We start from the raw sequence: 57671 nt of genomic DNA, 5'->3' as shown, positions 1-57671 counted from the left end.
GACCGCTGTATACCAGCGTTAAACAAGTGTCGGACACGTTGCTCTCCAGCAGCGGCAACGCGTTTCGCAAGGCACTGCTGATCCGCTACCCGCACTCGGGGTCCTACACCATCGGTTTCCTGACGGGCATTCCCGGAGGCGACGTAGTCAATCACCTGACTGAAGAACATGTGAGCGTCTACGTGCCGACCACGCCGAATCCCACCTCGGGTTTCTTCCTGATGGTGCCGAAAAGCGAAGTCATCGAGCTCGACATGTCCGTCGATGCTGCGTTGAAGTACATCGTATCTATGGGAGTAGTCGCGCCGTCCATGCCGCAAGCGCAGGCCGCGCCGCGTCGCCCCGTCGATCCGCCGCTGTAATGCCGGCGCGCTGCGAACAACGCTTTGGGCTTGTGCGCGCGCACCGTTGATCAATGAATAACGAAAGACACAACATCATGTCGATGAGATCTGAATACTGCGGTCTGGTGACCGAAGCTCTGCTGGGCCAAAACGTTTCGCTGTGCGGCTGGGTACATCGCCGGCGCGACCATGGCGGCGTTATTTTTATCGATTTGCGCGACCGCGAGGGCCTCGTGCAGGTCGTATGCGATCCGGATCGCGCTGAAATGTTCAAGATCGCCGAAGGCGTGCGCGGCGAGTTTTGCGTGCAGGTGAAGGGCCTGGTGCGCGGTCGCCCGGAAGGCACGGCAAACGCGGGGCTGACGAGCGGCAAGATTGAAGTGCTGTGCCATGAGCTGAATGTGCTGAACCCGTCGGTGACGCCGCCGTTCCAGCTCGACGACGACAACCTCTCCGAAACCACGCGCCTGACGCATCGTGTGCTCGACCTGCGTCGCCCGCAGATGCAGCAGAACCTGCGTTTGCGTTACCGCGTGGCTATTGAAGTGCGCAAGTACCTCGACGCGCAGGGTTTTATCGATATTGAAACGCCGATGCTCACCAAGAGCACGCCGGAAGGTGCGCGCGATTACCTGGTGCCGTCGCGGACGAACCCGGGTCAGTTCTTCGCGCTGCCGCAGTCGCCGCAATTGTTCAAGCAATTGCTGATGGTGGCGAACTTTGACCGCTACTACCAGATCGTGAAATGTTTCCGCGACGAAGACCTGCGCGCGGATCGTCAGCCGGAATTCACGCAGATCGATTGTGAAACGTCGTTTTTGACGGAACAGGAAATTCGTGACTTGTTCGAAGCGATGATTCGTCACGTCTTCAAGGAGACGATCAACGTCTCGCTGGACGAGAAATTCCCGGTCATGCTGTATTCGGAAGCCATGCGCCGTTTCGGCTCGGACAAGCCGGACCTGCGAGTGAAGCTGGAATTCACGGATCTGACGGACGCGGTTCGTGACGTCGATTTCAAGGTCTTCAGCACACCGGCCAATTCGAAGGACGGCCGCGTGGCGGCGATCCGCGTGCCGCGCGGCGGCGAGATGTCGCGTAGCGAGATCGACAGCTATACGGAATTCGTGCGCATCTACGGCGCGAAGGGCCTGGCCTGGATCAAGGTGAATGACATCGCGAAGGGCCGGGATGGCTTGCAAAGCCCGATCGTGAAGAACCTGCACGACGCATCGATCACCGCGATCATCGAGCGGACCGGCGCGCAGAACGGCGACATCATTTTCTTCGCGGCGGATCGTTCGAAAGTGGTGAACGACAGCCTGGGCGCGTTGCGTCTGAAGATCGGTCATTCGGAATTCGGCCGTGCGAACGGCTTGTTCGAAAAGGGCTGGAAGCCGCTGTGGGTAACGGACTTCCCCATGTTCGAATTCGATGAGGAAGACAACCGTTACGTGGCCGCGCATCACCCGTTCACGAGCCCGAAGGACGAGCATCTGGAATATCTGGAAACGGACCCGGGCCGTTGCCTTGCAAAGGCATACGACATGGTGCTGAATGGCTGGGAAATTGGCGGCGGATCGGTGCGGATTTATCAGGAAGAAGTGCAGAGCAAGGTGTTCCGCGCGCTCAAGATCAGCGCTGAAGAAGCGCGTATCAAGTTTGGCTTCCTGCTCGACGCGTTGCAGTACGGCGCGCCGCCGCATGGTGGTATTGCGTTTGGGCTGGACCGGATCGTCACGATGATGGCGGGCGCCGATTCCATCCGCGACGTAATCGCGTTCCCGAAGACGCAGCGCGCAACGGATTTGCTGACGCAAGCGCCGAGCGAAGTGGACGAAAAGCAGTTGAAGGAACTGCATATTCGTTTGCGTGCGCCGGAGCCGAAGCCGCAGTAAACGTGACTAGTAGCAACGTTTGAAACGAAAAAGGCGCCGCAGGCGCCTTTTTCGGTTTATGGGGTTTCTGAGACAGAGGCTTCGGTATGAGCGTTGATCTCCTTGGCCGAAATATCAGTTAACAACAGAACTTCCGTCTCGACTTCGCGCACCGGTACCTGAGCCTTGTGCTGATCTGCTAACTTGGCGACTCCTTCCATCAATTCCGCGAATAGATTGCGTTTGATTTCTCGTTCCTCAGTTCGGCTGGGAGCACCGAATAAAGCTCAAAACGGTAACGTCGCAGCCTGGAAAAAGCGCTCTTCGCGACAATTTTTGACGGAAGCAGCAATTTATCTAAAACGGTACGAACTGATGGGCCGGTAGCGTCCTGATCAAGGCCGCGCCCTCCGACCCGTCACCCATTTGCAACATCCGAAACGAAACCGCCGCTGAGTGCGCCTTTTCCCGTTTTTAGGTTACATTCTTCGGCCAGCCTCTTAGAAAGGCCGCAACGTTTCCACCATGTCCAAACCGCCGAAAATTCCCGAGTCTGTCCTGGTTGTCATCCATACGCCCGAAATGGAGGTGCTTGTCATCGAGCGCTTCGACCGGCCGGGTTTCTGGCAGTCCGTGACGGGCTCGAAAGATCACATCGACGAACCGCTGGTCCTGACGGCAGCGCGCGAAGTCGCGGAGGAAACGGGGATCGTTGTCGGCAGCGTAGGTGTCCCAGAGCGCTCGCTGCTCGACTGGCATCACTGGATTGAATACGACATCTATCCCGAATGGCGGCATCGCTATGCAGAAGGCGTCGTGCGTAACGTGGAGCACCAGTTCAGCCTGCTTGTCCCGCATTGTGTGGAAGTGAAGCTCGCGCCGCGCGAGCACACCGCGTTTCTCTGGCTGCCGCTCCGTGAGGCGGCGGCAAAGTGTTTTTCATCGTCGAATCGTGAGGCGATCCTGCAATTGCCCGAGCGTCTCGCGGAGCACAACCGGTGATCGGTTTCGGCACGCCCAAACGGCGGTTCGCCCGACTCAAGCTAGCCCTGTTTGCCGGACGTCGCCCGGTACGGCTGTGCTTCACCATCAACAACACGGTGCGGCTGTTCAAATCCGGCGTGGAATATTTCCCGGCGCTGATTGAACGCATCGACGCGGCGAAGCACGACGTCGCGCTCGAGACCTACATCTTCTGCGACGACGCCGCCGGCCGCGCCCTTTCCACCGCGTTGATGAACGCAGCCCGTCGCGGCGTGCACGTGCGCGTGATCACGGACGGTATAGGCACCGCGAAGCTTACGCTCTTCGATGAATGGGCTCAGGCGAACGTCGAGCATCGCGTGTACAACCCGCATCTGTTCGGACAGCTTGGATTTTCGCGGACGCATCGTAAGCTGGTGGTTATCGATCATCACATTGCGTTCTGCGGGGGCATCAATATTGTCGATGACTTCGAGCAGAACGGCGTTCATCTCGATCACCCGCGCTGGGATTTTGCGCTGGAAGCGCAAGGCCCGGTGGTCAAAGACGTGCGCGAAGCCTTCGATCTCCAATGGCAACGAATTCGCCTCGGCGTGAAGCCGCTGCCGCCGCGGCCACAGGATCAGCAACCTGCGCCGGGTGCATCGGTGAGAACGAATCGGCGGGCATTGCGGGCACGCCTGCGAGCCCGGCGGGGCCTGATCCACGCAGTCGATCAACCGTGCGTGGCGTTTGTCGCCCGTGACAACCTGCTCAACCGGCGGGCAATCGAAAAAGCGTATCTCGCCGCGATTTCGCACGCGGAAAAAGAGGTGATGCTCGCGAATCCGTATTTCATGCCGGGGCGCAAGCTGCGCCGCGCGCTGGCGCGCGCAGCGCAGCGTGGCGTGCGCGTCACACTGGTGATCGGGCGAAAGGAGTTTGTCGCGCTGGATTACGCCACGCCGTTCCTGTATCACAATCTTCTGAAGTACGGCGTGCGGATTGCGGAATACGAGAAAACCATCCTGCACGGCAAGGTGGCCGTGGTGGACGAGAATTGGGCTACGGTTGGGTCCTCGAATCTGGACGCATTGAGCCTCGTGCTGAACAATGAGGCGAACATGGTGCTGGTGAATCACGAGAACGAGATCGTGAAGCTGCGCGACGCAATCCTGGCCGCCTTCCACGACGGCCGCCCGATTACCATCGAGCAATACGCGGCGCGCCCCATTGGTGAGCGTCTGCTTAACTGGCTCGCGTACAACGCGTATCGCATGATGATGAAAATGCTCACCATCGGCCGCTACGATTGAGGTGGTGAAAACGCCGCGCGGTCAAACCCGGGCAGGCCCGACTGGCTGTCCGCCCACAAACCGGGACAAACTAGGACTCGTCCGATGGATGTGGCCAGAAGTTAGACCCGGTTTTCTAAAAAAAAGCTTGTTTCATGAACGGCTAGCTATAACAATAGTACGGCCGTTCGATTTTATTTCGATTCAATGAAAACGGTAAAGATCATGCGAAAAGGCGAACAGACACGAGTCGCGATCCTCGATGCGGCGCTGGACCTGGCAAGCCGCGACGGACTTGAGGGTTTGACGATCGGCTTGCTGGCCGAACGGATGCAAATGAGCAAGAGCGGTGTGTTTGCGCATTTCGGCTCGCGCGAGGATCTGCAAGTGGAGGTGGTGAAGGAATACCACCGTCGCTTTGAAGACGAAGTGTTCTATCCGAGCTTGCGCGAAGCACGCGGGTTGCCGCGCTTGCGTTCAATGCTGGCGCGCTGGATGGAAAAGCGCATCGAGGAAGTGACAACGGGTTGTATCTACATCAGCGGCGCGGTGGAGTACGACGATCGCGCTGACAGTGCGGTCCGCGAGCAACTCGTGCACAGCGTGACCACCTGGCGAGCGGCGCTCACGCGTGCGATCAAACAGGCGCAAGACGAAGGGCATCTGCGGGCGGACACGGATCCGGCGTTGATGCTGTTCGAACTCTATAGCTTCACGCTCGGCCTGCATCACGATGCGCGTTTCCTCCACTTGCCGGAGGCGGTGCAACTGACGCGGGACGCGCTGGAAAAAACGATTGTTTCGTATCAAAGCAACGGCCACTAGGCGTCGCGCGGATCAGCAGAAGGCTGCAGTACGGCAGATTCGGCGGCGACCAAAGCCCAAGCTTCCTGGACACTTGGAGAAGAAAAAATGGGACAGTACACAGCGCCGCTGCGTGACATGCAATTCGTCTTGCATGAATTGCTCAATGTGGAAGCCGAGGTCAAGAACATGCCGAAGCATGCCGACCTCGACGCGGATACCATCAATCAGGTTCTTGAAGAGGCCGGCAAGTTTTGCGCCGAGGTGCTTTTTCCGCTGAACCAGATTGGCGACAGCGAAGGTTGCACGTATGAAGGCGATGGCGTCGTGCGTACGCCGACGGGGTTCAAGGAAGCCTACAAGCAATACGTGGAAGCGGGCTGGCCGGCATTGGGTTGCGATCCGGAATACGGCGGCCAGGGCTTGCCCGCGTTCGTGAACAACGCGCTGTTCGAAATGCTGAATTCGGCGAACCAGGCCTGGACGATGTACCCCGGCTTGTCGCATGGCGCGTATGAATGCGTTCACGCGCATGGCGCGCCGGAGTTGCAGAAAACGTACTTGCCGAGACTCGTCGACGGCACCTGGACCGGAACCATGTGTTTGACCGAGCCGCATTGCGGCACGGACTTGGGGCTGCTGCGCACGAAGGCCGAGCCGAATAGCGATGGTTCGTACGCCATCAGCGGCACCAAGATCTTCATCTCCAGCGGCGAGCATGATATGGCCGCGAACATCGTCCATCTCGTGTTGGCTCGTTTGCCGGGTGCACCGATCGGCACGAAGGGCATCTCGCTTTTCATCGTGCCGAAGTTCATTCCGACTGACGCAGGCGCTCCCGGCGAACGCAATGGCGTGAAGTGCGGTTCCATCGAACACAAGATGGGCATTCACGGTAACTCCACGTGCGTGATCAATCTGGACTCGGCAAAGGGCTGGCTTGTCGGTGAACCGAACAAGGGCTTGAACGCCATGTTCGTCATGATGAACGCGGCGCGTCTGGGCGTTGGCATGCAAGGGCTGGGGCTAACGGAAATCGCGTATCAGAACTCGCTCGTGTACGCGAAGGAACGCCTGCAAATGCGTTCGCTGACCGGGCCGAAAGCGCCAGAGAAAGCGGCTGATCCGATCATCGTGCATCCGGATGTTCGCCGCATGTTGCTCACGCAAAAGGCCTACGCCGAAGCGGGCCGCGCGTTCACCTACTGGGCTGCGCTGAACATCGATAAAGAACTGTCCCACGCCGATGAAGCCACGCGCAAAGACGCCGCCGATCTCGTCGCCTTGCTCACGCCGGTGATCAAGGCGTTCCTGACGGACAACGCGTTCGAAGGCACCAACATGGGCATGCAGATCTATGGCGGCCACGGCTTCATCTCCGAATGGGGCATGGAGCAATACGTTCGCGATGCCCGCATCAACATGATCTATGAAGGCACGAATTCGATTCAGGCTTTGGATCTGCTCGGCCGCAAGATTCTCGGCGACATGGGCGCAAAGCTGAAGAAGTTCGGCAAGCTCGTGACCGACTTCGTGGAAGAAGAAGGCGTGAAGCCGGAGATGCAGGAGTTCATCAACCCGCTCGCCGACATTGGCGACAAGGTGCAGAAGCTGACCATGGAAATCGGCATGAAGGCGATGCAGAATCCGGACGAAGTCGGCGCCGCTGCCGTGCCCTATATGCGTACGGTCGGGCATCTGGTGTTCTCGTATTTCTGGGCGCGCATGGCTCGCATCGCGCTGGACAAGGAAGCCGCAGGCGATCCGTTCTACAAAGCGAAGCTCGCCACCGCGCGGTTCTATTTCGCCAAGCTGCTGCCTGAAACGGCATCGACTATCCGCGCTGCGCGCGCCGGATCGAAGACGCTGATGGACTACGACGAAGCCTTGTTCTAGGCCTCTTTTGCACTGCGCTACGTCTTGAATGACGTAGCGCATCGTCTTTTCGAACACCTCTCCCGGAGACACAACGTGAGCAATCTGAACATACGCAAGGTGGCCGTACTCGGCGCCGGGGTGATGGGCGCGCAGATCGCTGCGCACCTGATCAACGCCCAGGTGCCGGTCCTGCTGTTCGACCTACCGGCAAAAGAAGGTCCGAAGAACGGCATCGCGTTGAAAGCGATCGAGAATCTGAAGAAGCTGTCGCCCGCGCCGTTCGGCGTGAAGGACGACGCGCAATACATCCAGCCCGCGAATTACGACGATGACATCGAGAAGCTGAAGGAATGCGATCTCGTGATCGAAGCGATTGCCGAGCGCATGGACTGGAAGCACGATTTGTACAAGAAGGTGTCGCCGTATATCGGTGAGAAGGCGATTTTCGCGACCAACACGTCGGGGCTTTCGATAACGGAGTTGTCGAAGGGTTTTTCGGACGAACTCAAAGCGCGTTTCTGCGGCGTGCACTTTTTCAATCCGCCGCGCTACATGCATCTGGTCGAACTCATTCCGACCGATACCACGCAACCTCAAATCCTCGACCAGCTTGAAACATTCCTGACGAGCGTGGTCGGCAAGGGCGTCGTGCGGGCGAAGGACACGCCGAATTTCATCGCGAATCGCGTGGGCGTGTTTTCGATTCTCGCGGTGATTGCCGAGGCGGAGAAGTTCGGACTGCGTTTCGATGAAGTCGATGACCTCACCGGTGCACGCCTGGGCCGCGCGAAGTCGGCGACGTTTCGCACGGCCGATGTGGTCGGTCTCGACACCATGGCGCACGTCATCAAGACGATGCAGGACAACCTGCCTGATGACCCTTTCTTTGCTATGTACGAGACACCAGCTGTGCTCGCTGGTTTGGTGAAGAATGGCGCTTTGGGACAAAAGTCGGGCGCCGGCTTCTACAAGAAAGAAGGTAAAGCGATCAAGGTGCTGGACCCGAAGACGGGAACGTACGTCGATGGCGGCGGCAAGGCGGACGAACTCGTCGGCCGCATCTTGAAGCGTCCGCCAGCGGAACGCCTGAAGCTGCTGCGCGAATCGCAGCATCCGCAAGCCCAATTCCTGTGGTCCATTTTCCGCGATGTGTTCCATTACATCGGCGTGCATCTTGAGTCGGTCGCAGACAATGCCCGTGATATCGATCTCGCTATCCGCTGGGGTTTCGGCTGGAACGAAGGCCCGTTCGAAGGCTGGCAAGCGGCTGGCTGGACGCAAGTGGCGCAGTGGGTGAAGGAAGATATCGATGCAGGCAAGGCGTTGTCGAATGCGCCGTTGCCTTCGTGGGTATTCGAGGGTCCCGTGGCCGAGAAAGGCGGCGTGCATACGGCCGAAGGATCGTGGTCGCCTGCTGCGGCCAGGTTCATTCCGCGTTCATCGCTCGATGTTTATAAGAAACAGGTATTCCGCGCACCGCTGATCGGCGAAGCGGGTGTCGATCCGAAAACCTACGGCAAGACGCTGTTTGAAACCGATGCCGTGCGCGCCTGGGTTGATGACCGCGCAGGCGAAGACGATGTCGTGATCGTGTCGTTCAAGAGCAAGATGAACACGATTGGACCGTCGGTGATCGAAGGCCTGACGAAGGCGATCGAACTCGCCGAAGCCGATTACAAGGGCGTCGTGATCTGGCAAACGTCCGCGTTGAAGCTCGGCAATCCGGGCGGCGCGTTCTCGGCCGGTGCGAACCTGGAAGAAGCGATGCCGGCGTTCATGATGGGCGGCGCGAAGGGTATCGAGCCGTTCGTGAAGGGCTTTCAGCAGGGCATGTTGCGCGTGAAGTATGCGAGCGTGCCGGTCGTTGCTGCGGTGTCCGGCATCGCGCTCGGCGGTGGTTGCGAACTCGCGCTGCATTCGGCCAAGCGCGTTGCGCACATTGAAAGCTATATGGGGCTGGTGGAAGTGGGCGTAGGTCTTGTGCCCGCGGGCGGCGGTCTTAAGGAAGCGGCGTTGCGCGCAGCGACCGCGGCCAGCGCCGTGAACGCAACCAGCGATCTTTTGAAATTCGTGCAGAAATCGTTTGAAAACGCCGCGATGGCGAAGGTTTCGGCTTCGGCTTTGGAAGCACGTTCGATGGGGTATCTCAAACCGTCCGACACGATCGTTTTCAACGTGCATGAATTGCTCGATATCGCGAAGAAGGAAGCGCGGGCTCTTTCGGCGGCGGGTTATCGCGCACCGTTGCGTGCCACGCAAATCCCCGTCGCGGGACGCTCGGCGATCTCGACGATCAAGGCGTCGCTCGTGAATATGCGCGATGGCCGTTTCATCAGCGACCACGATTTCCTGATCGCTAGCCGTATCGCGGAAGCGGTGTGCGGCGGCGATGTGGAAGCAGGCAGTCTCGTCGATGAAGAATGGCTGCTGGCGCTGGAGCGGCGTGCGTTTGTCGACTTGCTCGGTACTGCCAAGACGCAGGAACGGATCATGGGCATGTTGCAGACCGGCAAGCCGGTTCGTAACTAAGGCGCGTACTTTCACATGTGCGTTGACCGGAGTAAGGCATGGGGCTGGAGTAAGCGCTGAAGCGCCAACTCCAGCCGACACGCCAACTCCAGTCGACGCAAATGCATGGGACCAGAGTAAGCGCTAAAGCGCCAACTCTGGTCGACACAGGAGCTGCAAAATGAGCAAACAAGTGCAGGACGCATATATTGTCGCCGCGAGCCGGACGCCTATCGGCAAGGCGCCGCGCGGCATCTTCAAGAACACGCGCCCGGACGAACTGCTGGTCCACGCAATTCGTTCAGCGGTCGCGCAGGTGCCGGGGCTGGATACAAAGCTGATCGAAGACGCGATCATCGGTTGCGCGATCCCCGAAGGCGAGCAAGGCCTGAACGTGGCGCGTATCGGCGCGTTGCTGGCTGGCCTGCCGAACTCGGTCGGCGGCGTGACAGTGAACAGGTTTTGCGCCTCGGGCGTGACCGCGTTGGCGATGGCTGCGGACCGGATTCGCGTCGGTGAATCGGACGTGATGATTGCAGGCGGATGCGAATCGATGAGCATGGTGCCCATGATGGGCAACAAGCCGTCGCTGTCGCCGCATATCTTCGATCGTGACGAGAACATCGGCATTGCTTACGGCATGGGCTTGACGGCCGAACGCGTGGCCGAGCGCTGGAAGATCAGCCGCGAAGCGCAGGATGCGTTCTCTGTGGAGTCGCATCGACGCGCGTTGGAAGCGCAGCGCACCGGCGAGTTCAACGATGAAATCGCCGCGTTCACGCTGAATGAACGTTTCCCGGATCTGGCGACGGGCGAGATCCGCGTCAACGCACGCGAGATCAGGAACGACGAGGGCCCGCGCGAGGGCACGACGATGGAAGGGCTCGCCAAACTGCGTCCCGTCTTCGCTGCCAAAGGTTCGGTCACGGCGGGCAACAGCTCGCAGACATCGGACGGCGCGGGCGCGTTGATCGTGGTCAGCGAGAAGATCCTCAAGCAATTCAACCTGACGCCGCTCGCGCGTTTCGTGAGCTTCGCAGTGCGCGGCGTGCCGCCGGAAATCATGGGCATCGGGCCGAAGGAAGCCATTCCCGCAGCGTTGAAAGCGGCGGGTTTGACGCAGGACGATATCGACTGGATCGAACTGAACGAAGCATTCGCGGCGCAATCGCTGGCCGTGATCCAGGACCTGGGACTCGATCCGTCGAAGATCAATCCGCTTGGCGGCGCGATTGCTTTGGGTCATCCGCTTGGCGCAACCGGCGCCATTCGTGCCGCGACGGTCGTGCACGGCTTGCGCCGCCGCAACCTGAAGTACGGCATGGTGACCATGTGCGTGGGAACGGGCATGGGCGCGGCGGGCATTATCGAACGGATGTGAACGGGTTTCGATAAAACGTAAAACGACGGTTCGCGCACCATCCGGTCCGCGAACCGTTTCTTCATTCAGGAGACGAGAATGGACATCATCACCGAACACGTCGACGGCGTGCTTTGCATCACCATCAATCGTCCGGCTCGCAAGAACGCGTTGACGGCCGCGATGTACCAGGACATGGCCGACGCGTTCTTCGACGCCGAAAACGATCCGGCCGTGCGTGTGGTGCTGATTCGCGCGGTGGGCGATACGTTCAGCGCGGGCAATGATCTCGAGGACTTCATGAAGGCGCCGCCCGCTAACCAGGACGCGCCGGTGTTCCAGTTCTTGCGCCGCATTAGTACCGCGCAGAAACCGGTGGTGGCGGCAGTGACGGGTGGGGCTGTCGGGATCGGCACGACAATGCTGTTGCATTGCGATCTCGTCTACGCAGCGTCTACTGCGAAGTTCTCGCTGCCATTCGTGCAGCTCGGGCTGTGTCCGGAGGCGGCGTCGAGCTTGCTGTTACCGCGCATTGCGGGTTATCAGCGGGCGGCGGAGAAACTGCTGCTGGGCGAACCGTTCGATGCAAACGAAGCCGCGAATATGGGTATCGTGAACCGGGTTTTATCGGCGGAAGAAGTGGGCGATTTCGCGCTGAAACAGGCGAAGAAACTGGCGGCGTTGCCACCGGCATCGCTGAAGGCGACCAAGGGGTTGATGAAGGGCGCTCAGGCGACAGAGGTTAGCGCGCAGATGGCGGCGGAGGCGGAACACTTCGCCCACATGCTGACCGCGCCCGAAGCGAAGGAAGCGTTCACGGCGTTCTTCGAGAAGCGCAAGCCGGACTTCAGCCGGTTTAATTGAGGATCGGCTTGGAGCTCTGGGCAAACCCGGGGCTCAAGTTCTGGTCCCGTGGGCGGTGAGGCGCTCTAAGCGTTTCAAGGCTTCGCTCAACGCGCTGCGCCGTCCACCCGCCCATACTCCACAAACCCATTCTCCCGCGCGAAACTCACCAGCCTCAGCCCGGCCTTTTCCGCGATGGAAATTGCCAGCGACGTAGGCGCGGAAATGGTGACGAGCATCGGCACGCCGACCCGCGCCGACTTGCGCACGAGTTCATAGCTTGCCCGGCTTGAAAGGAATACGAAACCTTGCGTGGTATCCACGCGTTGCAGCACCAGATGTCCGATCAGTTTATCGAGCGCGTTGTGGCGTCCCACGTCTTCGAACGCGTATTTGACCGCGCCGATTTCGTCGCACCACGCGGCTGCGTGCAATCCGCCGGTCAGCTTCGATAACTGCTGATGTGCGGGCAACTCATGCGCGGCATGAGCAATGGCGTCATCCGCAAGCCGGCCCAGGAAGCCCGTATCGGGCACCCGTTCAGGTTGCAGATCCAGCAAGTCGATACTCTCAATCCCGCACACCCCGCAGCCCGTGCGCCCGGCCAGCGCCCGGCGCTTCTGCTTAAGTGCCACGAACGCCTGCTGCACCACCTGCAGATGTATCTCCGCGTGCGGCAAGGTATCGCCGGCGGGAGTGTCGTGGAAAAATACCTCGATGTCGTGAATGTCGCTGCCGCGCTCCACAATGCCTTCCGTCAGCGAAAAGCCCACCGCGAACGCTTCCAGGTCGCGCGGCGTGCACATCATGACCGCGTGCGAAATGCCGTTGTACACGAGCGCGACCGGCCATTCCTGGCCGACGTCATCGGCCGCGTCGCGGATTTCACCTAGCCGATGCCGCCGCACGGGGCGCTGTACGTAGCCGGGTTGATCATCGATGTCTGTGTCATTCATTGCATGGCTCACTTGCTGATTGCTTTCGATGTCGCGTTTTTGCCGCTGTCCAATAGCATTGACGAGACAAATTCGGGCATAACGCTTGCTGCTTTATGGGGCAGCAGACACACTAGAAGTCGTTCAAGGCCCTACGATAACCTACTGCGGCATCACTCGCTTTCCTTGTCCATCACGCCTACGAGGCACCTGCCATGGCACTTTACGACGCTCCGCGCCTGTTCGGATTTGAACTGGAATCGACGGAGAATCTGAGCTTCATTCCGCTCGTCGTGCGCTTTAACCTGGACCGCTTCGGCCAGATCATTTCGCTCGATCAGTGGAGAAGACTGCCGCACAGCGACCGCGAACTGCTTGCGCGCTTTCCTGTTGAAAACGACGCCGCGATCGAACCTAATTTCGACCGGGCGCTCGCCGAGATGCTTCGGACCCACGCCGACGCGGCGCCGGAGACATTCGTACCCGATAGCGACCCGATCTGGGTGCACACGGACGCCGTGCCCGACACCGTGATTCGCCAGAGCAGTTTGTGCGGAATCGGCTCCCCCAGTTTGGATCGATGGTCGGAGCTTTCACCATTCCAGCGTTATGCCCTGGCGAAGTTGTCGCGCAAGGCCGATGTCAACCACGACTTCGTTCCGGCGATGCGGGAGTTCGGCCTAGCCGATCAAGTTTGACTTGCGCCCTCGGACCGGGCGGCTGGCGGGCACGGACGCAGGCAAGGGCAAGCGTCTGCGTGTACAACCCGGGCGGGAGCGAACCCGCGCCGGGTGTAAACCGCCGGGTGTAAACCGTTAAGCGAGATCAAATTCGCCGCCGGGAAACCCCAGCGCGCCAGTCGCACCCACCCGGATGCTGCGCTGGCAGCAGACTGCTGCATGCCCCGCTTGCCCACGCACGCGCCCCCCTCAAAAGGCGTCTTTTAAGCGCCTACCCTAAATTCCCCCGATCGCCTGCCGATAATTAGCTATCGATACACGGAAATCGATGCGAAGACGCTCGCCCAGTCTTCCCAGCCCCCGTCCCGGACGGCGATCGAACCCATGAACTCATTTTTTTCCCGCCGCCTGCTGGTGAACCTGGCTGTCGTATTGATCGCCATGGGGGCGAACGCGTTCGTCGCGTACCAGCAAATCGACCGACAAAGCGATGCCGACGCGCGCACGCGGCGCTCGCTCAGCCTGATGCGCGACCTCGACGCATATCGCAGCGCGCTCGGCGAAACCCTCCCGGAAATCAGCTGGTACGAGGCAAGCGGCGTGCTGACGCCGCCCGACGTTCGCGAGGCGCGTGCAGCGCATATCAACGCGCTGGAAAGCGGCCTGAGGGCTCAGTTCGATTACGAACCCGACATGAAAGGCGCGTTCTACCTGCTCGGCGAAAGCGCACGCATTGCGAAGCGCGACGCTCAATCGGCGTTCGAGCGGGCCGACGCAGACGCACCGGGCGCGTCCCGTGACTGGACCCAGCAAGCAGTCCGTCGCCTCGCGGAGGACCAGCAATCGCTCGATGTTGAACTGGCCGTGCTGCGCGCGAGGGAAGCCGATTCGCTCGCGGCTGCGCTCAATGAGTCCGCGCTGGCGTCCAGCCGCGCCGTCATCCTGCTGATCCTCACGATGCTCGCCGGCGGCGGCGCGCTGATCTACACCTTCGCGCGCCATGAGAAGTCGGCGCGCGACAAGCTGCGCATTGCGCGGGCAATGCAGCGCAGCAACGAGCGTTTCCGCGATCTGTTCGATGCGCATCCGGTACCTATGTGGATTGTCGATGCCAGAACTTATCGCTTCGTTGCGGTGAATCCGGCGGCGCTTACGCATTACGGCTACAACGAACTCGAATTCCTGTCGATGAGCGTGCGCGACCTGCACGCCGACAACGACTTCGACCGGTTCGCCACCCTTCTCGCGCGCCACACGGGCAGTCACACGGGCAAGCAGCCGCGCCAGCCGGGCACGCAACAGGCGGCAGGCGTCTGGCGCCACAAGCGCAGCGACGGCGCGCAGGTGAGCGCTGACATCTCATCGCACGCGCTGACCTACTCGGGGCATCCAGGCATTTTCATGCTCGCCAACGATGTCACCGACCGCATCAATGCCGAGACCGAGGCGCGGCGTTCGAAGCAGATGCTGGAATCGCTGATCGACAATATTCCGCAGCGGATCTTCTGGAAGGACCGCGACTCGCGTTATCTGGGCTGCAATTCCGCCTTTGCCCGCGATGCCGGTCTTGCCAGTACAGAACAGGTGGTCGGCATGACCGACGCCGAGCTGCCTTGGTGGCGTACAGCCGTGCAACTCCGTGAGGACGACTGCCGGGTCATGGCGACCGGCGAGCCGCTGATGAACCTGGAATGCGACGTTGAGCGCGATGATGGAGTGCGCGCGTCGATCACCAGCAAGATGCCGTTGCTTGACGGGGCGGGGCGCATTATCGGCGTGCTGGGTTCGTACGACGACACGACCGAGCGCAAGCGCGCCGAACTGGCGCTGCGCCTGCAAAGCCGTGCGCTCGATGCGTGCGTGAACGCCGTGCTGATTACCGCCACGAGCGCCACCGGTAACGTGATCGAATACGCGAATCCGGCATTCAAACGCATTACGGGTTACGACCCGGCCGATATCGTGGGCCGCGATTGCCGTTTCCTTCAGCGCGACGATCTCGACCAGGAAGGGCTGCAGACAATCCGTACGGGTCTCGCCGCGAACCGCGAAGCCAGCGCGGTTTTGCGAAATTATCGTAAGGATGGCGTGCTGTTCTGGAATCAGCTGTTCATCGCGCCCGTGCCGGATGCGCAGGGCCGCACGACGCATCATGTCGGCGTGATCAACGACGTCACCGAAGTCGTCCGCTACCAGGAGCAGCTCGAATACCAGGCGAACTACGACACGCTTACGCGGCTCCCCAACCGCAACCTGCTGCGCAACCGGCTGCAACACGCGATCGATCGGGCACGCGAGGAGGACACTACGCTGGCCGTGGTTTTCGTCGATCTCGACGGCTTCAAGAACGTCAACGACAGCCTGGGCCATAGCGTAGGCGACCGGTTGCTCGCGGTGGTCGCCGAGCGGCTGGCGCGTTGCGGCCGCAGCGGCGATACGGTCGCGCGCCACGGCGGCGACGAGTTCGTGATCGTGCTCCCGGACCTGGCCGGAGAAAGCGCGCTGATTGCCTGGATGGAGCGCGTGCGGACCGCCATTTCGGATCCGGTGTGGCTCGATGGCACGGAAATGTTCGTGGGATGCAGCATGGGCGCGAGCCTGTTCCCGCAAGACGGCGACGACGCCGAAACGGTGCTCAAGAAAGCCGATATCGCGATGTATCGAGCGAAGGACATGGGACGCAACACGTACCAGTTCTATCAGCCGGAAATGAATGCGAGCGTGGGGGCGCGGATGGACGTCGAGCGGCGTTTGCGGCGGGCGTTACGCGACAGAGAATTCCTGCTGCACTACCAACCGCAAGTGGATCTGACGACGGGCGAAATTGTCGGCATGGAAGCGCTCGTGCGCTGGATGGACCCGGAGTTCGGGCTGGTCTCGCCGGGCGCATTTATTCCGGTCGCCGAAGAATGCGGGTTGATCGGGCCGTTGTCCGAATGGGTGCTGCGCGAGGCATGCCGGCAAAACAAAGCGTGGCAGGACGAGGGATTGCCGCCGGCGCGGATGTCGGTGAATCTGTCGGCGCGGCAATTCCAGCAGCGCGATATCCGGGTCCTGGTGACGTCCGTGCTGGCCGAAACGGGGCTTGCGCCGCATCACCTGGAAATCGAGCTCACCGAGAGCGCGATCATGCGCAACGGGGAAGACACCGTCACCACGTTGACGGAGCTGGCGGCGCTCGGCATCAGCATTGCCATCGACGACTTCGGGACCGGGTATTCGAGCCTGAGTTATCTCAAGCGCTTTCCGGTGGATCGGTTGAAGATCGACCGCTCGTTCGTGGCGGATATCGGCACATCGGGAGGCAATGAAACGATTACTTCAGCGATCATCGCGCTCGCTCACTCGCTCGAGTTGCAGGTTATCGCCGAGGGTGTTGAGACGGCAGCGCAACTCGACTTCCTCGTGGCCCGCAATTGCGACGAGATGCAGGGCTTTTTATTCTCGCCGCCGGTGCCGGCCGGCGAGATTCCCGCGCTGTTGCTGAATAGCCGGACCAGCCGGCGGCTCGGTGTGCAGCAGAGTCCGTCCGATCAGTCCAGCGCGGGCAATGCGCGCGGACGGCGGTCGCTGTCGGTGGCAACGTAGGTCAGCGTCGCATCCGTCACCTTCACCACGTCTTGCGCCAGGCTCATGCGCTGTGCATAGACCTCGACCGATACCGTCACCGACGTATTCCCCGTCTTCACGATATCCGTATAAAAACTCAGCAAATCGCCGACAAACACCGGCTGCTTGAACACGAACGAATTCACGGAGATGGTCGCCACGCGCCCATTGGCGCGCCGGCTGGCCGGGATCGATCCGGCGATGTCCACCTGCGCCATGATCCAGCCGCCGAAGACATCGCCGTGGACGTTGGCATCGGACGGTTGGGGCATCACGCGCAGCGCGACCGGCTTGTTCGGGAGTTGCAAAGAATCGGTCACGAGCGGATTTCCATGAAAGAGTGACGGGTTGCCGGCGGGTCAGCGCACCGTGGCGCCTTCTGCGACAATGCATGATTAAACGATGTTGCTTTGCGCTCGAACGAGTCTGGTCTATCCAAACCCGTTTCAGCGTGGTTTTACGGCGTTTGACGCAGGTTTGGCTGATTATTGCCCACGCTTGGCCCACGCCGGGAAACATCGAATTGTACGGGAAAGCCCGCATTTTGAGATGGGCGCCCGTCCCGCGATACCTCGCTTGTCCGACGCCGTTTGTTCCTGCGGCGCAGACTTCTGCAGACCTCGAATCCATGCGCCGCAATTCTCCTTCCGAACCGGTTCCCGTCGCGAAAGGCCCGCGCAACGACTGGCAGACCATTCTCTCGCTGCTGCCGTACCTGGCCACGTACAAATGGCGAGTCGCGTTTGCGCTGACCTGCCTGATCGGCGCGAAAGTCGCGAATCTGGGGGTGCCGATCGTGATGAAAAAGGTCATCGACAGCCTCAGTTCCATCCAGCATCTGACCGCGCTCGGACGCGCGCAGGATTCCGCGGCGATCATCCTGGTGAGCGGCGTGGGCCTGCTGGTCGTGGCGTACGCGGTCGTGCGCCTGTCCACTTCGTTATTCACCGAATTGCGCGAAATGCTGTTCGCGAAAGTCACGGAAAGCGCCGTGCGGCAACTCGCGCTGAAAGTGTTCCGGCATTTGCATTCGCTGTCGCTGCGGTTTCATCTCGACCGGCAGACTGGTGGAATGTCGCGGGACATTGAACGCGGTACGCGCGGCATTCAGCAACTCGTTTCGTATTCGCTCTACAGCATCCTGCCGACGCTCGTGGAAGTCGGCCTCGTGCTCGGATTTTTTGTCGCGAAATACGAAGCGTATTACGCGATCGTCACGTTGATTGCGCTGGTGACGTACATCGTGTTCACGATCAAGCTCACCGAATGGCGTACGCACTTCCGGCGCACGATGAACGAACTCGATTCGAAGGCGAATTCGCGTGCCATCGATTCGTTGCTGAACTACGAAACGGTGAAGTATTTCGGCAACGAAGAGTGGGAAGCGCAGCGTTACGATGAAAACCTGAGGCGTTATCGCACGGCGGCCATTCGTTCGCAGCGTTCGCTCTCGGTGCTTAATTTCGGGCAGCAATTCATCATTGGCACTGGGCTCGTGTTCATTCTCTGGCGCGCGACGCAGGGCGTTATCGCGGGGCATCTGACGCTCGGCGATCTCGTGCTGATCAACACGTTCATGCTGCAGTTGTATATCCCGTTGAATTTCCTGGGCGTGGTGTATCGCGAACTTAAGCAAAGCCTCACCGATATGGACCGCATGTTCACCCTGCTCGGTGCCGGGCGTGAAGTGCCGGATGTGCCGAACGCGCCGCCGCTCGCCGTGAAGGGTGCGGAGGTCCGCTTCGAGAACGTGAGTTTCTCGTACGAGCGCGCGCGGCCGATCCTGCATGGCGTTGACTTCACGATTCCGGCGGGGACCACGACGGCGGTGGTCGGTCATAGTGGTTCGGGCAAATCGACGCTCGGCCGTTTGCTGTTCCGTTTCTATGATCTCGATCGTGAGCAAGGCGGCCAGATTCTGCTGGACGGCCAGGATATCCGTGATGTCGCGCAGGATTCGTTGCGCGCGGCCATCGGTATCGTGCCGCAGGATACGGTGCTCTTCAACGATTCGATCTACTACAACATTGCGTACGGCCGGCCATCGGCTTCACGCGATGAAGTGCTCGCGGCGGCGCGGGCAGCGCATATTCATGAGTTCATCGAAAGTTTGCCTGCGGGGTATGAGACACCGGTGGGTGAGCGCGGGTTGAAGTTGTCGGGCGGCGAGAAACAGCGCGTGGCGATTGCGCGGACGTTGCTGAAGAACCCGCCGCTCCTCATCTTCGATGAAGCCACGTCCGCGCTCGATTCGAAATCGGAACGCGCTATCCAGCACGAGCTTGACCTGATCGCGCAGGAACGGACGACGCTGATCATTGCGCATCGGTTATCGACGGTGGTTCACGCGCAGCAGATTATTGTGATGGATCACGGGCGGATTGTGGAGCGCGGGACTCATGCGGAATTGGTGCGCGCCGGTGGATTGTTCGCGCAGATGTGGGCGCTGCAACAGCAGAAGGCAGCGGAGCCGGAAGAGGGTGGAGGTGATGCAGTGGAAGTGGGGGAGTCGGCGCGGGCATAACAACGCTCGCTCACCCCGGTTGAAGATCCAGGTCGTTCTGCTTGGGTTTGAGCGGAATATCGCCGGTCCGGCAGACGGGTATGCCAAGACGGCCTGCTTCGACAATCAGCCCTTCGTCTTCGCTATAGATCAATGTAGCTGAGTGGACTTTCGAGATCGCAAGGATCTGCCGGTCGATCTTGATCTTCTGCCACGAGGCGTGCGATGCCCCTTTCTTCGATCCCTTCGCCCGCGTCATCTGGTCGAACAGCGCGAGTTCGGTTGCCGCTATTTCGTCGAACGGAAGAATACGAATTGTGCTGCGTTTCTTCAGTAAACCGATCAAGGCGGACGTCGCCAGATCCGTGCCGCACAGATATTCCGCCCACGCGGGAGCTGGCACGCCGATCACCGTTTTTGCGGCCGTCAGATCCTGAATGAGGCCGGCGATGCGTTCCGACAAATCAGCCGCTTGCTGAGGCGCTGACAACGAGATCAGCACGTTTGCGTCGAATACGATCATTCACGCCCTCTCAGGCGCTTCCACGCTTCAATGGGATTCTCCAGCTCACCCCAGCCGTTTTGCTCGACGCTTCGCAACTCGAACAAGACCTGATCGAGCGGAGCGCTGTCGATAACTTCGTAAGACTGAATAGAGAGCGCCTCGAGCAGCCATTCGCCGTTGCCCGTTCGGCTCCACTTGCCGTTGCCCGCTACACGCAGCACGCCATTCATGTAATGGCGCGACAGTTCCTTCGCTTGCGCGACGCCCCGGATTTCACCGTTGATGATCTTGCCTTCCACGCTTCGAAGCGTGACGGGGATGGTTTCATCGCGGCCGCCGATCTTGATCAGGACGCCATCTATGGTCGTTGGTTGATGGATCGTGATGGTGTCTGTAGCGGGCTGCGTCCTACCCGGGAATTCGAGAATGTTCGTGTCTTTGCCCCGAGTGATCGAGCCGACAGCGTTATCGGCGCGAAGCAGTTTGTCGATCGCACGATACGCTTTCTCCGCCTCCGGATCCGGCTGTGTTGATGTCACATTCACGAGACGATGCAGCACGGCTGGTACGGCGATCGCGTCCACCGAGACCTGCACGATCGCACTTCCCCGGATCAACTTGTCGAAATGAACGAGGTCGTCACTGCCGTACAGGCTTACGAGCTGCGCAAGGTATTGCACGAGCCGCGCCATGGGCAGCGTCTCGGGCGTGTAATTGTCAATCTTGAAGTTCAGCTTTTGCCGCGCTTCCATCTCATGCTCCGGCTGTGGGTCTTGCAAGGGTTCGCCGGAAAGCGGCGGACCAAAATGAAGACTATCAGCAGGAGCGTCTTGGAATCACTCCAGTGACATTTTGTGACAAGCGAGCCACGCGCGATGGTCCAAACAAAAAAGCGTCGATACCTTGGGGCATCGACGCTTCTTGTCTTAAGCCCCGCGACCTCACTCCGTCGCGTGAACCATCGCCGTTGCGCTGCCATGCCCAATCGAAACCACTCCCGGCGCGGCCCAGCTCAGCCATTGCGTGCGCAGTGCCAGCAGGAAGCCAAAGGCAAATACGGCCAATACGCCAAACGTCGCAAAACCCATCTGATAGCTGCCGGTACTTTCCTTAGCTATCCCCATGATTACCGGCAGATAGAACCCGCCAACCCCGCCCGCCGCACCGACGATCCCCGACAGCAGCCCCGTCTTGCCTTTCCACCGCTGCGGTACGAGCTGGAATGTCGAACCGTTGCCCAGCCCGAAGCACAGATACAGGCAGACCAGCAGCGCAATACCCCCCGCCACCGGCGGCATCCAGATAGCAAAGGCGAAGTCGGCAATAGCAATCACCGCCAGCAGCACGAGCAACGCGCGTACGCCCGTCACGCGATCGGCGAGATAACCGCCGAAGGGCCGCACGATCGCGCCGAGGAACGCAAGCATCGCCATGAAGAGGCCGGCTTCGATTTTCGGCATCTGATAGAGATTGGTCAGCAGTAGCGTCACATACGACGACATCCCGACAAACCCGCCAAACGTGATGCTGTAGATCAGCATCACGACCCACGTATCGCGTTCAGCGAGCACCGCACGATAGTGTTTCGGCAGCACGGCAATCGCGAGCAGCGCGCCGAGCACCGGCAGCAGCAAGACACCCGTACGTCCGCCCCCGAACACACCGCCATGCACGGCGAGCACCATCACGATCAGCCCGACAAGCGTGATCGCGAAACTCGCCATTGCGCGCGACGTGCTGCCGCTCTTCTGACCGCCATCGGATGCCCACATGAACAGCGCAATCGCTGTGATCGCGAGCAAGGGCAATGCAGCCGCGGTGGCGAGTTTCCAGCCGAAAGCATCGGCGAGATGGGGGAACAGGAAGCCGTCCAGCACCGCGCCGATGTTGCCCGCCGCAGCGAGTCCGAGTACAAGCCCCTGCACCTTCGGAGGATAGTTGCTGCCGGCCATCGGCAAAGCGACGGCGAAGCTTGCGCCGCCCATGCCGAGGAACACGCCAAGGACAAGCAGCAGTGAATACGACGGCGTGCCGGACAACAGCGGCAACACAATGGTCGGGACGGACGAGAGCACGACGCCCATTAACGCAACGCGGCGGCCATCGGTGGATTGGTACAGGTTACCCAGTGTCACGCGCAGGATCGCGGCTGCCAGAACCGGCACCGCGACGAGAAAGCCCTGTTGTGCAGCGGTCATCGTGATGTCTTTGCTGATGAACGGCGCAAGCGGCCCGTACAGTACCCAGACAGTAAAACCGGTATCGAAATACAGGAAGCAGGCAACCAGCGAGCGCCAGTTGCCGCTCTTTAAAGAGGTGAGCGGGTTTTTCATCGAATCCTCGGCGTGGGGCGGCTGTGGCGAGGCATCGATGAGCGGGTCTCAACCCGGGTCGGCGCTCGGCCGACAGCAAATTGCAAGTATCATGCCAACGAAATCCATCTTTTTGGCCCGCGGCCGCAGACCGAATATCAATGCGGCTTTGCGCCGGATGAAGCGGGGCAGGCGCTGACGGTTGGCCAACTCAAGCGCGATCGAACCCGACACCCTACGCACTGCTATCGCTGCAACGCAGCACCGCGCGTGTGCGAGTCGCGTGAGAATGGTGCGCGGCGGCTCGCGCTGTTAATCAACGCGGTCCACATGAAGCCCTCGCGATCGGAACGGTAAAATACGGACACGTTCAGGGAGCATCCCAACCAGGCTGAAGGAGCCGCATGGAACTGAAATGGCTCGAAGATTTCGTCTCGCTCGCGGAGACGCGCAGTTTCAGCCGGTCGGCTGAACTGAGGCATATTACGCAGCCGGCTTTTTCGCGGCGGATCCAGGCGCTCGAAGCGTGGCTGGGTACGGATCTCATCGATCGCTCCGTCTACCCGACCCGCCTCACGCAAGCCGGTCAGGTCTTCTACGAGCAGGCGCTCGCGATGCTTTCGCAGTTCCACGAAGCGCGCACGCTATTGCGCGGGCAGACTGGCGTGCCTAACGCGACCATAGACTTCGCGGTTCCGCACACGCTCTCGCTGACCTATTTCCCGCGCTGGCTACACCATATAGAAGCGCGGCTTGGGCGCATCAATACGCGTTTGCGCGCGCTGAACGTGCACGACGCGGTGTTGTCGCTGGTGGAAGGCGGATGCGACCTGGTGATGGGTTATCACCATCCGAGCCATCCGATGGCGCTCGATCCCGCCCGCTACGACATGTTGACGCTCGGCACCGAACCCATCAGCCCGTTTTCATCGGTGAACAAGGGCGGCCGCGCGCGCTACACGTTGCCCGCTACCGCCGATGCCCCCGCGCCGTATCTCTCGTACACGCCTAACGCTTATCTCGGCCGCATGACGGAGGTGATCATCGCGACATCGCCAACGCGTCTTTATCTCGACAAGGTCTATGAAACCGACATGGCCGAAGGACTCAAGGCGATGGCGCTGGCCGGTCATGGCGTGGCTTTCCTGCCGCACAGCGCAGTGGCCAACGAGGTCGAGGAAGGCCGCTTGATCCGGCTCGATCGGGGAACCCGTGGCACGCCGGCGGGTCAGTTCACGCTCACGATGGAAATTCGTTTGTATCGCGACAAAATGGCAATGAAAGGTGACGATCCGCGGCAGGCCCTGATGCGTAATCTTTGGGAAGCAGTGGGCGAAGAGGTATCGAGGCCCGTGGAAACCCACGCCACATGAGTGGCTCAGACGTTATGCAAGAAAAACATAACGCAATGATGAAACGGCATTGGATTTCAATATCCGAATTTTCGACAATGATCCCATTCCACACAACGCTGGGGTTTCGATGTCATCGCCGCAACAAGACCGCACCGCTTCTGCTGTTCCCACTGTTCAGCACACCATTCCTTCCTATCTCGATTCCACCCATCTCGGCCCTTGGGGCAACTATCTCCAGCAGGTCGATCGCGTCGCGCCGTATCTCGGCTCGCTGTCGCGCTGGGTTGAAACCCTCAAGCGCCCGAAGCGCATCCTGATCGTCGATTGCCCTATCGAACTCGATAACGGCACGGTCACGCACTTCGAAGGCTATCGGGTCCAGCACAACATGTCGCGTGGTCCGGGCAAGGGCGGCGTGCGGTATCACCAGGACGTCACGCTTTCCGAAGTAATGGCGCTGTCGGCGTGGATGTCGGTGAAGAACGCGGCCGTGAACGTGCCGTACGGCGGTGCGAAGGGCGGTATCCGTGTCGATCCGCGTACGCTGTCGCGTGGCGAACTCGAGCGTCTGACACGTCGTTATACGAGTGAAATCGGCATCATCATTGGACCGAACCAGGACATCCCCGCGCCCGACGTCAACACGAACGAGCAGATCATGGCGTGGATGATGGACACGTACTCCATGAACCAGGGGCAGACGGCAACGGGCGTGGTCACCGGCAAGCCGATCTCCCTCGGCGGTTCGCTCGGACGCAAGGAAGCAACGGGCCGCGGCGTGTTTGTCGTGGGCTCGGAAGCGGCACGCCGGATTGGTTTCGACATTGAAGGCGCACGCATCGCCGTGCAGGGTTTTGGTAACGTCGGCGGGATCGCGGCGCGGCTGTTCCAGGAAGCTGGCGCAAGAGTGGTGGCGGTGCAGGATCACACCGGTTCGCTGTACAAATCGTCGGGTATCGATGCAGTCGCGTTGCTCGAACACGTGGCGAAGCATGGTGGCGTGGGTGGTTTCGAAGGCGCGGACCCCATATCCAAGGACGAGTTCTGGACCATTGAAAGCGATATCCTGATTCCGGCCGCACTCGAAGGCCAGATCACGGAAGAAAACGCGCCGAAGATCAAGACGAAGATCGTGGTGGAAGGCGCCAACGGTCCGACTACAACGGCGGCCGACGACATTCTCCACGACAAGGGCATTCTCGTGATTCCCGACGTCGTCGCCAATGCAGGCGGCGTGACCGTGTCGTACTTCGAATGGGTGCAGGACTTCTCGAGCTTCTTCTGGACTGAAGACGAAATCAACCAGCGACTCGAACGCGTGATGCGCGAAGCGTTCGCGGCCGTGTGGCAAGTGGCGAGCGAGCATTCAGTGTCCGTGCGCACGGCGGCGTTTATTGTCGCGTGTACTCGAATCCTGCAAGCACGCGAAATGCGTGGCCTGTATCCGTGATTTCACGGTTCAAAAACGTTTGCGTGCGCATGTCTGCATGAAGCGGCGCTAACGCAAAAAGCATCAAAACGCCCGCCGGCGTCCTTCGGGACATCGACGGGCTTTTCGCGTATAAAAGACAAGAAAATTAGGGCAGAACCACGGTCAATCGAAAGCGCTTCAGCACCGCGCAGCCATCCATTAGAGCGGGTGTCTCAAAAATAACAACTGTGGACAACATTCATTCTTTCAATTTTATTACCCTGCTAAAATTGCGCCGTTTTCGCCAAGGAGATCACAAATTATGAAGATCAAAAAAGCTGCGCTGCTGCTTGCCGCGCTGGGTCTTTTCGCATCGGGCGCGCAAGCGCAAAACAACGATACGCTCAAGAAAATCAAGGATTCAGGGAACATCTACCTGGGTTTCCGCGAGTCGTCGATTCCGTTCTCTTATTACGACGACAAGCAACAGGTCATCGGCTATTCGTATGAGTTTGCTTTGAAGGTGGTCGACGCCGTCAAAGCAAAGCTCAACATGCCGAACCTGAAGATTCAACAGAAGTCGGTGACGTCGCAAAACCGCCTGTTGCTCGTGACGGGTAACCAGATCGATCTCGAGTGCGGTTCGACCACGAACAACCTGGAGCGTCAGCAACAAGTCGCGTTCTCCAACACCATCTTCGTGATCAGCACGCGCCTGATGACCAAGAAGGATTCGGGGGTCAAGGACTTCGACGACCTGAAGGGCAAGACCGTTGTGACGACTGCTGGAACCACGTCCGAGCGCCTGCTTCGCAAGATGAACCAGGACAAGAACATGGGCATGAACATCATCAGCGCGAAGGATCACGGCGATTCGTTTTTGACGTTGTCGACGGGACGCGCCGTTGCGTTCATGATGGACGACGCGTTGCTGGCCGGCGAACGTGCGAAGTCGAGCAATCCGGGCGATTTCGTGATTGTCGGTACGCCGCAATCGCGTGAAGCTTATGGCTGCATGCTGCGCAAGAACGATCCGGAGTTCAAGAAGGTAGTCGATGACGCCATCGCCCGAGTCGAAACCTCGGGCGAAGGCGACAAGATCTACAAGAAGTGGTTTGAAAGTCCGATTCCGCCGAAGGGTCTGAATCTGAACTTCCCGGAAAGCGATGACATGAAGGCGCTTTTCAAGAACCCGAACGACAAGGCAATCGACTAATCTCGGTTCTGCTTGATTGATGGAAACGGAAGGAGCGCTGCTTCTTCCGTTTTCTTTTGGAGGAGAGTCCATGTCCTACCACTGGAATTGGGGCGTTTTCTTAAGCCCTGTCTCGACCGGCGAGCCGACAACCTATCTCGGCTGGCTTATTTCCGGGTTCTGGGTGACCGTGACCGTGTCGCTCGCGTCATGGGTCGTGGCGCTCGTGGTCGGCTCGTTGTTCGGCATTCTTCGCACCGTGCCGAACCGCAAGCTGGCCACCATCGGCACGGTGTATGTCGCCATCTTTCGTAATATCCCGCTGCTCGTGCAGTTCTTCATCTGGTATCTCGTGATACCAGAATTGCTGCCGGTTTCCATTGGCAACTGGTTCAAGCAGTTGCCCCCGAACGCGCAGTTCTATTCGTCATCCATCATCTGCCTCGGGTTGTTCACCGGAGCACGCGTGTGCGAGCAAGTACGCTCGGGCATCGCAGCCTTGCCGCGCGGACAGCGCGCCGCCGGTCTCGCCATGGGGTTCACCGAATGGCAGACGTATCGCTACATTTTGATGCCGGTCGCGTACCGCATCATCGTGCCGCCGCTCACGTCGGAATTTTTGAACGTGTTCAAGAACTCGGCGGTGGCATCGACCATCGGGTTGCTGGAATTGTCGGCACAGGCGCGGCAACTCGTGGATTACACCGCGCAGTCGTATGAGTCGTTCATTGCCGTGACGCTTGCCTACATGCTGATCAATCTGGTCGTCATGCAGCTGATGAAAGTGGTCGAAGCCAAGACCCGGCTGCCCGGCTACATTGGAGGCAAGTGATGCATCATTTCAATTGGAGCAGTGTGCTGAGCTCGTTGCCTACGCTGTGGACCGGCGCCATCATCACCTTCAAGATCACGCTTCTCGCGCTCGTGTTCGGGATTCTGTGGGGCACGGTGCTCGCGTTGCTGCGTCTCTCGGGCATCAAGCCGCTCGAATGGTTTGCGAAGGGGTACGTCACGCTGTTTCGTTCGATCCCGCTCGTGATGGTGCTGCTGTGGTTCTTTTTGATCGTGCCGCAATTCCTGCAAAATGTGCTGGGGTTATCGGCGGAAGTCGATATCCGTCTGGCCTCCGCCATGGTCGCGTTCTCGCTGTTTGAGGCCGCGTATTATTCGGAAATCATCCGTGCCGGCATTCAGGCGGTGTCGCGCGGGCAGGTGAACGCGGCGTTCGCGCTCGGCATGACCTACATGCAGGCAATGAAGCTGATCATCCTGCCGCAGGCGTTTCGGGCAATGGTGCCGCTGCTGCTCACGCAGGCCATCGTGTTGTTCCAGGATACGTCGCTGGTGTATGTGATCAGCCTGGCGGACTTTTTCCGCACGGCAACGAATGTGGGCGATCGCGACGGCACGACCGTCGAAATGGTGCTGTTCGCCGGCGCCTGTTATTTCGTGGTGTGCCTGGTCGCATCCGGTCTCGTCAAAAGTCTTCAGAAAAAGGTCGCTCGATGATCTCACTCAAGAATGTTTCGAAATGGTATGGCCCGTTTCAAGTGCTCACCGATTGCACGACGGAAGTCAAAAAGGGCGAAGTGGTCGTGGTGTGCGGTCCTTCGGGATCGGGCAAGTCGACGCTGATTAAAACCGTGAACGGACTCGAGCCGTTCCAGAAGGGCGAGATCACGATCAACGGGCAATCGCTTGGCGACAAGAAAACCAACCTGTCGAAGCTGCGTGCGAAAGTCGGCATGGTGTTCCAGCACTTCGAACTGTTTCCGCATCTGACGATCGTGCAGAACCTGACGCTGGCGCAGATCAAGGTACTGGGGCGCTCGAAGGACGAAGCAACGGCCAAGGGATTGAAGCTGCTGGAGCGCGTGGGCTTGAGCACTCACGCTGACAAATTTCCCGGTCAACTTTCCGGCGGGCAGCAGCAACGGGTGGCGATTGCGCGGGCGTTATCGATGGATCCGATCGCCATGCTCTTCGATGAACCCACGTCCGCGCTGGACCCGGAGATGATCAACGAAGTGCTCGACGTGATGGTTGAGCTCGCTCAGGAAGGCATGACCATGATGTGCGTGACGCACGAAATGGGCTTTGCGAAGAAGGTCGCGCATCGCGTGATCTTCATGGACAAGGGCTTGATCGTGGAAGACGACAAGAAGGACGCGTTCTTCGAGAACCCGAAGTCGGATCGCGCGAAGGACTTTTTGGCGAAGATCCTGCATTGATCGTTTGACGCGGGTTGCTTTGGCTAGCGCCGAGCAGCTTCCGACGTAAAAATGGCCGTTCCGGCGTGAGCTGGGACGGCCATTTTTGTCTTTGTGGTCCCGCGCTAGTGGCTGGTCGATGCGGCTTTCGTGTTGTCCTGTGTCACTGCATCGGGCGCATTTTTCTTCAGCGTTTCAATCCCGGCATCCCTTGCCGCCGCGCTGCTATAAGCCTCACTCACGCCAATGATCTCGTGATTGCCAGCCTTCAGATTGAAATAGGTCGCGCCGCTTTTATCAGTCTTGCGCTCGTAGCGTTCGTCGATCAACGCATTCGCCTTGACCGACGCAATGCCATGTTCCGCCGACGCTCGCGTCACATACGTCTCGCTCTTGAGGATCGGTTCGCCGTTGGCTACCCGCAGGTTGAAATAGAACTGGCCGTTGCGGGCACGGTCGATGACGAATTTTCCTGACATTGCATAAGCTCCCTGGAGAGTGGAACAAGCGTGAGTTCAGGTGATTCTTCAGCCGCGAAACTACTTCAAACTACTCTGCACTTATTCTCCAACTACTCGATCCCGAGTTCGGTCTCCACATCTGCCGTCGTCTCGATGGTCTCGACGCGCAGCACCGATTCAACGCAAACCTTGCACAGCGGCTCGCGTGCTTTCTCCGCGACGTCCGCCGGCACCGGAACGTTGACCGTCCTGAGCAACGCGCCGTGCTGGAACAACGCCAGGTCTCCGGGTTCGAAACGCGACCAGATTTCGTCGTCGGTAAGCGGCGAGGTCGCGATCACCGCAACGCGATCTTCCGGCGTGGTGTACTTCGCGAAATCGATCGACATGTCCGCATCGATCAAATGCGCGGTGGAGAACGGCCAGCTCCTCACGAGGTAATACAGATGCGTGGAGCAATGCGTAAACAGCGCCTGGCCGTTCGACATCAGGAAATTGAATACGCCGAATTGCGTGATCTCGCGCGTGAGCTTTTCAAGCGCCGCGAACAGTTCGTCCAGCGGCGGCTGGCAGCCGGGGAATTCGCGCCGCAGACCTTGCAGCAACGCGCAGAACGCCAACTCGCTGTCGGTCGTGCCGACCGGCTGATATTGCCCATTCAGACAGGGCTTGAAATCTTTCAGGTCGCCGTTGTGCGCGAAAATCCAATGCCGTCCCCACAACTCGCGCATGAACGGATGGCAGTTCTCGAGCAGGATGTGACCTTGCGTGGCCTTGCGAATATGCGCGATCGTGTTCTTCGATTTGATCGGATAGCGCTTTACCATTTCGGCGAGTGGTGAACTGGCCGACGACTGGTGATCGATGAAAAGACGACAGGCCTTATCTTCGAAGAACGCAATGCCCCAGCCGTCCGCGTGATGGTCGGTAACGCCGCCACGCGCCGCGAAACCGGTGAACGAGAAAGTCACGTCCGTTGGTTCCGCGCAGTTCATTCCGAGAAGTTGGCACATTGCTGAGGCTGCAGACAGACTGGGTGAATGGAGCTAACCGTTACAATACGGCTAGCCAAAGCATAGCACCGACGAAACCGCCAAAAATCGCGGCTCTCGACCGCGGGGTGGCATCGTTGTGGAATTTCCACGGTATGGGCCGGCTCGCGGGAGAAAAACTGACCGATTGGGTTGGCCGCTTCCGTTTGTAGCTTGATCAAGCACGCAGTTTGGGAACACGATTCACTGATCCGGCCGATATTCATGGCGCAGCTGCTCAGGTTTCGCTTGAGTGTTTATGCTTTCTGGTTTCGCGGCCGCCACAGTCCCTGCGTTTTCGTCATCCGATTATTTTCATCGCTATCACGCCAATGTCCGCTTCCACGCCTGCCTCCGCCTCTTCCGTTGACTCCGCTGTCGACTCCGTTGTGAACTCCGTCAAGCTCGCGCGTCCCGACGACTGGCATTTGCACGTACGCGACGGCGCCGTGCTCGCCGCTGTCCTGCCGCACACGGCACGGCAGTTCGGCCGGGCGATCATCATGCCGAACCTGCGGCCGCCGGTGACGACGACCGAGATGGCGGCGGCATATCGCGGGCGCATTCTGGCCGCGTTGCCCAAGGACGGTCCGGGAGCGCGTTTCGAGCCGCTGATGACGCTTTATCTCACCGATAACACGCCGCCCGACGAAATTCGTCGTGCCCGTGAAAGCGGTTTCGTCCACGGGGTGAAGCTTTATCCGGCAGGGGCGACGACCAATTCGGACGCCGGTGTCACGAGTGTCGCGAAGTGCGCGAAGACGCTAGAGGCGATGCAAAAGCACGACCTGCCGCTGCTCGTGCATGGCGAAGTAACAGATCCGGCCATCGATATGTTCGATCGGGAGAAGGTGTTTATCGATCGGGTGATGACACCGTTGCGTCGCGATTTTCCCGCGCTGAAAGTCGTGTTCGAACACATCACGACGAAGGACGCCGCCGATTACGTCCGCGATGCCGACGGTCCGACTGGCGCTACGCTGACCGCGCATCATCTGCTGTACAACCGCAATGCGCTGTTTGTCGGCGGAATCCGGCCGCATTACTACTGTTTGCCGGTGCTCAAGCGCGAGTCGCATCGCGTGGCGCTGGTTGCCGCGGCCACGTCGGGCAATCCGCGTTTTTTCCTCGGCACCGACAGCGCGCCGCATGCGAAAGGGCTGAAGGAACACGCGTGCGGCTGTGCGGGTTGTTATACGGCGTTGCACGCGCTGGAGCTCTATACGCAAGCCTTCGATCAGGCTGGCGCGCTCGATCGCCTTGAGGGCTTCGCGAGTTTCCACGGCGCCGACTTCTACGGTTTGCCGCGCTCGACAGAGAGCGTGACGCTGCGTCGCGAACCCTGGACGCTGCCGGCCGAATTCATGGCGGGTGGTGACGAGATCGTGCCGCTGGGCGGCGGAGAATCGATTAACTGGCGGATGGAGTGATGGTTGCCGGGGCGCGCTCAGGATGAGTCGAGCGCAAAACCCGGCGCCTCTCGAACTACTCGTATGTCCTACCGGGAAAATGCATCGAAGCCTGAAAGCGCGAATACGGAATCGCCGCCGCTAACCGATATCCGCGCGGCGCAGAGCTTCACGGACATCGACTGGTCAAGCCCGTGGCTGGCGCCACTTGCCGAGCGCGGCGAACGCTGGCGCCAGGCCGCGCTAACTAGCTACTCAGCCTATCTTTCCACGCTTAACGCCGACGCACATACAGAGCCGCGCGCAACCGGACGCGGCAAGCCGTTGTCGTTCATCGCGCAGGACGAGCTGCCGGCGGGGGCGTCGTATGAAGGGCATATCGCCGGGACCGGGTGCGTGCCAACGCGCTACAACCTGCACGATTTCTTCAACGGCTCGATGTGGTTCCAGTACCCGCGCATCAAGGCGGCGCTGAACGCTGGCCAGGCTGCGGAAATCGATGTGCTCGGCATTGGCCCAACTCGAGGCGCGGCGCGCGACGCGCTGACCCTGTTCGATGAAAACGCGATCCTCTTTGCCTGCGCAGACCCGTCGCTCGCCGCCGCACTCCGCGCCTTCGAGTGGCGCACGTTGCTCGTCGAACAACGCGCAGCGTGGGGCCTTCGATGCGAGGCGCGCATCTTCGGCCACGCGCTGCTGGAAAAGCTGGTTGCCCCGTACAAGGCGTGCACGGGGCATGCGTGGATCGTGGACGTCGAGCCGGCCTATTTCTCCGCCCCCGATACCGAGCGCCGCGCGATCCTCGACCACGCGCTGTCTGAACGGCTAAAAAGCGAAACCATCTCCAGCCGATATTTCACGCCGCTGCCGGTGCTCGGCGTGCCGGGCTGGTGGCCTGAAAATGAAGCTCCATCTTTCTACGATAACCCCCAAGTCTTTCGATCCGGCCGCCGGTCGCGGACTTAGCCTGTGCATGAGCCTGACGGCAAGCCCGTCGGCAAGCCTTACGGCGAGGCTGAGGCACCCCTCATGCTAAAATCATCGGCGCAAAGTAGGCCAGGCAGTCGCGGCTGATCCGGTTTCGGCCGGAGAGGGCGAGGAAAGTCCGGACTCCACCAGGCAGGGTGATGGCTAACGGCCATCCGTGGCGACACGCGGAACAGGGCAACAGAAAGCAAACCGCCGATGGCCCCGGGCGCAAGTTCGGGGATCAGGTAAGGGTGAAACGGTGCGGTAAGAGCGCACCGCGGCTGCTGCAAGGCAGACCGGCAAGGTAACCTCCACCCGGAGCAATTCCAAGTAGGCAGGCGCGCATCTTCGCGATGCAGGACGGTGCCTCCGTCTCGTCTGCGGGTAGGAAGCTTGAGCGCGCCAGTAATGGCGCGACTAGAGGAATGGCTGCCACGCGCGTCACGCTTTCGGGCGTGAGGCGTGCACAGAATCCGGCTTATCGGCCTGCTTTGTGAGATTCAAAAAGAAAGCCGGCGTCAGTGATGACGCCGGCTTTTTTTCGTCCTGCTTTTCTCTTCGATGCGCGCACTTCAGCTCGCGACGATATCGAAGGAATGCGTCAACTCGGCTGTCTTCGCGAGCATGATCGACGCCGAGCAGTATTTGTCGTGTGAAAGGGTGATCGCGCGTTCAACCGTCGCAGGATTCAGGTTCTTGCCTGTTACCGTGAAGTGGAAGTGGATCTTCGTGAACACCTTCGGATCTTCGCTTGCGCGCTCGGCCTTGAGCGTCACCGAGCAACCCACGACTTCCTGACGGCTTTTCTTCAGGATCATCACGACGTCGTACGCGGTGCAGCCGCCCGTGCCGAGCAAGACCATTTCCATTGGCCGCGGCGAGAGGTTGCGGCCGCCGCCTTCCGGTGCGCCATCCATTGTGACCAGATGGCCGCTGCCCGTTTCCGCGGCAAATGCCATTCCGTCCTGTCCCATCCAGCTAACTTTGCATTCCATGAGAAAACTCCGATGCCATAAGACACTTGTTCAATCATATCGATTGTAGCGTTTTAGCTGATTGTAGAAATCCGCGCAGTGTCTTCGATTGCGGCAGTCGCAGAATATTGTTGCATTGCGATACATCTGATAAATCCGAGATTTCCCTACTGCGAATAAGGGGTTTCGACCGCAAGTTGTGGCTGAGAGGTTTTTTATTTTAGATAAGTGACTGATTATAAATAATAAATTGCTATATGTTATGAATTGGTAATATTTTGCATTATGAAACTATATCTCATAATGCAAATTTACTTGCTTTGCACAAAAGCCCTTCATATACTTCCTCCTGTCTCCTCCACCTCCTCCTAGGTGGATTCAGCCCGAGCCCAAGGCTCGGGCTTTTTTTCGTCTGCTTTAACGTCGATTTCGGGCTTGGCGGGCGATTCGCGGGCTGATTGCCCCTCGCAAAACCTCTCCGCAATGCCGCCGTTCAGCGCCGGCCCGAGGCGATTTAGCTTGCCAAACAGGCAAGTTTTGACTTCACACCAAAATTTCCCTTATAATTCAAAGTTCTCTATCCGCACCATGCCCGTGGACGAGAACCAGGGAGAGCCCGCACGCGCCTCGATGCGCACGAACATACAAGCGGGACAAAGCAGGGCAGATTTATTTTTTGGATCGATCATGAAGACGTTTTCCGCAAAAGCCCATGAGGTGACGCGTGAATGGTACGTGATTGACGCGACGGATAAGGTTCTCGGACGTGTCGCCAGTGAAGTGGCCGCCCGACTTCGCGGCAAGCACAAACCCGAGTTCACCCCGCACGTCGACACTGGCGATTTCATCGTCATCATCAACGCCAGCAAGTTGCGCGTCACGGGCAACAAGGGTACTGACAAGAAGTACTACCGTCACTCGGGCTATCCGGGCGGCATCTACGAAACGACGTTCAACAAGATGCAAGAACGCTTCCCGGGCCGCGCGTTCGAGAAAGCCGTTAAGGGCATGTTGCCGAAAGGTCCGCTCGGCTACGCTATGATCAAGAAGCTCAAGGTCTACGCTGGCGCAACGCATCCGCATACGGCTCAACAGCCTAAAGCGCTCGAGATCTAAAGGGAGCCCATATGATCGGTAATTGGAATTACGGTACGGGCCGCCGCAAGAGCGCCACTGCCCGCGTGTTCATCAAGTCCGGTACGGGCGTGATCATCGTCAATGGCAAGCCCATTGCTGATTATTTCTCGCGCGAAACGTCGTTGATGATCGTGCGTCAGCCGCTCGAACTGACGAGCCACGCCACCACGTTCGACATCAAAGTCAACGTGAACGGCGGCGGTGAAACGGGTCAGGCCGGTGCAGTTCGCCACGGCATCACCCGCGCGCTGATGGACTACGACGCAACGCTGAAGCCCACGCTGTCGCAAGCCGGCTTCGTTACCCGCGATGCTCGTGAAGTTGAACGTAAGAAGGTTGGTTTCCACAAGGCACGTCGCAGGAAACAATTCTCGAAGCGTTAAGCTCTTTGGCGGTTTCGTCGTTGTTACGGCGAAATGGCTCGGAAAGCCGCCTGCGTGTATGCGCCGGCGGCTTTTTTCGTGGCGGATGCTCGAGGATCGCTGCCGTCTTTCGGCGATGTCCCAGGCAGCCACGGCAATTTCGGGATAGTGTGGGAGCGATAGCCTATTGATTACATGGGCTTCCAGCACGATATTGAGATCAGCCCTACAATAGGCATCAGAAGCTTTTTTGGAGAGTTCGAATGAACGCTGTCACAGATACCCCCACGACCGAAATGCCGTTGCCGTTCGTTTTCACCGACGCAGCAGCTGACAAGGTCAAGCAACTGATCGACGAAGAAGGCAATCCGGAATTGAAGCTGCGCGTGTTCGTGCAGGGTGGCGGCTGTTCGGGTTTCCAGTACGGCTTCACGTTTGACGAAGCCATCAACGAAGACGACACCGTAATGGACAAAGCCGGCGTCCAGCTCCTGATCGATTCGATGAGCTATCAATACCTCGTCGGCGCTGAGATTGACTATAAAGACGATCTGAACGGCGCGCAGTTCGTGATCAAGAATCCGAATGCGACCAGCACCTGCGGTTGCGGATCGTCATTCTCGGCGTGATTCTGATTAATTGATCAGATGACGCGGCATCATGCAGAGATGAAAAACGGAGCCTTCGGGCTCCGTTTTTGTTTTGTGGGCCTGCGTTTGCCTGGACGTGTGTTTCAATGAAAATTGAGGTTATGGCGCACGAGCCAAGGTTTTCATCGGTACGCCTGAGCTAGCCGTCAGTTTCTCGTGTTGTTGTTAGCCTCTTCGCTAGTAATGGATTGTTGGTGACAGCCGGGCATTAACGCGGATAAATCGCCCCTAACACCCGTTCCCCCGCAGCCCCTGTTACCGCCGATATATTGCCGGGCTTACGGGCCACGCAGCGCATCGCAAGCCATGCGAACGCCAATGCTTCCACCTGCTGTGGCGGCACGCCGAGCGCTTCGGTGGTCATCACGGGGACACCCGCGACGCCGCTCTCCCCAAGCGCCTGCTGGATCGCCTGCATCAGCACCGGATTACGGGCGCCGCCGCCGCACACATAGACCGCGCGGCAATCGGAAGCATGTCGCTCGATTTCTCTTGCAACGGTGATGGCGGTCAGCGCGACAAGGGTGGCCTGCACATCTTCGGGCGATATCTTTTCAAAACCGATGAGCTTGGCATCAAGCCACCCTGGATTGAATAGATCCCGGCCGGTGCTTTTAGGCGGTTGCTGTTCAAAGAACGGTTCGTTGAGCAGCGCGTTCAGCAGCGGGCGGTGCACTTGGCCCTGTGCCGCGAAATGACCGCCTTCGTCGAAGGGCCGTTTCAGGTGCCGGTGCGCCCATTCGTCCAGCAGGGCATTCGCCGGTCCGCAATCGAAACCGTGGACGCTGCCGTTGGCCGAAAGAATGGTGATGTTACTGATGCCGCCCAGGTTGCAGACCACGCGCGTCTCGTCCTTGCTGCCGAAAATGGTCGCGTGAAATGCCGGGACGAGCGGCGCGCCCTGACCGCCGGCGGCGACGTCACGGTTACGGAAGTCGGCGACGATGTCGATGTTCGTCATTTCTGCGAGCAGCGCGGGATTGTTGATTTGCCGCGTGTAACCCTTTTCCGGTCGATGCCGTACCGTCTGCCCGTGTACGCCGATCGCGCGGACTTTCGCGGACGAGTAGCCGCTCATGCTGGCCAGTTCGTGACAACACACGGCGTAGCGCGCAGCCAGCGCGTTCGCTGCAAGGGCTTCGCGTTCCAGTTCGTTGTCGCCAGGGGCCTGAAGGGCGAAGAGCGCGTCGCGCAGACCTTGCGAGAACCCGACGTGAGCCTCGCCGAGCACAACGGACGGCTTGCCCGCCGTGAACTGGACGGCAATGCCGTCCACACCGTCCATGCTCGTACCCGACATCAGCCCAAAGTACACGCCGTCCGCCATGTCGCCTGCTTCCGTTGCCTCGGTCCGTCGCGCCACGTTGCTCTCCTGTTCGATGCGGGTTCACCGATGACCCTGTTCGAGCAGTCATTGAGGCAATTATTGATGCAATTCCTACGGCCAAAGCGGCCGCGATGGACCGATTATCCACGCATCGATGCCACTCGTTAAGCCGTTAGCCATTCGGTCGTGTTTTGAGCTCCGTATCCGGAGTCAGGGCATTCAAAACATGACCGAATGGCCAACGCGCGGCCAACAAGCGGGGAAAACGGGGCGAAGGCGGTCGACATCACGTAAAATCCGTTGCCTGAACAAGCGAATGCCGCACGATTTTCCATGTCCGAACGTGACTGTGGACGAATCGGGAAACAGCGGCTGTTGCCCGATCGGCGCCTGTTAGCGCCCCGAACAAATCACCCGAAAAAAGTTGCAAGCATGACCACTGAACCGAACGACTCTCCGGCTTCGGCTGCGAAAAACTTACCCCTGACCGACGAAGTGCAGGCAGCGCTTGCCATCGCCAAACGGGGCTGCGACGAACTGTTGATCGAAGCTGAGTTCGCGCAGAAACTCGCTCGCAGCGCCGCGAGCGGCAAGCCGCTGCGCATCAAGCTTGGCCTGGATCCGACTGCGCCTGATATTCATATTGGCCATACGGTTGTCCTGAACAAGATGCGTCAGTTGCAGGATCTCGGCCATACGGTGATCTTCCTGATCGGCGACTTCACTTCGCTGATCGGCGATCCGTCAGGGCGTAACGCCACGAGGCCGCCGTTGACGCGGGAGCAGATCGAGTCGAACGCGAGGACCTATTTCGAGCAAGCCGCGCTCGTGCTGGATCGTGAGAAGACCGAGATTCGATACAACAGCGAATGGTCCATGCCGCTCGGCGCCGACGGCATGATCAAACTCGCTTCGCGCTACACAGTCGCGCGGATTCTTGAGCGCGAGGATTTCACGAAGCGTTACCAGGGCGGCGTACCCATCTCGATTCATGAGTTGCTGTATCCGCTGATGCAGGGTTACGACTCGGTTGCGCTGAACGCCGATCTCGAACTCGGCGGCACGGACCAGAAGTTCAATCTGCTGGTTGGCCGCGAATTGCAAAAGCAATACGGCCAGGAGCAGCAATGCATCTTGACCATGCCGCTGCTGGAAGGGCTGGACGGCGTCGAGAAGATGTCGAAGTCGAAGCACAACTACATCGGCATTAGCGAGAAGCCTACCGACATGTTCGGCAAGCTGATGAGCATTTCCGACACGCTCATGTGGCGCTACTTCGAGTTGCTGTCGTTTAGAAGTATCGAAGAGATTGCGCGGTTCAAAAGCGAAGCCGAGGGTGGTCGTAACCCGCGCGATTTCAAGGTGCTGCTGGGGCAGGAGGTCGTTGGGCGTTTCCATTCGCCGGCTGACGCGGAACGGGCGCTGGAAGACTTCAACCATCGTGCGAAGGGTGGCGTGCCGGACGAAATTCCATCGGTGACGCTAAGCGGCGCACCGCTCGCCATCGGGCAACTGTTGAAGCAAGCCGGACTGGTGCCTTCGACCAGCGAGGCGCTGCGCAATATCGAGCAGGGTGGCGTGAAGATCGACGGTGCGACGGTGTCAGACAAGGGCTTGAAGATCGAGGCGGGCGAGTTTGTGGTGCAGGTCGGAAAGCGCCGCTTCGCGCGCGTCACGCTGGCAGCGTAAGCGCTTGATCGCACTCATTCAGCGTGTCTTGCGGGCCGACGTGCGCGTGGGCGACCGCGTGACGGGTGCGATCGATGCCGGCTTGCTGGCGCTCGTGTGCGCGGAGCCTGGCGATACCGAGGCCGTTGCGGACAAGCTGCTGGCGAAGATGCTGGCGTATCGTGTTTTTAGCGATGCCGCCGGAAAGATGAATCTCCCTGTGCGGGATATAGACGGTGCCGGGCGTGCGGGTGGGGTGTTGCTGGTGTCGCAGTTCACCCTCGCCGCTGATACCTCCAGCGGGCTGCGGCCTAGCTTCACACCGGCTGCGCCGCCCGAGGAAGGCCGCAGGTTGTTTGATTACTTTGTTGCGCAGGCGCGCGCCACGCATCCCATTGTTGCGACGGGCGAGTTCGGTGCGAACATGCAAGTCTCGCTGGTCAACGACGGGCCGGTCACTTTCTGGCTGCAAGTTCGTCCCTGAGACGTCTCCAAGCTGTGTTACTGCACCCGTCGTTTGGGCGCATCTTCCGGAATTTCACGCATCTCATGACCACGCAAGTCCTCTTCATCAGGCATGGCGAAACTGACTGGAATCGCATCAAGCGTATTCAGGGGCACATTGATATTCCGCTGGCTGCGACCGGTATTGCACAAGCAGCGCAGCTCGCACAGCGTCTGTTGCAGGAGTCGAAGACCGGCGCTCGACTCGACGCGGTGTATTGCAGCGATCTACAGCGTGCTCAGCAAACCGCCAAACCATTTGCGGACGCGCTTGGTTTGCCGCTGAAGCTGAATGAAGGTTTGCGTGAGCGTTTATACGGTGACTTTCAAGCTCACAGCGGCGAAGAGATCCGCGCGAAGTATCCCTTCGAATATGCCGACTGGCAGAGCCATAATCCGGACTTCGCACCGCCTAGCGGTGAATCGCAACGAGCATTCTCGCAACGTGTGCTGAGCATCGTCGAGCCGATTGTGGCCGCGCATCCGGGCGGACGTATCGCGGTCGTCGCTCACGGTGGTGTACTGGACTGCATTTATCGGTTCGTGCGTGGATTGCCGCTCGACGTGCCGCGCGACTGGCCGTTGCTGAATTCCAGTATTAACGTGGTGGACTTTGAGAACGGTCAAACGAAGGTCGTGTGCTGGGGCGATGTCGCGCATCTTTCTTCTCCCGGCAGCGACGACGACCTCAAGGAAGTCCCGCGCTAATCGGGCTTCATCGCGGCGCGGCGCCGGGCTCGTTTGGACACACCGTTGATCAGCGACCAGCGTATCAACGGTGCGATCATCCTGACGCCTGGCCGCGTCCACGCGCGGCGTAGCGGCGCGAGAGCGCCGAATCCGAGCATCGATTGCGCCCAGTCAGGCAGCAGGTCCACACCTGCGTTCAGTATTAGCGAGCTGGCGGGTTTCATCGCGACACTGGGCGCTGGCGCGTTCATCAGTACCTTCATCACTTCCCGGGTACGGTCGCTTGCTTCCAGTTGTGGCTGCATTGACGCTAGATACCTGTCAATTTCCGCGCAACTCTTCGGCACATTGGTCGCACCGAGCATCTCCGCTATGGTCGATGTCTCCGCGTAATAGCGATCCTGCGCCTCGCGGGGAAGCCGCGGGTTCACGTATCGCAAATGCGCCTTCAGGAAACTCGACACTTCCGCGACGTGAACCCACGTCAGCAACTCAGGATCGCTTGCGCGATACGGCCGCCCGTGGGGAGTAACACCTGTCACGGATAGATGAATTCGCCTTACACGCTCGATGAGCGCAAGCGCGTCATGCTTATTGCCATACGTCGTACCCGCGATAAACGTAGCTGTGCGGCGCAGGCGTCCGAGAATATCGGTGCGAAAGGTGGAGTGATCCCAGACGCCCGCGAGCGCCATTGGGTGTAGGGCCTGAAGCAGGAGGGCGCTGACGCCGCCAGTCATCATCGATGTAAAGTCGGCGTGGACTTTCCAGCAAATGGCGTCGGGTCCGAACAGTCCCGGGTCGCCCGGCGGCGACGAATAATCCAGCGATGGTCCACTGCCGGTAGTCAGGCTCGTGACGCCATTGGCAAGTCTGGAGCGCACTCGCTTGACCAATTGGCCGGCGAAACCGGATGAATCATTAGAGCGGGGACTTGCTTGATCGGACATCGGTTCGGCTATTTGCTATCAGGCTGTGGCGTCGGGTTGTTGCGGCTGATGGCTCAACTGTCGGCGTTGGCGTCCCACAGTTCGCGGACCGGGCCGGCGTCGGGGGCGGCCAGGCCAAAGTGGCGATACGTGAGCAACGTGGCAACACGTCCGCGCGGCGTGCGCTGTAAATACCCCTGCTGGATCAAATAGGGTTCAAGCACATCTTCAATGGTGTCGCGCTCTTCGCCAATAGCTGCCGCCAGATTGTCGACGCCGACCGGACCGCCATCGAATTTGTGCAGGATGGCCTCCAGCAGTTTCCGATCCATCAGGTCGAAGCCGACCGGATCGACGTCGAGCATTTTCAACGCAGCATCGGCGACTTTGGCTGTGATGTTGCCGTCCGCTCTTACCTCGGCGTAATCACGTACGCGCCGAAGCAGCCGGTTCGCGATTCGCGGTGTCCCGCGCGCCCGCTTCGCAATCTCCAACGCCCCTTCCGGAACGATATCCGCCTTGAGCAGCGACGCCGAGCGCGTAACGATTCGCGCCAGTTCGCTCGCGGTGTAGAACTCGAGCCGCGACACAATGCCGAAGCGATCGCGTAGCGGATTGGTCAGCATGCCCGCCCGCGTGGTCGCGCCAACCAGCGTGAACGGCTGCAAATCCAGTTTGACACTACGTGCGGCCGGACCTTCGCCAATCATGATGTCAATCTGATAATCCTCAAGCGCCGGGTACAGGATTTCCTCGACGACCGGCGACAGCCGATGAATTTCGTCGATGAAAAGCACGTCGTTCTTCTCGAGGTTGGTGAGCAGCGCAGCCAGATCACCGGCGCGTTCCAGTACCGGGCCCGACGTCTGCCGCAGATTCACGCCCATCTCCCGCGCAATGATATGCGCGAGCGTGGTCTTGCCGAGACCCGGCGGCCCGAACAAAAGAACGTGATCGAGCGCCTCGGAGCGCCGTCGCGCGGCTTCGATGAAAATCTGAAGCTGATCCCGGATTTTCTCCTGCCCGACATATTCCTCGAGATCGCGCGGCCGCAGCGCGCGCTCGAACACTTCCTCGTTCGGCGAGACGGGAGTAGCCGAGATGATGCGTTCGGCAGCGAGTTTGTCGGTTTCTATCATGCGTCGATTGTACCGCGTGGGTCGCTCACCGAAAGCTGGCCGATCGGCCGACTGTTGGCCGGATCAGTTGCGTGGGAGACTGAACTCGTACCAACTGCAATCAGAGGGCGTCGCGCTTGTGATCCGCTCGGCCGGTTGAAAAGTGATCAGCGCGTGGGTTGAAACGACAGCGCTTTCAGGGCCAGCTTGATGCCTTCCGAGACGCCCGTGCCGGCCGGAACATTCTTGACCGACATCAGTGCTTCTTTTTCGGAGTAACCCAATGACAGCAATGCATTCAGGATGTCGCTCGCATGGTCCGGACCGCTCACCGTCCCCGCTGCCGTTCCCAGATCCGCACCAAGTTTGCCCTTCAGTTCGAGCAACAGGCGCTCGGCCGTCTTCTTGCCGATGCCGGGTGTGCGTGTCAGGCGCGCAGCGTCCTGCATCGTCACGGCCTGGGCGAGTTCCTGGACGCTCATGCCGGACAGCACGGCCAGCGCCATGCGCGCCCCAATCCCGCTGATCTTGAGTAGTTCGCGGAACGTCGTGCGCTCCTGTTGCGTGCCGAAGCCGTACAGCAAGTGCGCATCTTCACGAACGATCAACTGAGTCAGTAATACGACTTTTTCGCCGCCGTTCGGCAGGTTGTAGAAGGTGCTCATGGGTACGGCAATTTCGTAGCCTACGCCGCCGCAATCAACGAGCAAGTACGGCGGATTTTTTTCCAGTAAAACGCCTGCTATGCGACCAATCATGGTGAGGAACTTGTAGTGGAGTTAGCCGACAAGACGGCCGCGCCGTACGCGCAGGCCCTTTTTAGCCAGCGATGGCGCGATCTCGCCGAGTGCCGTCATCGCGCCACCGGCGTGCGCGTGGCAGATGGCCATGCCGAGCGCATCCGCGGCGTCGGTGCCCGGCACTCCGGTGAGCGCGAGCAATCGAACCACCATCTGCTGCATTTGTTCTTTCGTTGCGCGGCCATAGCCCACAACGGCCTGCTTCAACTGCAACGCCGTGTATTCGGCGACCGGCACACCGCTCGCGACCAGACCGCAAATAGCTGCGCCGCGCGCCTGGCCGAGCAGCAGCGTGGATTGCGGATTAACGTTGACGAACACTTTTTCGATCGCGGACTGGTCGGGCGCGTGTTGCCGGACAAGCGTCGAGATACCTTCGAAGATCGTGTGAAGACGCGACGGCAAATCTGCGTCGGCGGTCTTGATGACGCCGCTGGTCACATAGGTCAGCGTTTGACCGGTCTTGTCGATAACGCCGAACCCCGTCACGCGCAGGCCCGGGTCAATACCGAGAATTCTCATGGAGTGCCGTTGGAACGTAGTGCTTGCGATACTAACAGCGCGGCGCAAAAAGTAAAAAGCCCGGTGCGCCTGCCGGCCACCGGGCTTATCGAAGATAAAGCGTGCTTAGTGACGGAAGTGCCGCGTTCCGGTCAACACCATCGCAATGTTGTGCTCGTCCGCAGCGGCAATCACTTCGTCATCGCGCATGGAGCCGCCCGGCTGGATAACGCAGGTCGCACCAGCGTTGACCACGACGTCAAGGCCATCGCGGAACGGGAAGAACGCGTCCGACGCCACAGCCGATCCTGCCAGCGACAAGCCCGCATTCTGCGCCTTGATGCTGGCAATGCGCGCCGAATCCACACGGCTCATCTGGCCCGCGCCCACACCAATCGTCATGCCGCCGCCGCAGAACACGATGGCGTTCGACTTCACGTACTTCGCGACGCGCCACGCGAACAGCAGGTCGTCCATTTCCTTCGGCGTCGGGTGACGCTTTGTGACCACGCGCAATTCGTGCGGCTGCACGTTCTTCGAATCCAGCGATTGGACAAGCAGGCCGCCGCCCACGCGCTTCAGGTCGAACGCGTTGTGACCGTCGCCGAGATCGACCTTCAACAAACGCACGTTCTGTTTCGCCGCGAAAATCTGCTTGGCTGCATCGCTGAACGAAGGCGCCATCAGCACTTCCACAAACTGCTTCGACACAGCCTGCGCCGTCGCTTCATCTACTTCGCGATTGAACGCGATGATGCCGCCGAACGCGGAGGTGGGATCGGTCTTGAGCGCCTTCGAATACGCTTCGTGCGCGTCAGCGCCAATCGCCACGCCGCACGGATTCGCGTGCTTGATGATCACGCAGGTCGGCGCGTCGAAGGTCTTTACGCATTCCCACGCAGCGTCGGAATCCGCAATGTTGTTGTACGACAGTTCCTTACCCTGCAACTGCTCGTAGTTCGCGAGCGCGCCGGCGGGCGTGGTGAGATCGCGGTAGAACGCAGCGCTTTGATGCGGGTTCTCGCCGTAACGCAGATCCTGCACTTTGGTGAACGCGAGGTTGAACGTCGACGGATAGGTGTTGCGGCTCTTGTGCTGCAACTCGTCGGTCAGGCTTGTCAGGTAATTTGTGATCGCGCCGTCATATTGAGCGGTGTGCGCGAACACTTTAGTGGCGAGCTTGAAGTTCGTCGCGTAGCTGACGGTGTTTTTAGCCGAGCGCATTTCGTCGAGGACGATCGCGTAATCCGAGGGATCGACGATCACCGTTACATCACGATGATTCTTCGCCGCCGAACGCAGCATGGTCGGGCCGCCAATATCAATGTTTTCGATCGCATCTTCCAGCGAGCATTCTTCCTTCGATACCGTCTGCACGAACGGATACAAGTTCACCACGAGCAGGTCGATGGTCGGAATGTCGTGTTGTTCGAGCGCTGCCATGTGTTCCGGCAGATCGCGGCGCGCCAGAATGCCGCCGTGAACCTTCGGGTGCAGCGTTTTCACGCGGCCGTCGAGCATCTCCGGAAAACCGGTGTAGTCGGCGACTTCGGTGACGGGCAGGCCTGCATCGGCGATGAGTTTTGCGGTGCCGCCAGTCGAGAGCAGGCTAACGCCTAGCTCCGACAGCGATTTCGCAAATTCAACGATGCCTGACTTGTCGGAAACGGAAAGGAGCGCTTGCTTGATCATGATGGGAACGGCGGAAGCCGGTAGGGGAGTCGAGGGGAATCAGGAAATTCGAGTCGACCGCCGTACGCCGCGACGGTCCGGATTAAAACAACTGCTTTAAATAAGTCCGTGTTGTTGCAGCTTCTTGCGCAGGGTGTTGCGATTGATGCCGAGAAACTCAGCCGCGAGCGACTGATTGCCCTCGGCTTGCTTCAGCACAACTTCCAGCATCGGTTTTTCGACGCACGAAATCACCATCTCGTAGACGTCGTGCGGCTTGGAACCGTCCAGGTCCTGGAAATAGTTGTCCAGGCTCTGGCGGACGCATTGTTCTATGTGATGTCTACTCATGCGGCTAGTCGGTCTGTGTGGTTCTGCATGCCGCACGATTCTTCGGCTTCGTCGTTGCCGCCGCGGTCGCTCTCTGCGTCGAGTTCTTCGACATAGACGAGACGGTCGGACAACGCCTTTTGGGCGTCGAAGAATTCATTCACGGCGAGCAATTGTTCGCGTGTGGAATCCAGCGTGTTCATCCGATGTCTGAACGTGTTGGCGCCGGAAAGGCCGCGAGTGTACCAGCCGATGTGTTTGCGCGCTGTACGAACGCCCGTGAATTCGCCATAGAAATCATAGTGATCTTCGAGATGCTCATTCATCAGTTGCTGGATCTCGTCGATACGCGGCGCCGGCAAATGTTCGCCCGTTTCCAGAAAGTGTTCGATCTCGCGAAAGAGCCACGGGCGCCCCTGCGCGGCACGACCGATCATGATCGCGTCAGCACCGGTAATGGCCAGTACGTGACGCGCTTTTTCGGGTGTGGCGATGTCGCCATTCGCCACCACCGGAATGCGCACCGAAGCTTTGACGGCGGCAATGGTCTCGTACTCCGCGTCGCCCTTGTAGAGATCGGCGCGCGTGCGGCCGTGCACGGTCAGCATGGAAATGCCCGCGTCCTGTGCAATGCGCGCAATGTTGAGCGCATTCTTGTTCTCGCGATTCCAGCCCGTGCGGATCTTCAGCGTGACGGGCACCGCGTCCGGGCCAACGCCGACTGCGTTCACCACGGCCTGCACGATCTGCGCGACCAGCGTTTCGTTTTGCAGCAATGCTGACCCAGCCGCGACATTGCAGACTTTCTTGGCTGGGCAGCCCATGTTGATGTCGATGATCTGCGCGCCGTTCGCGACGTTGTGACGCGCGGCCTCGGCGAGCATTTTCGGATCAGCGCCAGCGATTTGCACGGAAATAGGTTCCACTTCGCCGGTGTGATTCGCGCGACGGAGCGTTTTCTCGCTTTTCCACAATTGCGCATTCGACGCAACCATTTCGGACACCGCGTAACCCGCGCCCATGCGTTTGCACAACTGCCGGAACGGGCGGTCCGTCACCCCGGCCATGGGGGCGACAAACAAGTTGTTGCGCAAAATGTGGGGGCCGATGGCCGGTGTGGAAATAGGCATGAAACTCGCGATGTTCCCAAATAAAGGGATGCAAAAGCGCTTAAGGAAACGCGTATTTTAACGCGAACGCGCTGAGTCAATTAAGTCCAATCGACGCGCAGGTTGTTAAATCTTCTATGAATATCGCGAACGTCATAGAGGAAAAGCTCCAACTATGCACAGATGAATGGAGTGCGCGAAAGACATGTTTGATCCGATCCATGCGTCCATACCGTGATGGACGTCATGCGAGGCTCGCGAAAGGCGCGCAGAAACCTCGTCACAGGAGTCACAGGAGTCGCAGGGGCGCCCGACGCCCCTGTGTGATCAGCTCAGAAGAACTCGCGCGCGGCAGACCCGAGTACAGCAATCACGCCGCGCGCCGTGCTTGCACGGAGCCGCTGCAAGTATTCCGCCAAGTCAGCGCCGTTGCCCGAACATCATTTGTCGTGCCAGCACGGTTTTAACCGGCGGGACAAGTTCCAGCGCGCTCAACGCCAATCCTCGCATCGCAGCGAGTGGCGCAAAATCGATGGTGAAAAGACGCGCAAGCGTATCGGTCGCGCCAATCGTCATACGCCGGTCCAACGCACGCCGTTGAGCAAAAAGACTCAACGCGACCATCGTCGGGCCGTTCGTCGATAACGCGTCGCACAGCGCGTGAGCATCGCGTAAGCCCAGATTGAGCCCTTGTCCCGCAACGGGATGCAGCGTTTGCGCAGCGTTGCCGATAGCGACCGTGCGCCGGTCGACCAGCGCATTCAGCGCATTTAGTCCGAGCGGGAACATCGCCCGTCCGGTGATGCGCGTGAATCGGCCCAAGCGCTCGCCGAAAGCCGAGCCGAGTTCCGCGAGGAATTCAGCGTCCGGAAGTTGTGACCGGCGGGCCGCCTCTTCAGGGTCGCAACACCAGACGAGCGCGTAGTCCGCTTGACGCGCGCCGCCGGACGGCAGCAACGCAATCGGCCCTTCGGGCGTGAAGCGTTCCCACGCGACGCCAGGTTGTGGCGACGATACGCTCACCGTCCCGACAATCGCCGTCTGGCCATAATCGCGCGTGTTCTTGCCGTCGGCGGAAAGAGCGGACGAAGCGGACGAAGCGGACGAAGCGTCCGCTTCCTTGTATAACCCGCCTTCGGCATTCACCAGAATGCGCGCGCGGATCGTGCGATCGCCGGAGGCTGATTGGATCGAGAGTGTGACGCCCTCGTGATCGTGTAGAGGTGTTGATGCCGTGGTTTCCGCGAACCAATGCACGCTGGTTTTGCTGACCGCTTGCGCAAGCGTTGTAACTAGCGAGCCATAACGCACGACATAACCGAGCGCAGGCAACCCGTGTTCATCGTGATCGATCAGCGTGCGGCCGAACTGGCCACGTTGCGATACGTGAATGCGTTTGATTGGCGTGGCATCGGCGGGAAAACCGAGCGACGATTCAAGCATCGCGCGGCTGCCATGCGAAACCGCGATGGCACGCGGATCAGCCGACGCCGCCCCAGGCTCGCGTGCATCAATCAACGCCACCGACAAGCGCGACGTCGCGCTGCGTTTCGCCAGCCAGCCGGCGAGCGCGAGTCCAACCGGACCCGCACCGACGATGGCGATATCGAAGTGATAATCGGCTGGCGGAGCATCGCCGATAGTTTCCGCGGTTTCAATTTGCATCTGGCGTTTGCGCGTCGCGCATCAAGGCTTCGATTTCGTCGGCATCTACTGGCACTTCCCGCGTCATCAACTCGCAGCCATTGGCTGTGACGATGGCGTCGTCCTCAATCCGGATACCGGTGTTCGCGTACCGTTCGGGTACATCTTCAGCTGCGCGAATGTACAAACCCGGCTCGATGGTCAGCGTCATGCCCGCCTGCAAGGTGCGCCACGCGCGTGCGCCCTGGTCGTCGAGTTGCGCATGGGCGTCGCGATAATCGCCGGCATCGTGCACGTCCATGCCGAGCCAGTGGCTTGTCCGATGCATGTAGAAGCGCTGATAAGCCCGCTCGGCGATGACATCGTCCACGGTGGCGAATTTGTTGCGGTCGATGATCCCCGTGTCCAGCAAGCCCTGCGACAACACACGGACTGCGGCTTCGTGCGGCGCGTCGAAACTGACGCCTGCGCGGGTGGCGTCGACGGCGGCGTATTGCGCGGCCAGCACGATATCGTAGATTTCCCTTTGCGCCGATGTGAACTGCCCGCTCGCCGGAAACGTGCGCGTGATGTCGGACGCGTAGCCGTCGAGCTCGCACGCGGCGTCGATCAGGACCAAGTCGCCCTCGCGCACGATCGTGTTGCCCGCCGGGTAGTGCAGCGTGCAGGCATTTGCGCCGGCCGCGACGATCGTGCCGTAAGCGGGCGCTTGCGCGCCGCGTCGGCGGAACGTGTAAAGCAGCTCGGCTTCGATTTCGTATTCGTGCATGCCGGGGCGGCAGGTTTGCATCGCGCGCCGGTGCGCTTCGGCCGAGATCGTGCCTGCGCGCCGCATGATCTGAAGTTCGTGCGCGTCTTTGATGAGGCGCATTTCGTCGAGTACTGGCAGCAAATCGATCGCTTTCGTGGGTGCTTTCACGCCGATCCGGCTCTGTGCCCGAACCGCCGCGAGCCAGCCGCGAACCTGCTCGTCGAGTTCGGCGGAACTGCCGAGCGCGTAGTGCAGCGCGGGGTTATCGGCGAGCAGGCGGGGCATTTCCGTGTTGAGCTGATCGATGGGGAACGTCGCGTCGAAACCGAACGCGAGGCGTGCGCCTTCAGGGCCGTAGCGGAAACCTTCCCAGGTTTCGCGTTCGGCGTTCTTCTCGCGGCAGAACAGGATGGCTGCGGGATCGTCTGCGTCGGCGCTGGCATTGAGGACCAGCGTTGCTTCCGGTTCCGTGAAGCCCGTCAGGTAATAGAAGTAGCTGTCGTGGCGGAACGGGTAATCGGCGTCGCGGTTGCGCATGACTTCACGCGCAGTCGGAATGATTGCCACGCCGCCGCCCGATTCCCGCAGCGCCGCGAGGACACGGTCACGGCGGTTGCGGTAGACGTCGACGGCTAATAAGGATTGGGCTTCAGTCGATGAGTTCATTCAGCGATTGTAGCGCCGCCTCCGCGATGCTTCACTCCTTCGCGTCGGGCGCTTGATCTGCGGCGGGTTGGGCTGCTGCCGGCCGATTCCGTACGCTGCCGGCGATCAGGTCGAAGCGGAACAGGCGGCACTCGAGCGCGCCGTTGAAGAGCGGCGTTTTTGTAGATTCACGCAGTCGCAGCATGCCCGGCAGTTTTCGATCCGATGTCAGCACGTACGCGCGCCATCCCGGAAAGCGCTGCTTGAGTGCGTTGCCAAACGAGATGAAGAATTCCTGATCGGCCGGATCGGGTTGAGCGCGGTGGAACGCTTCTTCGTCTTCATCGCGGCCACGATTTTTCGGTTCGCGAAGTTCGCCGCGCGGGCCGCGTCCGCGTACTTCAATCCGTTCGCCATACGGCGGATTCGCGACCAGAATGCCGGGCGTGTCCGACGGCGGTGTCATGTGGCGGGCATCGATTTGTTTCAACGATAGTTCCGGCAAACCCGCGCGTTCCAGGTTCGCGTAGGCCTTGTCGAGCATATCGCCGGAAATGTCGCTGCCGTAGATCTGGATGTCCGCACGCGATGACTGCGCGGCGCGTTTGGCATCGACGGCTGCGCCTTTCAGCTTTTGCCATGCGTTCACGTCGTATTGCTTCAGCTTTTCGAAGCCGAAACCGCGGTCAACACCCGGCGCAATGTTCAGCGCGACCTGCGCGGCTTCGGCTAGGAAGGTGCCGCTACCGCACATCGGATCGAACAGCGGTGTGCCGGGCGTCCAGCCGGTCAGGCGCAAGATTCCGGCGGCGAGGTTTTCCCGCAAGGGCGCGGCGCCCTTGTCGAGTCGCCAGCCGCGTTTGAAGAGCGGATCGCCGGAGGTGTCGAGGTAGAGCGTACATTCGTTCAGCGTCAGGAACGCGAAGACGCGGACGTCGGGTTGCGCTGTGTCGACGCTTGGGCGGTTGCCCGTCAATTCGCGCAAGCGGTCGCACACGGCATCCTTCACGCGCAGGGTCGCGAATTCGAGGCTGCGCAAAGGGGATTTGATCGCGGTGATATCGACGCGAATGGTTTCATTCGGCGAGAACCACTTTTCCCATTGTTGCTGATACGCGAGTTCGTAGATGTCGTGTTCGCTGCGATACGGGCCTTGGGCCAGTTTCAGCAAAACGCGGCTGGCGATGCGCGAATGCAGGTTGGCCGCCATGCCGGCGGCCCAGCTACCGCGGAAATGCACGCCGCCGGGGACTTCCTTGCCGGTTCTGAATTGCGAGCCATCTACATGCTTCGCCCCGATTTCGCCGAGTTCGGCCGCAAGCGGGGCCTCGAGACCGCGCGGGCAGGGGACAAACCAGTCGAAAAGGAAAGTAGTGGCCATGGGGCGGTGCTTTTTTGGGAATCGAAGGGGGATATTGTACGCGGGGGAGGGGCTCAGCTTGATGAGACTGGCAAATGGCGTGCTTGTAGCCGACGGCGGTTACGTTATGCGGCAAGTAACACCGTAGCGCCGAAATAGATCCTCATGAACGCATAAATCTTCCGGCCTTTCGCTCCAATAGCCCAACTAATTCCGGGTCCATGAACTCATACTTATCCGGGATATCCAGACACACAATCCGTTTGCCGTTCAAATATCGACCGAATTTCTTCGTCAGTTTGACCTTGTGCCGTCGTTCCATGACGAACAGCACGTCCGCCCACTTTATTTGCTCTGGCTCGAGCGGCGTCGCCGCATCGGACGCCAAGCCGGCCGAATCCGTCTCGACACCGGGCCACGACGAAAACACCTGCTCAGCCGTCGGGCTTCTCAAGCGATTTCTGCTGCATAGGAAGAGTGCTCGCATCGATTATCTTTTAACGACAATCGAGCAGCAGCTGACGGTTTCCACGATGTTCAATCGCGCAACCCGTCAGCCACAACTTCAAAATGAGCGAGCATGTCGCCATGAGAAATCGTCGTGGTTTCATCGAAGGTAGCTAACCGAGCGCAAGCTATGGCCTCAATGCGACGATCCTCACGTTCGTTCATGATCGACTCGTACTCTTCCATCGACATCACCAACCTCACTCCACCGCCTTCACCATATCCTCGATCACCTTCTTCGCGTCCCCGAAAACCATCATCGTCTTGTCCATGTAGAACAGTTCATTATCCAGTCCGGCATACCCCGCCGCCATGGACCGTTTATTCACGATGATCGTCTTCGCCCGATACGCCTCCAGAATCGGCATGCCCGCAATCACCGATTTCGGATCAGTTTTAGCCGCCGGGTTCACCACGTCATTCGCCCCCAGCACCAGCACCACGTCCGTCTGCTGAAACTCGCCGTTGATGTCCTCCATCTCGTGGACCAATTCATAGTCCACCTCGGCTTCAGCCAGCAACACGTTCATATGCCCAGGCATCCGCCCAGCCACCGGGTGAATCGCGTACTTCACGTCGATGCCTTTCTCGATCAGCTTATCGGTGAGTTCCTTCAACGCGTGTTGAGCGCGCGCCACGGCCAGTCCGTAACCCGGCACGATCACTACCGTTTCCGCATTGCCGAGCATGAACGCGGCGTCATCGGCGGAACCGGATTTCACCGGACGTTGCTCTTGCGCACCGCCCGTTGCCGCCGCACCGCCTTCGTTACCGAACCCGCCCAACAACACGTTGAAGAACGAACGGTTCATCGCGCGGCACATGATGTACGACAGAATCGCACCCGACGAACCCACCAGCGACCCGGCAATAATCAGCATCGGGTTATTCAGCGAGAAGCCGATACCCGCTGCCGCCCAACCCGAATATGAGTTGAGCATCGACACGACCACCGGCATATCCGCGCCGCCGATCGGGATAATGATCAGCACGCCGAGCGCGAACGCGATCGCCGTCATGATGACGAACGGCAGCCAAGACTGCGTCAGCATGAAGATAATGCCGAATCCGAGCATCGCGAGGGCGAGCAGCAGGTTGATCATGTGCTGGCCGGGATACACGACCGGCGCGCCCTTGAACAAGCGGAACTGGTACTTACCCGACAGCTTCCCGAACGCAATCACCGAACCGGAAAACGTGATCGCGCCCACGAACGTGCCGATAAACAATTCCACGCGATTGCCCACGGGAATCGGTTCACCCAATGCCGCAAGACCAAACGCTGAGGGTTCCGAAACAACGGCGTACGCAATACACACCGCCGCCAGACCGATCAGCGAGTGCATCGCGGCGACCAGTTCGGGCATCTTCGTCATCTCGACTTTCGCCGCGACATACGCACCAACCGCACCGCCGACCACGAGCGCCCCGAACAGCAAACCTAAGCCCAGCGACAGATCCGATCCCAGCGCCGAAGCCTGCTTCACGATCAACGCGATGGTCGTGAGAATCGCGATCGCCATTCCGGCCATGCCGAACGTATTGCCGATGCGCGCGGTCTTCGGATTCGACAGCCCTTTGAGCGCCTGGATAAAACACACCGAGGCGATGAGATACAGGAGAGTGACAACGCTCATGCTCATTGCGCGGCCCCCTTCGAAGCGTGGGTGATTTGCTTGGGCGCTTTCTTCTTGAACATCTCGAGCATTCGCCGCGTGACCAGGAAGCCGCCGAACACATTGACCGCTGCCAACAACACCGCGAGCGTGCCGAAGAACTTGCCTGCATCGCCAATCGTCAAGCCGGCTGCGAGCATCGCGCCGACAATCACGATCGCCGAAATGGCGTTTGTCACCGCCATCAAAGGCGTGTGCAACGCTGGCGTGACGTTCCACACCACGTGATAGCCAACGTAGATCGCCAGCACGAAGATGATCAGGTTGATGACCGTGTGATTTACCAGTTCCATGTCAGTCTCCTTTTATCCCGCGCGTGACCTGGCCGTCGCGGCACAGGAGCGTCGCGGCGACAATGTCGTCGGCCATATCGATGTTCAGCGTCCCTTCCTTCGTCACAATCAGCTTGATGAAATCAAGCAGGTTGCGGGCGTAGAGGGCGGAAGCATCGGTGGCGACCATCGAAGCGAGATTGGTGTAGCCAACCAGATGCACGCCGTGCTTCATCACGACCTGATCGACTTCAGTGAGCGGACAATTGCCGCCGCGCCGGCCTTCGAATTCAGGACCGCGTCCGGCAGCCAGATCGACGATGACCGAGCCCGGTTTCATCTGCTGAACGGTTTCCGCCGCGATCAAAGTAGGCGCGGGGCGTCCGGGAATCAGCGCGGTCGCGATGACGATATCGGCTTGTTTTGCACGTTCGGCCACCAGCACGGATTGCCGCGCGAGCCAGCTTGGCGGCATGGGACGCGCGTAACCGCCAACGCCGACCGCGGCTTCGCGCTCTTCATCGGTTTCGTAGGGGACTTCGAGGAACTTCGCACCCAGCGATTCGATCTGCTCCTTCACGGCCGGACGCACATCGGACGCTTCGATCACCGCGCCAAGCCGCTTGGCCGTGGCGATAGCCTGCAAGCCCGCCACGCCCGCACCCAGCACTAGCACGCGCGCGGCTTTCACGGTGCCGGCGGCGGTCATCAGCATCGGCATGAAGCGCTGATAGATATTGCTCGCGACCAGCACAGCCTTGTATCCGGCGATGTTCGCCTGCGACGACAACACGTCCAGGCTTTGTGCCCGCGTAGTCCGCGGGGCGGCTTCCAATGCAAACGCGGTGATGCCGGATGCGGCCAGGCGCGCGTTGTTTTCGGCGTTGAATGGATCGAGCATGCCGGCAATCACCGCGCCGGACTTCAGCAGCAGCAATTCGGCTTCGTTGGGCGAATGAACCTTGAGGACGAGATCAGCGGCAAACGCGGTGTTCGCATCGACTAGCTCGGCGCCGGCAGCGGCGTAGGCATCGTCGATATAACTCGCTGGCACACCCGCGCCGCTCTGCACCGTGACCCGGTGACCTTGCGACACGAGCTTCTTGACCGTCTCCGGCGTGGCGGCGACGCGCGCCTCGTTCGCCCGCGTTTCGGCAGGCACTCCGATATGCATCTTCAATCCTCCTCACGTTCTAGTTTTTGATCTGGCCGTGTGCAGTCGCTCGTGTCTTGTAAGCGGAGACGCCTGTGCACGTGATTAAGCGGATGTTTAAGCTGCTATTTGCGACTGATCGTCACTGTAACCGAAACATTCGCGAAAAATGACGCCATCGGGCAACAACGTGCACTCACCCCGCGGGCGACGTAAAAACGCGCAAAACGGTAAAATAGCGTCCCATGAAACCAGAACGATGGACACCTCGCGTGACGGTCGCGGCAATTGTGGAACGGGACGGGCGCTTTCTCGTGATCGAGGAGCACACGTCGGACGGGCTCAAGATTAATCAGCCCGCCGGACATCTGGAAGCCGGAGAAACACTCGTCGACGCCGTGAAGCGCGAGACGCTCGAGGAAACCGCGCACCGTTTCGAGCCGCAGGCGCTTGTCGGCACGTATCTCACGCACTTCGAGCGGCCGGGAAGGTCGGTCACGTATTTGCGGTTTACGTTCTGCGGCACGACGTCGGGCGAAGTGCCCGGCATTACGCTGGACTCGGGCATCGTGCGGGCCATGTGGCTTACCGCCGACGAATTGCGCACATGCGCCGACCGGCACAGGTCGCCCGCCGTGCTGGAATGTCTCGATCATTACCTCGCCGGGCGGCGCGTGCCGCTCGACTTCATTCATACGCACTCGGTCGCGCCGGTGCAGGTTGAGGGCTTGAGCTCGGACTCATCAGCCTCAGGCCAGTAACGCAGAGATCAAAATGAGCAAGGCCGGAAAACAGAAAGTCGTGGTGGGCATGTCGGGCGGCGTGGATTCGTCGGTCACCGCATGGCTGCTCAAGGAGCAGGGCTACGACGTAATCGGCCTGTTCATGAAGAACTGGGAAGATGACGACGACAGCGAATACTGCTCGACGCGGCAGGACTGGATCGACGTGGTGTCGGTGGCGGACCTGATCGGTATCGACGTGGAAGCGGTCAACTTCGCCGCCGAATACAAGGATCGCGTGTTCGCGGAGTTCCTGCGGGAGTACTCGGCCGGCCGTACGCCGAATCCGGATGTGCTGTGCAACGCCGAAATCAAGTTCAAGGCCTTCCTCGACCACGCGATGTCGCTGGGCGGCGAGACCATCGCGACGGGGCATTACGCCCGCGTGCGCGAGCGCGACGGGCTGTTCGAACTGTTGAAGGCTACTGATTCGACCAAGGATCAATCGTACTTTTTGCATCGGCTGAATCAGGCGCAGTTGTCTAAGACGCTGTTTCCTCTCGGCGAGATGCCCAAGACGAAGGTGCGCGAAATCGCGGCGCAGATTGGCTTGCCGAACGCGGCCAAGAAGGATTCCACCGGCATTTGTTTTATCGGCGAACGGCCGTTTCGCGAGTTCCTGAACCGCTATCTGCCGACGCAACCCGGTCCGATGAAAACGCCTGATGGCCGAGTGATCGGCGAGCATGTCGGGCTGGCGTTCTATACGTTCGGTCAGCGTAAAGGTATCGGGCTCGGCGGCAGCAAGGACGGCAGCGGCGACCCGTGGTTCGTCGCGGGGAAGGACATGGCGTCGAACACACTGTATGTGGTGCAGGGGCATGACCATCCGTGGTTGCTGTCGCACTCGCTCGTGGCCGGCAATACCAGTTGGGTCGCGGGCGCCGCGCCGGTCGAAGGCACCGTTTGTGCAGCCAAGACGCGGTATCGGCAATCGGATGCACCTTGCGTGGTGGGGGCATCGGGGCCCGTAGACGGCCGCTTCGAACTCCGTTTCGACGATGCCCAATGGGCCGTCACGCCAGGACAATCGGCCGTGCTTTATCAGGGCGATGTTTGTCTGGGCGGCGGGATCATCGAATCGGCCGCGACTGCGCAACCTGTGCGACGGGACGCGCGAGCCGCGTTGCTCACGGCGCGGTAGGCTCTCTGCTTGCTCTAACTCACGCTGATTGGGAGCGGGCTGCGGTCCGCTTCTTTGCGTGCGCCTACTGGCCAGGAAGCACGCACAAACCACGTACAAATCAGTAATTCGCAAAAAATCGGTACATACCCGTGAACTGTGGGTGCCTTCTGAACAGTCCAGAGGGGGAAAATGGATGCCCCCTGATGAAAAGCTGGAAAAAAGTTGATGAAAAGCTGGTGAAAAAACGTACAAAGATCTTGACTATCTATCTTCTAGTAGATAAATTAATGTCATGCGATACAAGATGAAATACGCAAAACGCGATGACAAGATGAATTGCAAGACAAACCAACGACGTACCTGAGATTGGCGCTGCGAGCCCGAGTGAGTTGATCGGGTCGTTTCTACGCTACGAGGTACGAGCGCAACAACCCTACGAAAGTAGCAAGCCAAAACCGAAATGATTACCGACAAGACCCCTGACAAGAACACTGTGCGCGAGCAATTGCTCGATCACGCCCAGGTTTTGCTGATGACCCGCGGCTACAACGGTTTCAGTTATCGGGATTTGTCGACGCTGGTCGGCGTGAAGACGTCGAGCATTCATTATTACTTCCCGTCGAAGGAAGATTTGGTGCTCGAAGCGGTGAACACGTACAGCGCGGATGTCATGTCGTCTATTTACGCCATCGACAGCTCCGCCTCCGCCGAGAAAAAGCTCGACCGGTATGTAAAGCTGTTTGGAAAAATTGTGGGCGAGGGCGATCAGGTTTGCCTTTGTGGGATGCTTGCCGCTGATATTGAATCGCTTCCCGAAGGCGTCCGTCATGCGGTTCAAGCTTTCTTTAAAGCTAACGAAACCTGGTTGGCAAAGGTGCTGGCCGAAGGCGAGAAGCAAGAAACATTGAGAGTGAATGGAAAGCCTGACGCCACGGCGCGTGCGTTGTTCGCGGCGTACCAGGGAAGTCTGCTGGCCTGTCGACTATTTCACACGAAGGTACGTTTGGACGAAGTCACTCAAACCGTGAAACGTTAATTCACGATGTGAATGTAAACGCGGTGCTTAGAGTTGAGTTATTCGAAAGAATTAAGTCCCGCGTGAAGGCCCGCAGAATAGTGCGGCAGATAAAGCGCGGTGCGTTGGGAAAGGGCGCATCTGCCGTTGCCTGCCGGCATCGTTGGGAATGTTGTTAATAATGATTTGCCGTCTTCCAAAATTAGCACTTATCGATTTATCTATCTTCAGATAGGTAGATTTTGATTGCCGATTTTATATGCGGGCGGGTTATTTTGAAGTTATTTTTACCGTCATCAAAAAGTATTGAAGAAGCCGGGCCGCCAAATTTGTAACTTGGCACCTAAATGGTGAATCAATACGACGGTTTTACTTTTTCGTCGATCAGGCTGAGTTGCAATCCGTTGCGACTGGCGCGGTCGCTTGGTTGAACGCTTGGTTGAACGCTTGTCGGACGCTGCCACGCGGCAGTTCGCATGAATTTCGTCCTAGCTCTTGCGTGGCTAACCAAAA

At 59.6% G+C, this 57671-nt stretch carries 53 protein-coding genes and 1 other RNA gene (1 of these 54 cut by a window edge); 30 read left to right on the top strand and 24 right to left on the bottom strand.

Annotated elements, in window-relative coordinates:
• The 9 genes from FH08_RS0106520 to FH08_RS0106475 all read left to right on the top strand — a co-directional run.
• Positions 1–362, top strand: partial view of a DUF502 domain-containing protein gene (locus tag FH08_RS0106520; RefSeq protein WP_031357554.1) — the 3' portion only. 295 nt of this gene lie to the left of the window's left edge; only the last 362 of its 657 coding nucleotides appear in the window; the start codon falls outside the window, past its left edge; the stop codon is at positions 360–362.
• A 77-nt stretch (positions 363–439) separates the two neighbouring features.
• Positions 440–2242 (top strand): aspartate--tRNA ligase, encoded by a 1803-nt coding sequence (gene aspS / locus FH08_RS0106515; RefSeq protein WP_031357553.1) that lies wholly within the window; start codon positions 440–442, stop codon positions 2240–2242.
• A 504-nt stretch (positions 2243–2746) separates the two neighbouring features.
• Positions 2747–3223, top strand: coding sequence for a dihydroneopterin triphosphate diphosphatase (nudB, locus tag FH08_RS0106505; protein ID WP_031357552.1), 477 nt, complete (start codon positions 2747–2749; stop codon positions 3221–3223).
• Positions 3224–3270: 47 nt separating this feature from the next.
• Positions 3271–4500: a cardiolipin synthase ClsB gene (gene clsB, locus FH08_RS0106500; RefSeq protein WP_235210298.1), complete on the top strand. Its 1230-nt coding sequence runs from the start codon at positions 3271–3273 to the stop codon at positions 4498–4500.
• A gap of 204 nt (positions 4501–4704) precedes the next feature.
• Positions 4705–5304 (top strand): TetR/AcrR family transcriptional regulator, encoded by a 600-nt coding sequence (locus tag FH08_RS0106495; RefSeq protein ID WP_031357550.1) that lies wholly within the window; start codon positions 4705–4707, stop codon positions 5302–5304.
• Between the two features lie 87 nt (positions 5305–5391).
• Positions 5392–7179 carry an acyl-CoA dehydrogenase C-terminal domain-containing protein gene (locus tag FH08_RS0106490; protein WP_031357549.1) on the top strand — a complete coding sequence of 596 codons (1788 nt, stop codon included), beginning with the start codon at positions 5392–5394 and terminating at the stop codon, positions 7177–7179.
• Between the two features lie 75 nt (positions 7180–7254).
• Positions 7255–9690 carry a 3-hydroxyacyl-CoA dehydrogenase/enoyl-CoA hydratase family protein gene (locus FH08_RS0106485; protein ID WP_031357548.1) on the top strand — a complete coding sequence of 812 codons (2436 nt, stop codon included), beginning with the start codon at positions 7255–7257 and terminating at the stop codon, positions 9688–9690.
• A gap of 160 nt (positions 9691–9850) precedes the next feature.
• The gene (locus FH08_RS0106480) at positions 9851–11050 is read left to right on the top strand and encodes an acetyl-CoA C-acyltransferase (protein WP_031357547.1); all 1200 of its coding nucleotides are present in this window, start codon (positions 9851–9853) and stop codon (positions 11048–11050) included.
• A 78-nt stretch (positions 11051–11128) separates the two neighbouring features.
• Positions 11129–11893, top strand: coding sequence for an enoyl-CoA hydratase (locus FH08_RS0106475; RefSeq protein ID WP_031357546.1), 765 nt, complete (start codon positions 11129–11131; stop codon positions 11891–11893).
• 86 nt (positions 11894–11979) lie between these two features.
• On the opposite strand, the gene fdhD is transcribed toward FH08_RS0106475, so the two are convergent.
• Positions 11980–12828 (bottom strand): formate dehydrogenase accessory sulfurtransferase FdhD, encoded by an 849-nt coding sequence (gene fdhD / locus FH08_RS0106470; RefSeq protein WP_031357545.1) that lies wholly within the window; start codon positions 12826–12828, stop codon positions 11980–11982.
• Positions 12829–13022: 194 nt separating this feature from the next.
• Here fdhD and FH08_RS0106465 point away from each other — a divergent pair, with 194 nt between their 5' ends.
• Together FH08_RS0106465 and FH08_RS0106460 are read left to right on the top strand one after the other, a co-directional pair.
• The gene (locus FH08_RS0106465) at positions 13023–13505 is read left to right on the top strand and encodes a nitrate reductase associated protein (RefSeq protein ID WP_031357544.1); all 483 of its coding nucleotides are present in this window, start codon (positions 13023–13025) and stop codon (positions 13503–13505) included.
• A 366-nt stretch (positions 13506–13871) separates the two neighbouring features.
• The gene (locus FH08_RS0106460; protein ID WP_063771167.1) at positions 13872–17075 is read left to right on the top strand and encodes an EAL and GGDEF domain-containing protein; all 3204 of its coding nucleotides are present in this window, start codon (positions 13872–13874) and stop codon (positions 17073–17075) included.
• Here FH08_RS0106460 and FH08_RS0106455 read toward each other — a convergent pair.
• Positions 17021–17416 (bottom strand): acyl-CoA thioesterase, encoded by a 396-nt coding sequence (locus FH08_RS0106455; protein ID WP_031357542.1) that lies wholly within the window; start codon positions 17414–17416, stop codon positions 17021–17023. The genes FH08_RS0106460 and FH08_RS0106455 overlap by 55 nt on opposite strands.
• Before the next feature lie 308 nt (positions 17417–17724).
• Here FH08_RS0106455 and FH08_RS0106450 point away from each other — a divergent pair, with 308 nt between their 5' ends.
• Positions 17725–19620: an ABCB family ABC transporter ATP-binding protein/permease gene (locus FH08_RS0106450; protein WP_031357541.1), complete on the top strand. Its 1896-nt coding sequence runs from the start codon at positions 17725–17727 to the stop codon at positions 19618–19620.
• Positions 19621–19630: 10 nt separating this feature from the next.
• On the opposite strand, the gene FH08_RS0106445 is transcribed toward FH08_RS0106450, so the two are convergent.
• From FH08_RS0106445 to FH08_RS0106435, 3 genes are all read right to left on the bottom strand, one after another.
• A complete protein-coding gene (locus FH08_RS0106445) occupies positions 19631–20122 on the bottom strand; it encodes a type II toxin-antitoxin system VapC family toxin (RefSeq protein ID WP_075583297.1) in 492 nt (163 codons plus the stop codon).
• Positions 20119–20856, bottom strand: coding sequence for a hypothetical protein (locus FH08_RS0106440; protein WP_031357539.1), 738 nt, complete (start codon positions 20854–20856; stop codon positions 20119–20121). The genes FH08_RS0106445 and FH08_RS0106440 overlap by 4 nt, the downstream gene beginning before the upstream one ends.
• Before the next feature lie 189 nt (positions 20857–21045).
• A complete protein-coding gene (locus FH08_RS0106435) occupies positions 21046–22437 on the bottom strand; it encodes an MFS transporter (RefSeq protein ID WP_051887821.1) in 1392 nt (463 codons plus the stop codon).
• A 383-nt stretch (positions 22438–22820) separates the two neighbouring features.
• Between FH08_RS0106435 and FH08_RS0106425 the strand changes: the two genes are divergently transcribed.
• From FH08_RS0106425 to FH08_RS0106400, 6 genes are all read left to right on the top strand, one after another.
• Positions 22821–23789, top strand: coding sequence for a LysR family transcriptional regulator (locus FH08_RS0106425; protein WP_031357536.1), 969 nt, complete (start codon positions 22821–22823; stop codon positions 23787–23789).
• Positions 23790–23898: 109 nt separating this feature from the next.
• On the top strand, positions 23899–25221 hold the full coding sequence (locus FH08_RS0106420) for a Glu/Leu/Phe/Val family dehydrogenase (protein ID WP_031357535.1): 1323 nt from the start codon (positions 23899–23901) through the stop codon (positions 25219–25221).
• A 283-nt stretch (positions 25222–25504) separates the two neighbouring features.
• A complete protein-coding gene (locus FH08_RS0106415; RefSeq protein WP_031357534.1) occupies positions 25505–26398 on the top strand; it encodes a glutamate/aspartate ABC transporter substrate-binding protein in 894 nt (297 codons plus the stop codon).
• A gap of 70 nt (positions 26399–26468) precedes the next feature.
• Complete coding sequence (locus tag FH08_RS0106410; RefSeq protein WP_031357533.1) at positions 26469–27209, top strand: amino acid ABC transporter permease; 741 nt, start codon at positions 26469–26471, stop codon at positions 27207–27209.
• A complete protein-coding gene (gene gltK / locus FH08_RS0106405) occupies positions 27209–27886 on the top strand; it encodes a glutamate/aspartate ABC transporter permease GltK (RefSeq protein WP_031357532.1) in 678 nt (225 codons plus the stop codon). The genes FH08_RS0106410 and gltK overlap by 1 nt, the downstream gene beginning before the upstream one ends.
• On the top strand, positions 27883–28608 hold the full coding sequence (locus tag FH08_RS0106400) for an amino acid ABC transporter ATP-binding protein (protein WP_031357531.1): 726 nt from the start codon (positions 27883–27885) through the stop codon (positions 28606–28608). The genes gltK and FH08_RS0106400 overlap by 4 nt, the downstream gene beginning before the upstream one ends.
• Before the next feature lie 104 nt (positions 28609–28712).
• On the opposite strand, the gene FH08_RS0106395 is transcribed toward FH08_RS0106400, so the two are convergent.
• Complete coding sequence (locus FH08_RS0106395) at positions 28713–29066, bottom strand: YegP family protein (RefSeq protein ID WP_031357530.1); 354 nt, start codon at positions 29064–29066, stop codon at positions 28713–28715.
• A gap of 92 nt (positions 29067–29158) precedes the next feature.
• Complete coding sequence (locus FH08_RS0106390; RefSeq protein ID WP_031357529.1) at positions 29159–30061, bottom strand: class II glutamine amidotransferase; 903 nt, start codon at positions 30059–30061, stop codon at positions 29159–29161.
• Between the two features lie 350 nt (positions 30062–30411).
• On the opposite strand from FH08_RS0106390, the gene pyrC reads away from it, so the two are divergent.
• From pyrC to rnpB, 3 genes are all read left to right on the top strand, one after another.
• Positions 30412–31509 (top strand): dihydroorotase, encoded by a 1098-nt coding sequence (gene pyrC / locus FH08_RS0106385; protein WP_035565456.1) that lies wholly within the window; start codon positions 30412–30414, stop codon positions 31507–31509.
• Positions 31510–31572: 63 nt separating this feature from the next.
• Entirely contained in the window at positions 31573–32454 is an 882-nt protein-coding gene (locus FH08_RS0106380) for a DUF3025 domain-containing protein (protein ID WP_081889374.1), read from the top strand.
• Between the two features lie 82 nt (positions 32455–32536).
• Positions 32537–32954, top strand: an RNA gene (rnpB, locus tag FH08_RS49300) — RNase P RNA component class A.
• A gap of 75 nt (positions 32955–33029) precedes the next feature.
• On the opposite strand, the gene FH08_RS0106375 is transcribed toward rnpB, so the two are convergent.
• Positions 33030–33452: an OsmC family protein gene (locus FH08_RS0106375; RefSeq protein ID WP_031357526.1), complete on the bottom strand. Its 423-nt coding sequence runs from the start codon at positions 33450–33452 to the stop codon at positions 33030–33032.
• A 666-nt stretch (positions 33453–34118) separates the two neighbouring features.
• Between FH08_RS0106375 and rplM the strand changes: the two genes are divergently transcribed.
• The 3 genes from rplM to erpA all read left to right on the top strand — a co-directional run bounded on the left by rplM (position 34119) and on the right by erpA (position 35559).
• On the top strand, positions 34119–34547 hold the full coding sequence (rplM, locus tag FH08_RS0106370) for a 50S ribosomal protein L13 (RefSeq protein ID WP_031357525.1): 429 nt from the start codon (positions 34119–34121) through the stop codon (positions 34545–34547).
• Between the two features lie 11 nt (positions 34548–34558).
• Positions 34559–34951: a 30S ribosomal protein S9 gene (gene rpsI, locus FH08_RS0106365; RefSeq protein WP_031357524.1), complete on the top strand. Its 393-nt coding sequence runs from the start codon at positions 34559–34561 to the stop codon at positions 34949–34951.
• A gap of 242 nt (positions 34952–35193) precedes the next feature.
• Positions 35194–35559: an iron-sulfur cluster insertion protein ErpA gene (gene erpA, locus FH08_RS0106360; RefSeq protein WP_031357523.1), complete on the top strand. Its 366-nt coding sequence runs from the start codon at positions 35194–35196 to the stop codon at positions 35557–35559.
• A 229-nt stretch (positions 35560–35788) separates the two neighbouring features.
• Here erpA and FH08_RS0106355 read toward each other — a convergent pair whose 3' ends face one another.
• Positions 35789–36943 carry an anhydro-N-acetylmuramic acid kinase gene (locus FH08_RS0106355; RefSeq protein WP_268810818.1) on the bottom strand — a complete coding sequence of 385 codons (1155 nt, stop codon included), beginning with the start codon at positions 36941–36943 and terminating at the stop codon, positions 35789–35791.
• A 396-nt stretch (positions 36944–37339) separates the two neighbouring features.
• On the opposite strand from FH08_RS0106355, the gene tyrS reads away from it, so the two are divergent.
• From tyrS to FH08_RS0106340, 3 genes are all read left to right on the top strand, one after another.
• Positions 37340–38596 carry a tyrosine--tRNA ligase gene (gene tyrS, locus FH08_RS0106350; RefSeq protein ID WP_031357521.1) on the top strand — a complete coding sequence of 419 codons (1257 nt, stop codon included), beginning with the start codon at positions 37340–37342 and terminating at the stop codon, positions 38594–38596.
• Positions 38597–38600: 4 nt separating this feature from the next.
• Positions 38601–39059 carry a D-aminoacyl-tRNA deacylase gene (gene dtd / locus FH08_RS0106345; protein WP_031357520.1) on the top strand — a complete coding sequence of 153 codons (459 nt, stop codon included), beginning with the start codon at positions 38601–38603 and terminating at the stop codon, positions 39057–39059.
• A gap of 65 nt (positions 39060–39124) precedes the next feature.
• Entirely contained in the window at positions 39125–39787 is a 663-nt protein-coding gene (locus FH08_RS0106340; protein WP_031357519.1) for a histidine phosphatase family protein, read from the top strand.
• Here FH08_RS0106340 and FH08_RS0106335 read toward each other — a convergent pair.
• The 15 genes from FH08_RS0106335 to FH08_RS0106260 form a co-directional block, all read right to left on the bottom strand.
• Positions 39784–40719 (bottom strand): oxygenase MpaB family protein, encoded by a 936-nt coding sequence (locus FH08_RS0106335; RefSeq protein WP_031357518.1) that lies wholly within the window; start codon positions 40717–40719, stop codon positions 39784–39786. The two genes, FH08_RS0106340 and FH08_RS0106335, sit on opposite strands and share 4 nt — an antisense overlap.
• Positions 40720–40772: 53 nt before the next feature.
• A complete protein-coding gene (gene ruvB / locus FH08_RS0106330) occupies positions 40773–41837 on the bottom strand; it encodes a Holliday junction branch migration DNA helicase RuvB (protein WP_031357517.1) in 1065 nt (354 codons plus the stop codon).
• A gap of 146 nt (positions 41838–41983) precedes the next feature.
• Positions 41984–42574 carry a Holliday junction branch migration protein RuvA gene (gene ruvA / locus FH08_RS0106325; protein ID WP_031357516.1) on the bottom strand — a complete coding sequence of 197 codons (591 nt, stop codon included), beginning with the start codon at positions 42572–42574 and terminating at the stop codon, positions 41984–41986.
• A gap of 21 nt (positions 42575–42595) precedes the next feature.
• Positions 42596–43138, bottom strand: coding sequence for a crossover junction endodeoxyribonuclease RuvC (ruvC, locus tag FH08_RS0106320; RefSeq protein ID WP_031357515.1), 543 nt, complete (start codon positions 43136–43138; stop codon positions 42596–42598).
• A 105-nt stretch (positions 43139–43243) separates the two neighbouring features.
• The gene (gene purH, locus FH08_RS0106315; protein WP_031357514.1) at positions 43244–44809 is read right to left on the bottom strand and encodes a bifunctional phosphoribosylaminoimidazolecarboxamide formyltransferase/IMP cyclohydrolase; all 1566 of its coding nucleotides are present in this window, start codon (positions 44807–44809) and stop codon (positions 43244–43246) included.
• A 96-nt stretch (positions 44810–44905) separates the two neighbouring features.
• Positions 44906–45139 (bottom strand): Fis family transcriptional regulator, encoded by a 234-nt coding sequence (locus tag FH08_RS0106310; RefSeq protein ID WP_031357513.1) that lies wholly within the window; start codon positions 45137–45139, stop codon positions 44906–44908.
• Positions 45136–46248: a tRNA dihydrouridine synthase DusB gene (gene dusB, locus FH08_RS0106305; protein ID WP_031357512.1), complete on the bottom strand. Its 1113-nt coding sequence runs from the start codon at positions 46246–46248 to the stop codon at positions 45136–45138. Before dusB ends, FH08_RS0106310 begins: the two co-directional genes overlap by 4 nt.
• 399 nt (positions 46249–46647) lie before the next feature.
• Entirely contained in the window at positions 46648–47892 is a 1245-nt protein-coding gene (locus tag FH08_RS0106300; protein WP_031357511.1) for a UbiH/UbiF/VisC/COQ6 family ubiquinone biosynthesis hydroxylase, read from the bottom strand.
• On the bottom strand, positions 47882–49288 hold the full coding sequence (locus tag FH08_RS0106295) for an aminopeptidase P N-terminal domain-containing protein (RefSeq protein WP_031357510.1): 1407 nt from the start codon (positions 49286–49288) through the stop codon (positions 47882–47884). Before FH08_RS0106295 ends, FH08_RS0106300 begins: the two co-directional genes overlap by 11 nt.
• A 31-nt stretch (positions 49289–49319) precedes the next feature.
• The gene (locus FH08_RS0106290) at positions 49320–50648 is read right to left on the bottom strand and encodes a THUMP domain-containing class I SAM-dependent RNA methyltransferase (protein WP_031357509.1); all 1329 of its coding nucleotides are present in this window, start codon (positions 50646–50648) and stop codon (positions 49320–49322) included.
• A 142-nt stretch (positions 50649–50790) separates the two neighbouring features.
• Positions 50791–51114 (bottom strand): low molecular weight protein tyrosine phosphatase family protein, encoded by a 324-nt coding sequence (locus FH08_RS0106280; protein WP_031357508.1) that lies wholly within the window; start codon positions 51112–51114, stop codon positions 50791–50793.
• A 50-nt stretch (positions 51115–51164) separates the two neighbouring features.
• On the bottom strand, positions 51165–51299 hold the full coding sequence (locus FH08_RS53980; protein WP_268810817.1) for a hypothetical protein: 135 nt from the start codon (positions 51297–51299) through the stop codon (positions 51165–51167).
• Positions 51300–51334: 35 nt separating this feature from the next.
• Positions 51335–52777 (bottom strand): NAD(P)(+) transhydrogenase (Re/Si-specific) subunit beta, encoded by a 1443-nt coding sequence (locus tag FH08_RS0106270; RefSeq protein ID WP_031357507.1) that lies wholly within the window; start codon positions 52775–52777, stop codon positions 51335–51337.
• A complete protein-coding gene (locus FH08_RS0106265) occupies positions 52774–53103 on the bottom strand; it encodes an NAD(P) transhydrogenase subunit alpha (protein ID WP_031357506.1) in 330 nt (109 codons plus the stop codon). The genes FH08_RS0106270 and FH08_RS0106265 overlap by 4 nt, the downstream gene beginning before the upstream one ends.
• A gap of 1 nt (position 53104) precedes the next feature.
• Positions 53105–54256 (bottom strand): Re/Si-specific NAD(P)(+) transhydrogenase subunit alpha, encoded by a 1152-nt coding sequence (locus tag FH08_RS0106260; RefSeq protein WP_031357505.1) that lies wholly within the window; start codon positions 54254–54256, stop codon positions 53105–53107.
• Positions 54257–54480: 224 nt separating this feature from the next.
• Here FH08_RS0106260 and FH08_RS0106255 point away from each other — a divergent pair, with 224 nt between their 5' ends.
• The 3 genes from FH08_RS0106255 to FH08_RS0106245 all read left to right on the top strand — a co-directional run bounded on the left by FH08_RS0106255 (position 54481) and on the right by FH08_RS0106245 (position 57179).
• Positions 54481–54996, top strand: coding sequence for an NUDIX hydrolase (locus tag FH08_RS0106255; RefSeq protein ID WP_051887820.1), 516 nt, complete (start codon positions 54481–54483; stop codon positions 54994–54996).
• Between the two features lie 13 nt (positions 54997–55009).
• A complete protein-coding gene (mnmA, locus tag FH08_RS0106250; protein ID WP_031357503.1) occupies positions 55010–56161 on the top strand; it encodes a tRNA 2-thiouridine(34) synthase MnmA in 1152 nt (383 codons plus the stop codon).
• Positions 56162–56603: 442 nt separating this feature from the next.
• Positions 56604–57179, top strand: coding sequence for a TetR/AcrR family transcriptional regulator (locus FH08_RS0106245; RefSeq protein WP_031357502.1), 576 nt, complete (start codon positions 56604–56606; stop codon positions 57177–57179).
• Positions 57180–57671: the final 492 nt, after the last annotated feature.

Source organism: Caballeronia sordidicola (assembly GCF_000729995.1).
GTDB classification, from domain to species: Bacteria; Pseudomonadota; Gammaproteobacteria; order Burkholderiales; family Burkholderiaceae; genus Caballeronia; species Caballeronia sordidicola_A.
Note: the sequence above shows the minus strand (reverse complement) of the source record. Positions and strands in the feature narration are given on the sequence as shown.

Coding starts and splice junctions, on each gene's coding strand:
- FH08_RS0106490 (WP_031357549.1), top strand. CDS start 5,392: ATGGGACAGTACACAGCGCCGCTGCGTGACATGCAATTCGTCTTGCAT.
- FH08_RS0106465 (WP_031357544.1), top strand. CDS start 13,023: ATGGCACTTTACGACGCTCCGCGCCTGTTCGGATTTGAACTGGAATCG.
- dusB (WP_031357512.1), bottom strand. CDS start 46,248: ATGCCTATTTCCACACCGGCCATCGGCCCCCACATTTTGCGCAACAAC.
- FH08_RS0106265 (WP_031357506.1), bottom strand. CDS start 53,103: ATGGAACTGGTAAATCACACGGTCATCAACCTGATCATCTTCGTGCTG.
- pyrC (WP_035565456.1), top strand. CDS start 30,412: ATGTCCGCTTCCACGCCTGCCTCCGCCTCTTCCGTTGACTCCGCTGTC.
- FH08_RS0106475 (WP_031357546.1), top strand. CDS start 11,129: ATGGACATCATCACCGAACACGTCGACGGCGTGCTTTGCATCACCATC.
- FH08_RS0106410 (WP_031357533.1), top strand. CDS start 26,469: ATGTCCTACCACTGGAATTGGGGCGTTTTCTTAAGCCCTGTCTCGACC.
- FH08_RS0106390 (WP_031357529.1), bottom strand. CDS start 30,061: ATGTGCCAACTTCTCGGAATGAACTGCGCGGAACCAACGGACGTGACT.
- FH08_RS0106450 (WP_031357541.1), top strand. CDS start 17,725: ATGCGCCGCAATTCTCCTTCCGAACCGGTTCCCGTCGCGAAAGGCCCG.
- rpsI (WP_031357524.1), top strand. CDS start 34,559: ATGATCGGTAATTGGAATTACGGTACGGGCCGCCGCAAGAGCGCCACT.
- nudB (WP_031357552.1), top strand. CDS start 2,747: ATGTCCAAACCGCCGAAAATTCCCGAGTCTGTCCTGGTTGTCATCCAT.
- ruvC (WP_031357515.1), bottom strand. CDS start 43,138: ATGAGAATTCTCGGTATTGACCCGGGCCTGCGCGTGACGGGGTTCGGC.
- FH08_RS0106400 (WP_031357531.1), top strand. CDS start 27,883: ATGATCTCACTCAAGAATGTTTCGAAATGGTATGGCCCGTTTCAAGTG.
- FH08_RS0106395 (WP_031357530.1), bottom strand. CDS start 29,066: ATGTCAGGAAAATTCGTCATCGACCGTGCCCGCAACGGCCAGTTCTAT.
- FH08_RS0106495 (WP_031357550.1), top strand. CDS start 4,705: ATGCGAAAAGGCGAACAGACACGAGTCGCGATCCTCGATGCGGCGCTG.
- FH08_RS0106245 (WP_031357502.1), top strand. CDS start 56,604: ATGATTACCGACAAGACCCCTGACAAGAACACTGTGCGCGAGCAATTG.
- FH08_RS0106425 (WP_031357536.1), top strand. CDS start 22,821: ATGGAACTGAAATGGCTCGAAGATTTCGTCTCGCTCGCGGAGACGCGC.
- FH08_RS0106300 (WP_031357511.1), bottom strand. CDS start 47,892: ATGCAAATTGAAACCGCGGAAACTATCGGCGATGCTCCGCCAGCCGAT.
- FH08_RS0106270 (WP_031357507.1), bottom strand. CDS start 52,777: ATGAGCATGAGCGTTGTCACTCTCCTGTATCTCATCGCCTCGGTGTGT.
- FH08_RS0106260 (WP_031357505.1), bottom strand. CDS start 54,256: ATGCATATCGGAGTGCCTGCCGAAACGCGGGCGAACGAGGCGCGCGTC.
- FH08_RS0106295 (WP_031357510.1), bottom strand. CDS start 49,288: ATGAACTCATCGACTGAAGCCCAATCCTTATTAGCCGTCGACGTCTAC.
- FH08_RS0106420 (WP_031357535.1), top strand. CDS start 23,899: ATGTCATCGCCGCAACAAGACCGCACCGCTTCTGCTGTTCCCACTGTT.
- FH08_RS0106380 (WP_081889374.1), top strand. CDS start 31,573: ATGTCCTACCGGGAAAATGCATCGAAGCCTGAAAGCGCGAATACGGAA.
- FH08_RS0106375 (WP_031357526.1), bottom strand. CDS start 33,452: ATGGAATGCAAAGTTAGCTGGATGGGACAGGACGGAATGGCATTTGCC.
- FH08_RS0106460 (WP_063771167.1), top strand. CDS start 13,872: ATGAACTCATTTTTTTCCCGCCGCCTGCTGGTGAACCTGGCTGTCGTA.
- rplM (WP_031357525.1), top strand. CDS start 34,119: ATGAAGACGTTTTCCGCAAAAGCCCATGAGGTGACGCGTGAATGGTAC.
- fdhD (WP_031357545.1), bottom strand. CDS start 12,828: ATGAATGACACAGACATCGATGATCAACCCGGCTACGTACAGCGCCCC.
- mnmA (WP_031357503.1), top strand. CDS start 55,010: ATGAGCAAGGCCGGAAAACAGAAAGTCGTGGTGGGCATGTCGGGCGGC.
- aspS (WP_031357553.1), top strand. CDS start 440: ATGTCGATGAGATCTGAATACTGCGGTCTGGTGACCGAAGCTCTGCTG.
- erpA (WP_031357523.1), top strand. CDS start 35,194: ATGAACGCTGTCACAGATACCCCCACGACCGAAATGCCGTTGCCGTTC.
- FH08_RS53980 (WP_268810817.1), bottom strand. CDS start 51,299: ATGAACGAACGTGAGGATCGTCGCATTGAGGCCATAGCTTGCGCTCGG.
- FH08_RS0106440 (WP_031357539.1), bottom strand. CDS start 20,856: ATGGAAGCGCGGCAAAAGCTGAACTTCAAGATTGACAATTACACGCCC.
- FH08_RS0106435 (WP_051887821.1), bottom strand. CDS start 22,437: ATGAAAAACCCGCTCACCTCTTTAAAGAGCGGCAACTGGCGCTCGCTG.
- purH (WP_031357514.1), bottom strand. CDS start 44,809: ATGATCAAGCAAGCGCTCCTTTCCGTTTCCGACAAGTCAGGCATCGTT.
- FH08_RS0106340 (WP_031357519.1), top strand. CDS start 39,125: ATGACCACGCAAGTCCTCTTCATCAGGCATGGCGAAACTGACTGGAAT.
- FH08_RS0106445 (WP_075583297.1), bottom strand. CDS start 20,122: ATGATCGTATTCGACGCAAACGTGCTGATCTCGTTGTCAGCGCCTCAG.
- FH08_RS0106480 (WP_031357547.1), top strand. CDS start 9,851: ATGAGCAAACAAGTGCAGGACGCATATATTGTCGCCGCGAGCCGGACG.
- FH08_RS0106415 (WP_031357534.1), top strand. CDS start 25,505: ATGAAGATCAAAAAAGCTGCGCTGCTGCTTGCCGCGCTGGGTCTTTTC.
- ruvB (WP_031357517.1), bottom strand. CDS start 41,837: ATGATAGAAACCGACAAACTCGCTGCCGAACGCATCATCTCGGCTACT.
- tyrS (WP_031357521.1), top strand. CDS start 37,340: ATGACCACTGAACCGAACGACTCTCCGGCTTCGGCTGCGAAAAACTTA.
- FH08_RS0106255 (WP_051887820.1), top strand. CDS start 54,481: ATGAAACCAGAACGATGGACACCTCGCGTGACGGTCGCGGCAATTGTG.
- FH08_RS0106335 (WP_031357518.1), bottom strand. CDS start 40,719: ATGTCCGATCAAGCAAGTCCCCGCTCTAATGATTCATCCGGTTTCGCC.
- FH08_RS0106280 (WP_031357508.1), bottom strand. CDS start 51,114: ATGCGAGCACTCTTCCTATGCAGCAGAAATCGCTTGAGAAGCCCGACG.
- gltK (WP_031357532.1), top strand. CDS start 27,209: ATGCATCATTTCAATTGGAGCAGTGTGCTGAGCTCGTTGCCTACGCTG.
- FH08_RS0106290 (WP_031357509.1), bottom strand. CDS start 50,648: ATGGCCACTACTTTCCTTTTCGACTGGTTTGTCCCCTGCCCGCGCGGT.
- ruvA (WP_031357516.1), bottom strand. CDS start 42,574: ATGATTGGTCGCATAGCAGGCGTTTTACTGGAAAAAAATCCGCCGTAC.
- FH08_RS0106310 (WP_031357513.1), bottom strand. CDS start 45,139: ATGAGTAGACATCACATAGAACAATGCGTCCGCCAGAGCCTGGACAAC.